The sequence below is a fragment of the Candidatus Kurthia intestinigallinarum genome, assembly GCF_003991225.1.
In the GTDB taxonomy this organism is placed as follows: Bacteria; Bacillota; Bacilli; order Bacillales_A; family Planococcaceae; genus Kurthia; species Kurthia populi.
Genome location: NZ_JTFC01000017.1, coordinates 1 through 57,671, shown reverse-complemented (window position 1 = coordinate 57,671; position 57,671 = coordinate 1). Strand labels below are relative to the sequence as shown.

The 57,671-nt window shown below is 41.6% G+C and carries 58 protein-coding genes, 1 rRNA gene and 1 riboswitch (1 of these 60 running past the window's edge); of the genes, 43 read left to right on the top strand and 16 right to left on the bottom strand.

The genetic code is table 11. The features are described from left to right. On the bottom strand, positions 1 to 742 hold the 5' portion of the coding sequence (locus QI30_RS05135) for a tRNA dihydrouridine synthase (protein WP_126989868.1). Its footprint begins 245 nt before the window's first position; only the first 742 of its 987 coding nucleotides appear in the window; it begins with the start codon at positions 740 to 742; its stop codon lies off the left edge, out of view. Between the two features lie 793 nt (positions 743 to 1,535). On the opposite strand from QI30_RS05135, the gene QI30_RS05130 reads away from it, so the two are divergent. The 5 genes from QI30_RS05130 to QI30_RS05115 all read left to right on the top strand — a co-directional run bounded on the left by QI30_RS05130 (position 1,536) and on the right by QI30_RS05115 (position 4,465). Beyond that, a complete protein-coding gene (locus QI30_RS05130) occupies positions 1,536 to 2,243 on the top strand; it encodes a DNA alkylation repair protein (RefSeq protein WP_126989867.1) in 708 nt (235 codons plus the stop codon). A 41-nt stretch (positions 2,244 to 2,284) separates the two neighbouring features. After that, a complete protein-coding gene (locus QI30_RS20345) occupies positions 2,285 to 2,446 on the top strand; it encodes a hypothetical protein (protein ID WP_158620971.1) in 162 nt (53 codons plus the stop codon). Positions 2,447 to 2,591: 145 nt separating this feature from the next. Then, a complete protein-coding gene (locus tag QI30_RS05125) occupies positions 2,592 to 3,071 on the top strand; it encodes a hypothetical protein (RefSeq protein ID WP_233600521.1) in 480 nt (159 codons plus the stop codon). 12 nt (positions 3,072 to 3,083) lie between these two features. After that, positions 3,084 to 3,536 (top strand): OsmC family protein, encoded by a 453-nt coding sequence (locus QI30_RS05120; protein WP_370323585.1) that lies wholly within the window; start codon positions 3,084 to 3,086, stop codon positions 3,534 to 3,536. A 44-nt stretch (positions 3,537 to 3,580) separates the two neighbouring features. After that, the gene (locus QI30_RS05115; RefSeq protein WP_126989864.1) at positions 3,581 to 4,465 is read left to right on the top strand and encodes a 5'-3' exonuclease; all 885 of its coding nucleotides are present in this window, start codon (positions 3,581 to 3,583) and stop codon (positions 4,463 to 4,465) included. On the opposite strand, the gene QI30_RS05110 is transcribed toward QI30_RS05115, so the two are convergent. The 3 genes from QI30_RS05110 to QI30_RS05100 all read right to left on the bottom strand — a co-directional run bounded on the left by QI30_RS05110 (position 4,448) and on the right by QI30_RS05100 (position 5,824). Next, on the bottom strand, positions 4,448 to 4,954 hold the full coding sequence (locus QI30_RS05110) for a C39 family peptidase (protein ID WP_126989863.1): 507 nt from the start codon (positions 4,952 to 4,954) through the stop codon (positions 4,448 to 4,450). The genes QI30_RS05115 and QI30_RS05110 overlap by 18 nt on opposite strands. Continuing rightward, positions 4,951 to 5,409 (bottom strand): hypothetical protein, encoded by a 459-nt coding sequence (locus QI30_RS05105; RefSeq protein ID WP_126989862.1) that lies wholly within the window; start codon positions 5,407 to 5,409, stop codon positions 4,951 to 4,953. Before QI30_RS05105 ends, QI30_RS05110 begins: the two co-directional genes overlap by 4 nt. Positions 5,410 to 5,503: 94 nt before the next feature. Further along, positions 5,504 to 5,824: a thioredoxin family protein gene (locus QI30_RS05100; RefSeq protein WP_126989861.1), complete on the bottom strand. Its 321-nt coding sequence runs from the start codon at positions 5,822 to 5,824 to the stop codon at positions 5,504 to 5,506. A 300-nt stretch (positions 5,825 to 6,124) separates the two neighbouring features. Here QI30_RS05100 and QI30_RS05095 point away from each other — a divergent pair, with 300 nt between their 5' ends. From QI30_RS05095 to QI30_RS05050, 10 genes are all read left to right on the top strand, one after another. Continuing rightward, positions 6,125 to 8,515, top strand: a complete 2,391-nt coding sequence (locus QI30_RS05095) for a 3-hydroxyacyl-CoA dehydrogenase/enoyl-CoA hydratase family protein (RefSeq protein WP_126989860.1) — start codon at positions 6,125 to 6,127, stop codon at positions 8,513 to 8,515. Between the two features lie 27 nt (positions 8,516 to 8,542). Next, a complete protein-coding gene (locus QI30_RS05090; RefSeq protein ID WP_126989859.1) occupies positions 8,543 to 9,715 on the top strand; it encodes an acetyl-CoA C-acetyltransferase in 1,173 nt (390 codons plus the stop codon). A 59-nt stretch (positions 9,716 to 9,774) separates the two neighbouring features. After that, entirely contained in the window at positions 9,775 to 11,559 is a 1,785-nt protein-coding gene (locus QI30_RS05085; RefSeq protein WP_126989858.1) for an acyl-CoA dehydrogenase family protein, read from the top strand. 190 nt (positions 11,560 to 11,749) lie between these two features. Further along, on the top strand, positions 11,750 to 12,106 hold the full coding sequence (locus QI30_RS05080; protein ID WP_126989857.1) for an arsenate reductase family protein: 357 nt from the start codon (positions 11,750 to 11,752) through the stop codon (positions 12,104 to 12,106). 143 nt (positions 12,107 to 12,249) lie between these two features. Next, positions 12,250 to 12,630, top strand: coding sequence for a glycine cleavage system protein GcvH (gene gcvH, locus QI30_RS05075; protein WP_126989856.1), 381 nt, complete (start codon positions 12,250 to 12,252; stop codon positions 12,628 to 12,630). Positions 12,631 to 12,742: 112 nt separating this feature from the next. Next, positions 12,743 to 13,087, top strand: a complete 345-nt coding sequence (locus tag QI30_RS05070; RefSeq protein WP_126989855.1) for a toprim domain-containing protein — start codon at positions 12,743 to 12,745, stop codon at positions 13,085 to 13,087. A gap of 13 nt (positions 13,088 to 13,100) precedes the next feature. Continuing rightward, positions 13,101 to 13,415 (top strand): thioredoxin family protein, encoded by a 315-nt coding sequence (locus QI30_RS05065; RefSeq protein ID WP_126989854.1) that lies wholly within the window; start codon positions 13,101 to 13,103, stop codon positions 13,413 to 13,415. 55 nt (positions 13,416 to 13,470) lie between these two features. Further along, positions 13,471 to 13,576, top strand: a riboswitch (SAM riboswitch). A gap of 159 nt (positions 13,577 to 13,735) precedes the next feature. Then, the gene (locus QI30_RS05060) at positions 13,736 to 14,761 is read left to right on the top strand and encodes a methionine ABC transporter ATP-binding protein (protein ID WP_126989853.1); all 1,026 of its coding nucleotides are present in this window, start codon (positions 13,736 to 13,738) and stop codon (positions 14,759 to 14,761) included. Further along, entirely contained in the window at positions 14,751 to 15,419 is a 669-nt protein-coding gene (locus tag QI30_RS05055; protein ID WP_126989852.1) for a methionine ABC transporter permease, read from the top strand. Before QI30_RS05060 ends, QI30_RS05055 begins: the two co-directional genes overlap by 11 nt. Before the next feature lie 46 nt (positions 15,420 to 15,465). Then, the gene (locus tag QI30_RS05050) at positions 15,466 to 16,308 is read left to right on the top strand and encodes a MetQ/NlpA family ABC transporter substrate-binding protein (protein ID WP_126989851.1); all 843 of its coding nucleotides are present in this window, start codon (positions 15,466 to 15,468) and stop codon (positions 16,306 to 16,308) included. Positions 16,309 to 16,355: 47 nt separating this feature from the next. On the opposite strand, the gene QI30_RS05045 is transcribed toward QI30_RS05050, so the two are convergent. Both QI30_RS05045 and QI30_RS05040 read right to left on the bottom strand, forming a co-directional pair. Then, positions 16,356 to 17,117 (bottom strand): glucose 1-dehydrogenase, encoded by a 762-nt coding sequence (locus QI30_RS05045; RefSeq protein WP_126989850.1) that lies wholly within the window; start codon positions 17,115 to 17,117, stop codon positions 16,356 to 16,358. 166 nt (positions 17,118 to 17,283) lie between these two features. Then, on the bottom strand, positions 17,284 to 18,186 hold the full coding sequence (locus QI30_RS05040) for a LysR family transcriptional regulator (RefSeq protein ID WP_126989849.1): 903 nt from the start codon (positions 18,184 to 18,186) through the stop codon (positions 17,284 to 17,286). A gap of 107 nt (positions 18,187 to 18,293) precedes the next feature. Here QI30_RS05040 and gltB point away from each other — a divergent pair, with 107 nt between their 5' ends. From gltB to QI30_RS04975, 13 genes are all read left to right on the top strand, one after another. Further along, the gene (gene gltB, locus QI30_RS05035; protein ID WP_126989848.1) at positions 18,294 to 22,805 is read left to right on the top strand and encodes a glutamate synthase large subunit; all 4,512 of its coding nucleotides are present in this window, start codon (positions 18,294 to 18,296) and stop codon (positions 22,803 to 22,805) included. Positions 22,806 to 22,821: 16 nt separating this feature from the next. After that, entirely contained in the window at positions 22,822 to 24,306 is a 1,485-nt protein-coding gene (locus QI30_RS05030) for a glutamate synthase subunit beta (RefSeq protein ID WP_126989847.1), read from the top strand. Between the two features lie 362 nt (positions 24,307 to 24,668). Continuing rightward, on the top strand, positions 24,669 to 25,451 hold the full coding sequence (gene sufC, locus QI30_RS05025) for a Fe-S cluster assembly ATPase SufC (RefSeq protein ID WP_126989846.1): 783 nt from the start codon (positions 24,669 to 24,671) through the stop codon (positions 25,449 to 25,451). 19 nt (positions 25,452 to 25,470) lie between these two features. After that, complete coding sequence (gene sufD / locus QI30_RS05020; RefSeq protein WP_126989845.1) at positions 25,471 to 26,778, top strand: Fe-S cluster assembly protein SufD; 1,308 nt, start codon at positions 25,471 to 25,473, stop codon at positions 26,776 to 26,778. Further along, positions 26,778 to 28,004: a cysteine desulfurase gene (locus tag QI30_RS05015; protein ID WP_126989844.1), complete on the top strand. Its 1,227-nt coding sequence runs from the start codon at positions 26,778 to 26,780 to the stop codon at positions 28,002 to 28,004. Before sufD ends, QI30_RS05015 begins: the two co-directional genes overlap by 1 nt. Continuing rightward, positions 27,997 to 28,431, top strand: a complete 435-nt coding sequence (sufU, locus tag QI30_RS05010) for a Fe-S cluster assembly sulfur transfer protein SufU (RefSeq protein WP_126989843.1) — start codon at positions 27,997 to 27,999, stop codon at positions 28,429 to 28,431. The genes QI30_RS05015 and sufU overlap by 8 nt, the downstream gene beginning before the upstream one ends. Positions 28,432 to 28,452: 21 nt before the next feature. Further along, on the top strand, positions 28,453 to 29,850 hold the full coding sequence (gene sufB, locus QI30_RS05005; protein WP_126989842.1) for a Fe-S cluster assembly protein SufB: 1,398 nt from the start codon (positions 28,453 to 28,455) through the stop codon (positions 29,848 to 29,850). A gap of 546 nt (positions 29,851 to 30,396) precedes the next feature. Further along, on the top strand, positions 30,397 to 31,260 hold the full coding sequence (locus tag QI30_RS05000) for a DUF72 domain-containing protein (protein ID WP_126989841.1): 864 nt from the start codon (positions 30,397 to 30,399) through the stop codon (positions 31,258 to 31,260). Positions 31,261 to 31,263: 3 nt separating this feature from the next. After that, positions 31,264 to 32,088: a sulfite exporter TauE/SafE family protein gene (locus QI30_RS04995; RefSeq protein WP_126989840.1), complete on the top strand. Its 825-nt coding sequence runs from the start codon at positions 31,264 to 31,266 to the stop codon at positions 32,086 to 32,088. A gap of 15 nt (positions 32,089 to 32,103) precedes the next feature. Next, the gene (locus QI30_RS04990) at positions 32,104 to 33,456 is read left to right on the top strand and encodes a bifunctional metallophosphatase/5'-nucleotidase (RefSeq protein WP_126989839.1); all 1,353 of its coding nucleotides are present in this window, start codon (positions 32,104 to 32,106) and stop codon (positions 33,454 to 33,456) included. An 85-nt stretch (positions 33,457 to 33,541) separates the two neighbouring features. Then, positions 33,542 to 34,657 carry an HD-GYP domain-containing protein gene (locus QI30_RS04985; RefSeq protein ID WP_126989838.1) on the top strand — a complete coding sequence of 372 codons (1,116 nt, stop codon included), beginning with the start codon at positions 33,542 to 33,544 and terminating at the stop codon, positions 34,655 to 34,657. Between the two features lie 176 nt (positions 34,658 to 34,833). Then, the gene (gene lipA / locus QI30_RS04980; RefSeq protein ID WP_126989837.1) at positions 34,834 to 35,766 is read left to right on the top strand and encodes a lipoyl synthase; all 933 of its coding nucleotides are present in this window, start codon (positions 34,834 to 34,836) and stop codon (positions 35,764 to 35,766) included. A 20-nt stretch (positions 35,767 to 35,786) separates the two neighbouring features. After that, a complete protein-coding gene (locus QI30_RS04975) occupies positions 35,787 to 36,149 on the top strand; it encodes a YutD family protein (RefSeq protein WP_126989836.1) in 363 nt (120 codons plus the stop codon). Between the two features lie 55 nt (positions 36,150 to 36,204). Here the strand turns inward: QI30_RS04975 and QI30_RS04970 are convergent, their stop codons facing one another. Further along, positions 36,205 to 36,468 (bottom strand): DUF3055 domain-containing protein, encoded by a 264-nt coding sequence (locus tag QI30_RS04970; RefSeq protein WP_126989835.1) that lies wholly within the window; start codon positions 36,466 to 36,468, stop codon positions 36,205 to 36,207. Positions 36,469 to 36,550: 82 nt separating this feature from the next. On the opposite strand from QI30_RS04970, the gene QI30_RS04965 reads away from it, so the two are divergent. Together QI30_RS04965 and QI30_RS04960 are read left to right on the top strand one after the other, a co-directional pair. Next, the gene (locus QI30_RS04965) at positions 36,551 to 37,003 is read left to right on the top strand and encodes a DUF86 domain-containing protein (RefSeq protein ID WP_126989834.1); all 453 of its coding nucleotides are present in this window, start codon (positions 36,551 to 36,553) and stop codon (positions 37,001 to 37,003) included. Further along, complete coding sequence (locus QI30_RS04960; RefSeq protein ID WP_126989833.1) at positions 37,004 to 37,765, top strand: TIGR01457 family HAD-type hydrolase; 762 nt, start codon at positions 37,004 to 37,006, stop codon at positions 37,763 to 37,765. A 47-nt stretch (positions 37,766 to 37,812) separates the two neighbouring features. On the opposite strand, the gene QI30_RS04955 is transcribed toward QI30_RS04960, so the two are convergent. Next, entirely contained in the window at positions 37,813 to 38,064 is a 252-nt protein-coding gene (locus QI30_RS04955; RefSeq protein WP_126989832.1) for a YuzB family protein, read from the bottom strand. A gap of 175 nt (positions 38,065 to 38,239) precedes the next feature. On the opposite strand from QI30_RS04955, the gene QI30_RS04950 reads away from it, so the two are divergent. After that, positions 38,240 to 39,310 (top strand): NAD(P)/FAD-dependent oxidoreductase, encoded by a 1,071-nt coding sequence (locus tag QI30_RS04950; RefSeq protein WP_126989831.1) that lies wholly within the window; start codon positions 38,240 to 38,242, stop codon positions 39,308 to 39,310. Positions 39,311 to 39,469: 159 nt separating this feature from the next. Here the strand turns inward: QI30_RS04950 and QI30_RS04945 are convergent, their stop codons facing one another. Next, positions 39,470 to 40,774 carry an MFS transporter gene (locus tag QI30_RS04945; RefSeq protein WP_126989830.1) on the bottom strand — a complete coding sequence of 435 codons (1,305 nt, stop codon included), beginning with the start codon at positions 40,772 to 40,774 and terminating at the stop codon, positions 39,470 to 39,472. Positions 40,775 to 41,002: 228 nt separating this feature from the next. Further along, on the bottom strand, positions 41,003 to 41,326 hold the full coding sequence (locus QI30_RS04940; protein WP_126989829.1) for a YuzD family protein: 324 nt from the start codon (positions 41,324 to 41,326) through the stop codon (positions 41,003 to 41,005). An 80-nt stretch (positions 41,327 to 41,406) separates the two neighbouring features. On the opposite strand from QI30_RS04940, the gene QI30_RS04935 reads away from it, so the two are divergent. Continuing rightward, entirely contained in the window at positions 41,407 to 41,628 is a 222-nt protein-coding gene (locus QI30_RS04935; RefSeq protein WP_126989828.1) for a NifU family protein, read from the top strand. A 63-nt stretch (positions 41,629 to 41,691) separates the two neighbouring features. Here QI30_RS04935 and QI30_RS04930 read toward each other — a convergent pair whose 3' ends face one another. Next, on the bottom strand, positions 41,692 to 42,366 hold the full coding sequence (locus QI30_RS04930; RefSeq protein WP_126989827.1) for a DUF2225 domain-containing protein: 675 nt from the start codon (positions 42,364 to 42,366) through the stop codon (positions 41,692 to 41,694). A 133-nt stretch (positions 42,367 to 42,499) separates the two neighbouring features. Here QI30_RS04930 and QI30_RS04925 point away from each other — a divergent pair, with 133 nt between their 5' ends. From QI30_RS04925 to QI30_RS04905, 5 genes are all read left to right on the top strand, one after another. After that, positions 42,500 to 42,865 carry a HesB/IscA family protein gene (locus QI30_RS04925; RefSeq protein ID WP_126989826.1) on the top strand — a complete coding sequence of 122 codons (366 nt, stop codon included), beginning with the start codon at positions 42,500 to 42,502 and terminating at the stop codon, positions 42,863 to 42,865. A gap of 120 nt (positions 42,866 to 42,985) precedes the next feature. Further along, the gene (locus tag QI30_RS04920; RefSeq protein ID WP_126989825.1) at positions 42,986 to 44,191 is read left to right on the top strand and encodes an NAD(P)/FAD-dependent oxidoreductase; all 1,206 of its coding nucleotides are present in this window, start codon (positions 42,986 to 42,988) and stop codon (positions 44,189 to 44,191) included. A gap of 67 nt (positions 44,192 to 44,258) precedes the next feature. Continuing rightward, positions 44,259 to 44,750: an NUDIX domain-containing protein gene (locus QI30_RS04915; RefSeq protein WP_126989824.1), complete on the top strand. Its 492-nt coding sequence runs from the start codon at positions 44,259 to 44,261 to the stop codon at positions 44,748 to 44,750. Positions 44,751 to 44,852: 102 nt separating this feature from the next. Beyond that, positions 44,853 to 46,124 (top strand): hypothetical protein, encoded by a 1,272-nt coding sequence (locus QI30_RS04910; RefSeq protein WP_126989823.1) that lies wholly within the window; start codon positions 44,853 to 44,855, stop codon positions 46,122 to 46,124. Between the two features lie 2 nt (positions 46,125 to 46,126). After that, on the top strand, positions 46,127 to 46,690 hold the full coding sequence (locus QI30_RS04905; protein ID WP_233600520.1) for a DUF5366 family protein: 564 nt from the start codon (positions 46,127 to 46,129) through the stop codon (positions 46,688 to 46,690). Positions 46,691 to 46,827: 137 nt separating this feature from the next. Here QI30_RS04905 and QI30_RS04900 read toward each other — a convergent pair whose 3' ends face one another. After that, positions 46,828 to 48,690: a transglycosylase domain-containing protein gene (locus QI30_RS04900; RefSeq protein WP_126989822.1), complete on the bottom strand. Its 1,863-nt coding sequence runs from the start codon at positions 48,688 to 48,690 to the stop codon at positions 46,828 to 46,830. 171 nt (positions 48,691 to 48,861) lie between these two features. Here QI30_RS04900 and QI30_RS04895 point away from each other — a divergent pair, with 171 nt between their 5' ends. After that, positions 48,862 to 49,449 (top strand): peptidylprolyl isomerase, encoded by a 588-nt coding sequence (locus QI30_RS04895; RefSeq protein ID WP_126989821.1) that lies wholly within the window; start codon positions 48,862 to 48,864, stop codon positions 49,447 to 49,449. 675 nt (positions 49,450 to 50,124) lie between these two features. On the opposite strand, the gene QI30_RS04890 is transcribed toward QI30_RS04895, so the two are convergent. Then, complete coding sequence (locus QI30_RS04890) at positions 50,125 to 51,294, bottom strand: MalY/PatB family protein (protein ID WP_126989820.1); 1,170 nt, start codon at positions 51,292 to 51,294, stop codon at positions 50,125 to 50,127. A gap of 82 nt (positions 51,295 to 51,376) precedes the next feature. Between QI30_RS04890 and QI30_RS04885 the strand changes: the two genes are divergently transcribed. The 3 genes from QI30_RS04885 (at position 51,377) to QI30_RS04875 (ending at position 53,638) form a co-directional block, all read left to right on the top strand. Next, positions 51,377 to 51,628, top strand: coding sequence for a DUF1871 family protein (locus tag QI30_RS04885; protein ID WP_126989819.1), 252 nt, complete (start codon positions 51,377 to 51,379; stop codon positions 51,626 to 51,628). A gap of 208 nt (positions 51,629 to 51,836) precedes the next feature. Then, positions 51,837 to 52,211 (top strand): S1 domain-containing post-transcriptional regulator GSP13, encoded by a 375-nt coding sequence (yugI, locus tag QI30_RS04880; RefSeq protein ID WP_126989818.1) that lies wholly within the window; start codon positions 51,837 to 51,839, stop codon positions 52,209 to 52,211. Between the two features lie 182 nt (positions 52,212 to 52,393). Then, a complete protein-coding gene (locus QI30_RS04875) occupies positions 52,394 to 53,638 on the top strand; it encodes a Glu/Leu/Phe/Val family dehydrogenase (RefSeq protein WP_126989817.1) in 1,245 nt (414 codons plus the stop codon). A 134-nt stretch (positions 53,639 to 53,772) separates the two neighbouring features. On the opposite strand, the gene QI30_RS04870 is transcribed toward QI30_RS04875, so the two are convergent. The 3 genes from QI30_RS04870 to QI30_RS04860 all read right to left on the bottom strand — a co-directional run bounded on the left by QI30_RS04870 (position 53,773) and on the right by QI30_RS04860 (position 56,288). Then, positions 53,773 to 54,474 carry a metallophosphoesterase family protein gene (locus QI30_RS04870; RefSeq protein WP_126989816.1) on the bottom strand — a complete coding sequence of 234 codons (702 nt, stop codon included), beginning with the start codon at positions 54,472 to 54,474 and terminating at the stop codon, positions 53,773 to 53,775. A 72-nt stretch (positions 54,475 to 54,546) separates the two neighbouring features. Further along, positions 54,547 to 55,554 carry a cation diffusion facilitator family transporter gene (locus QI30_RS04865; protein ID WP_126989815.1) on the bottom strand — a complete coding sequence of 336 codons (1,008 nt, stop codon included), beginning with the start codon at positions 55,552 to 55,554 and terminating at the stop codon, positions 54,547 to 54,549. 14 nt (positions 55,555 to 55,568) lie between these two features. Continuing rightward, complete coding sequence (locus QI30_RS04860) at positions 55,569 to 56,288, bottom strand: MgtC/SapB family protein (RefSeq protein WP_126989814.1); 720 nt, start codon at positions 56,286 to 56,288, stop codon at positions 55,569 to 55,571. A gap of 118 nt (positions 56,289 to 56,406) precedes the next feature. Here QI30_RS04860 and QI30_RS04855 point away from each other — a divergent pair, with 118 nt between their 5' ends. Both QI30_RS04855 and QI30_RS04850 read left to right on the top strand, forming a co-directional pair. Next, positions 56,407 to 57,297 (top strand): DMT family transporter, encoded by an 891-nt coding sequence (locus tag QI30_RS04855; protein ID WP_126989813.1) that lies wholly within the window; start codon positions 56,407 to 56,409, stop codon positions 57,295 to 57,297. A gap of 248 nt (positions 57,298 to 57,545) precedes the next feature. Beyond that, positions 57,546 to 57,671 (top strand): 16S ribosomal RNA (locus QI30_RS04850); the annotation flags it as partial.

Below are 57,671 nucleotides of genomic sequence, written 5' to 3'. Positions count from 1 at the left end.
GGTCTTCTGAGAAGGCGAATGGGTTTGTGAAGATACCGCGGCCGATCATAACGCCGTCGATGCCGTATTTATCCGCTAGTTCTTGGCCGACTTGGCGGTTTGGAATGTCGCCGTTAATTGTTAGTAATGTGTTTGGTGCGATTTCATCACGTAGTTGTTTGATTTCAGGAATCAATTCCCAGTGGGCATCGACTTTACTCATTTCTTTACGTGTGCGTAGGTGGATGGTTAGGTTTGCGATATCTTGTTTTAAAATATGTGTTAACCATTCGCGCCATTCATTCACGTCAGTGTAGCCTAGGCGTGTTTTGACGCTGATTGGTAGTCCGCCTTCTTTTGCGGCTTGAATGATTTCAGCTGCTGTTTCTGGATGGTTGATTAGGCCAGAGCCTTTACCGCGTGAAGCCACGTTCGCAACAGGGCAGCCCATATTAATATCGACGCCACGGAAGCCCATTTCTTTCATGCCGATTGCCATTTCTTTAAACATTTCGGGTTTGTTGCCCCAAATGTGTGCCACAAGGGGTTGCTCGTCCTCCGTAAATGTTAGGCGACCGCGCACGCTGTAAATACCTTCAGGGTGGCAGAAGCTCTCTGTATTCGTAAATTCAGTGAAGAAGACATCAGGACGTCCGGCTTCACTTACAACGTGACGGAACACAACGTCCGTTACATCTTCCATTGGTGCTAATATAAAAAATGGCTTCGGTAGTTCTTGCCAAAAGTTATCTTGATTATTCATTACGTATTCTCCTTGTATCTATAGTACTCGATAAAATTTTTCACATCCTAAATAGTATCATTTCTAGCGAGTAGTTGCACAGTTTTAAATTTCAAAACGATGGCGCCAAGGAAATTTTTCATATGAAATGATTGATTAGCATTTAACGAAAAGCCCAAGGAGCGTGTTTTGGCTACAACATAATTATAAATAAGTGCCAAAGCACGGCTATTTACATATGAAAAAAAGAAGATTTCCTAATTATCGTGCATCATCGGTCAAGGAAAAAATTTATTTACGCGTCATAGCGTAAATACTTATTAAAAATGAGCTGTGAAAAAGGATGATTTTCGCCGGAAATTGCCTAAAAAGGGTCGTTTCGGCTTCCCCGAGGGGTGATTTTGACGCGTTTATGGCGTGATCAACGCAGCTTGCTGTCATTTATTTAAAAAACGACAGCCAGCCGGAATTTTTTGACGTTTTCAATTGAAATAAGCATTCAGGGGCCCCCGAAATGCATCAAAATGGGTCGATTTCGGGTGTCTACGGGGTGTTTTTGTGCTGATTTTGGCGAATGAATAGGAAAAGCTTTGATAACTATCGCCACGACTTTTGTAGTTATTTGCGAAAATTCATGGTGACATCAGATGATTAGCTTTTTTCTAGCCCTATTCACATGCAGCTGACACATATTTAAAGATATGTCGTATGTAAAAGACGCCTTCTGAGGTGATGGGTGATTTCTGAGTGTTTGTTGCGTCATTTTTTCATAGCCTTCATAATGAATGTATCGACTAAAGAAGGATGTGCTGACATGAATGCAGTAGACGTATTAGCAGAGTTAGAAGCATTAGGGACGGAGCGTACGAAAAAATCCTATCTAGCAAGTGGTGCACGTGAGCCGCTTTTTGGTACCGCAACGGGCAAGATGAAGCCGATTTTAAAAAAGACCGGGCTCAATCAAACACTTGCAGACGAGTTATATGATACGAAAAATTACGATGCGATGTATTTTGCGGGCATGATTGCAGAGCCAAATAATATGACAGCTGCCGATTATGAGCGCTGGATGGACGGCGCGTATTTTAATATGCTGGCGGACTATGTCGTAGCGGTAACGCTGGCTGAGGCAGATATTGCAGAAGAGGTGGCGGATCGCTGGATTCATAGTGAGGATGCGCTGCGTATGTCTGCGGGCTGGAGCTGCTATTGCTGGATGCTCGGTAATCGTAAGGACGAGACATTTGATGCGGCAAAGATTTCTGTGCTATTAGATTTGGCGAAGGAAACGATTCACGAGGCACCGAATCAGGCGAGGTCTGCGATGAATAACTTCATTAAGACGGTTGGCATTTCGTATAAGCCGCTTCATGAAAAGGCACTAGCGGTCGCAAAAGAGGTCGGGTCGGTCGAGCTAAAAAAAGACGGCAAGAAAAGTACATTTTTAGAGCCGCTTAGTGCGATTGAAAAAGAAGTAGAAAAAGGGCGTATTGGCTTTAAACGAAAGCATGTGCGCTGTTAAATATGGTACACTATGTACATTACCTTTAAAGGAGCGACACCATGGCGATTTTAAAACGTGAAGACATCGAGCTAATGCTTGAAGATGCAGAGGCAACATTAAAGGAGCTACAAGCTGGCGAATTAAATGACGTAACAACGGAGTTAATTTCATTAACGAAGGAACAAATTACGGAATTAAAAGAGATGCTTGAGGCATTATAGATGACCGATGAGGAGTCGCTTTTCGCGGCTCTTTTTTTCGTCATGAAACCTTTTGATGATTTCTTTCGTAATACATGATGTAAGTCTGAAGAAAAGAATATGATAGAATAGATTTTTATGTAAATAGGTATTAGAGGTGAATTTTTTGAAAAGAGATATAAATTTAGGAAAGCGAGAAAAGCTACTCCTAGGGCTTGTTGTGCTAGCGTTTATCGAAGTTATTTATTTTTATTTTCGTGGAAAGCCCTATAACGGCATCAACAGCTTAGGGGACATGCCAAACTACGTCATGATTGGGTTAGTGGCCTTTTTTATCGCATATTACGCATTAATTGAGAAACAAAATATTCGTAAGAAGCACTGGTTAATCGGCATTGCATACGCCGCATTAGTCGCGGCACCATTCTTATTTGAGCGCGATATTCCAAAGGTGAATGTCGAGGACGCACAGGACTTAATTGCGCGTACAGAAGGTGGTAAAATTGTGAAGGACCGTGAGTACAGCAATAAAATCGATACGTACGAAGGACAAGAAGTGTATTTGATTGCGCTTGAGAAAAAGGATAATGTGTATCGCTATGCATTTGATCCGTATCTAGAGCAGTACTATCCATTTTCGAATTAGGGAGCGATGACAATGGAACATTTATTTACATTACAAGCACGCTGGCCAGGTGGTCGAAATGCGGTCGGAGATATTACGGCGGGGAATTTACAGACGCAGGTATCGATTCCAAAGGATATGGACGGACCGAGTATCGGGACGAATCCAGATGAAATGCTGTTAGGAGCTGCGGCGACGTGCTATATGATTACGCTTGCTGCATTACTAGAGCGCGCAGGTATTGAGACGAATACGCAAACGCTTCAGTCAGAGGGCTATGTTGATGTAACAAATGGGGTCTTCACGTATAAGAAGATTATTCATAAGCCGACGATTGAGTTAATGCCAAATGCGTCGGAGCGCGACCAACAACGTGCGAAACGTTTTGCCGAGAAGGCAGAGGAGACTTGCATGATTAGCAAAGCGCTTCGTGGTAATGTACAATTAGAGCTACAAGCAACGATTCAAGTAGCTCGAGTGATTTAATGAGAGAGCCGGGGATTTGCTTCCTTGGCTTTTTTTAAAGGAGAATGAAAGAAATGCAACCACATATTTTATTAATTGACGGTATGGCGCTACTATTCCGTTCGTTTTATGCGACGGCACCAATGCGTCAGTTTTTCCCGCGACAGGACGGCACACCAACGAACGGTGTACAGGGCTTTGCGCGTCATGTATTAAGCGCGCAAAATATCGTCCGTCCGACACATATGGCGGTGTGCTGGGACATGGGCTCACACACATTCCGTAACGATTTATTTGACGGTTATAAAGCGAATCGTACGGCACCCCCAGAGGAGATGCTGCCACAATTTGATATGGCGCGTGACGTGTCAGAGCTGATTGGTTGGAAAAACTTCGGTGTGAAGGGACAGGAAGCGGATGATTTAATCGGCTCCATCGTCGAAAAATGGAAAAATGATGCGCAGATTACCGTTGTTAGTGGCGATAAAGACTTACTTCAATTAGTGAATCCGAATACAACAATTGCGTTAACGAAAAAAGGTTATACGGAATATAATCCGTATAATTTGGCGCGTTTTACAGAGGAGTATGGCATTTCGCCAGCGCAGTTTGCAGACGTGAAAGCATTTATGGGGGATTCAAGTGATGGGTACCCGGGTGTGAAGGGCATTGGTCCAAAAACAGCGCTACAGTTAATCCAAACATATGGCTCGGTAGACGGCGTATTAGCTGCGCTTGCGGAATTAAAACCGGGTCAACGTCAAAAAATTAGCGACAACGTAGACATGCTACAATTGTCGCTACAACTTGCACGTATTAATACAGCGGTACCAATCGACGCTAGCATGGATGAGTTATTACTTCCAATGTGGACGAATGATACGCTTGATTTAATGCATCAGCATGAATATCGCCTAATCGCGAATCATGCGCTAAATATTTTTAAATAATGGTTTAATGTGTACGAAGGTGAGGGCGTGTGCGTTGTCTAAATAGTCAATCTTTTCGATGCGGCTTTCTCGGCTACGCGTGCCTAAATCTTGTACGAATAACTGAAGGCGGCCCTCTTCGACAGCATAGTTGACGAGGACGGTCCAGTGATAGTTATAGCGTGCCTTTTTAAAGAAAAAGGGTGTGAAATAACGATCGAACTTCAGTGCAATCGGCTCTCCTGCATCAATCGCAGCGAGGGCTTTTTGTTTGGTGACACGTGTAATTTGCCAGTTTGGACCGAGTAAATGCTTAAGTCGGCGAATCATGCGCCATGTAAATAACCCAATCGGTGTCGTACCGAGCGCTTTATATAAGTAGTTAATCGCAACGGGCTGCTTTAGGTAATGCTGTAAGATTGCCTCGACTGCTGTCGGGCCACATGCAGACGATTGATAGCGTTCGTTCACAGAAGCATCGTATTGCGATTTGGCCTTGAGTTTAATCATTTCGCTTTTTCATAGCCATCGCGTACGAGCTGCTGAAGCGCTGTACGGAATGACGGGAATGACTCGCTTTTTAGTGAATAGCCCGTTGTAATAAAGTGACGTACAACATCTGGATTCATACCAGAATGCAATACGCGAATGCCCATGATGGCTAATGTTTTATTGAGCTTTTCAAAGCGCTCTGTTAATAGATGCAAGTCAATGTAGTTAAAGTCACTGACATCGATGCCAGTAAAATCAATCACCATGCATTCAGATAACGGCTTCTCAGCGACATAATCAAAAATAGCCTGATCAATATTATTGATGCGCTCAAGCGTGAGAATACCTGTTAGTGGAACGAGTACAACGTTTCCTAAAAATGATTCGATTACGGGTGCAGACATCGAACTTAAAATAAGCTCATACTCTGCAATTTTCGCTTTTAATTGACTGTTTTCATGTTGTAAGTCCAATCCAATCACCACCTTGCTTCTATTGTAGCGAAATTTACTAAAAAAAAGAACTAATAAAAAAAGGAATCCGCCGGTAAAGGGGGATTCCTTTTAATTATGCTTCTTGTGCGTCTAAGAAGTCTGTTACTTGTTCTGGAGATTTTGCGTTTGCGCTGTGTAGGTGACCTACTTTTTCGCCGTTTTTGAATACAGCAAGTGTTGGGATACCCATTACTTCGTATTTTTCAGCTAGTTCTGGTAGCTCATCGCGGTTTACTTCATACCAAGTGTATTGGTTGTATTGCTCGATGATTGGGTCGATGAACATGTTCATGCGTGTACAATCTGGGCACCAGCCAGCGTAAAATTTCACGATCACTGATGGTTGTGTCGTAATGATTTCGTTAAATTGTTCAACAGTCGTAATTGGTTGCATGTTGAATCCTCCTCATAATGAATAACTTCTATTCTAGTGTACACTGTTTTATAAGTTACTGAAAGTAAGTTGGTTTAATTTTTTTGGAAATCGTTTAAAAATGGAAAAGGAAAAAACTATATTAAAAGAGGAAATTGAATTGAAACAGAAAATTTTAAACTTTTTCAACAAAAATGATGTTTTTTTATTGCATAAAAAATGGAAAACGTGCTACTATGAATTTAGAAATCGCAAGGCCATATTTTTTTTAGATAAAAATGAATGGTTGTTCATTCAAAATTGGAAGGGGCGAATTGTTTTATGGTTAGACGTATTCAAAAAGTTGCGGTCATCGGCTCTGGGGTTATGGGTTCAGGTATCGCTGCGCATTTAGCAAACTGTGGTTTTGAAACGCATTTATTCGACATTGTGCCAAATTCATTAACAGCGGAGGAAGAGAAAGCGGGCTTAACACTTGAGTCACCTGCTGTTCGTAACCGTTTTGTAGATAGCGCAATGGCGAAGCTCTTAAAGCAAAAACCTGCACCACTCACAACGAAAAGAAGCCTAAACAACATTAAAACAGGGAACTTAGAGGATGATTTAAAGGAACTGTCAAAAGTTGATTGGATCATTGAAGTGGTAACGGAAAACTTAGCAATCAAAAAGTCTTTATATGACAAAATTGAATCCGTTCGTACACCTGGAACAATCGTTTCTTCTAATACTTCAGGCATTAGTATTGATGCGATGGCAGAGGGACGCTCGGAAGATTTCCAAAAAAATTTCTTAGGAACGCACTTCTTTAACCCACCACGCTACTTAAAGTTATTAGAAGTGATTCCATCAAAATATACAGACCAAGCAGTACTTGATTATATGCTGGCATTTGGTGAGGATGCGATTGGTAAAGGGGTTGTGCTAGCAAAAGACACACCAAACTTTATCGGTAACCGCGTCGGCACATATGGTCTCATGATTACACTACAAGTAATGCGTGAAAAGGGCTACTCAGTAGGTGAAGTGGATTCGGTGACAGGTCCATTAATTGGCCGTCCATCATCGGCAACACTGCGCACGTTAGATGTAGTAGGACTAGATACCTTCATTCACGTAGCAAACAATGTGTATGACAACACAACGGGCGATGAGCAAAAGGTATTTGAAGTACCGGCCTATTTAGCGAAGATGGTTGAAAATGGCTGGCTTGGTGCTAAATCAGGACAAGGTTTCTTCCTTAAAAAAGGCAGAGATATTTTAGAGCTTGATTTAGATACATTTGAATATGGTCCACGCAAAGCATTGGAAACGCCTTCAATCGCCGCGGCGAAGCAGCAACGAGGTCTGGCGAATCGTGTGAAATCACTTGTATACGCAGAAGACCGCACAGGGGAGTTACTGTGGAGCATCATTGCACCAACATTACTTTACTCAGCAGAGCTAAATGGTGAGATTTCGGATTCGATTCTTGGTATCGACCAAGCGATGAAGTGGGGCTTCGGCTGGACACAGGGACCATTTGAAGTATGGGATGCAATCGGTGTGACACAATCGGTGGCGCGTATGACGAAGGAAGGCTACACAATTCCAGCATTCGTCAATGCATTACTTGATAAGGGCTATGATTCATTCTATACAACAATCGATGATGAGCTGCATTACTTCGACGGTACGGACTATGTGAAAGTGCCACGTAATGAAAAAGCCATCGACCTTGCACTATACAAAAAGCAACACGGCGTATTAAAGAAAAATGCTGGCGCAAGTGTTATTGATTTCGGGGATGGTGTTCTTCTATTAGAATTCACTTCAAAATCAAATGCACTGGGCTTAGATACAATGCAAATGCTGAACTACGCACTGGATTTATTAGACCAATCAGATGACTTTATCGGTTTAGTGATTGGGAATCAGAGCAAAAACTTCTCGGTTGGCGCGAACTTAGCGATGATTCTAATGGAAGCGGAAGATGACAATACATTTGAATTAGATGCAGTTGTGAATGCTTTCCAACAAGGCACACTGCGCATGAAATATAGCAAAAAGCCAGTGGTTGCAGCTCCGTACAATATGACACTTGGTGGCGGTGCAGAGGTTTGTTTAGCAGCGGCACATATCCAAGCGTCAGCGGAAACATATATGGGTCTTGTCGAAGTTGGTGTTGGGGTCATTCCTGGCGGCGGCGGTAACAAGGAGCTTTATATGAAGCAATTAAAAGGCCTACCAAAAGGCGTGAACATCGATTTATTAAACATTGTGAGCAAAACGTTTGAAACGATTGCAACAGCAAAAACATCGATGTCAGCAGAGGAAGCGCGCGACAATAACTTCCTTAACTTTGCGGACGGCATTAGCGTGAATCCAGATCACTTACTATATGATGCAAAACAAGCAGTCATCGGTCTTGTAGCAGAAGGGTACCAAGCACCTACACGTGAAAAAGTACCAGTAGTTGGCGAGACCGGTTATGCGGCGTTACTACTTGGTGCGGAGGGCTTGAAAAACTCAGGCTTTGCATCGACTTACGATTTAGAAATTGCGAAGAAGCTAGCGTATGTATTAGCAGGTGGACTTGTTCCATACGGCACGCTTGTAGATGAGCAGTATTTATTGGATTTAGAGCGTGAAGCATTCATTAGCCTCGTACAAAATGCGGCGACACAACAACGTATGCAGCACATGCTATTAAAAGGTAAACCGTTACGTAATTAGTTTTCATATAATAAGGGGGATTCGCTTATGCGTGAAGCAGTAATTGTTGCAGGTGCCAGAACACCTGTCGGTAAAGCAGGAAAAGGGTCATTAAAAACAGTTCGTCCAGATGATTTAGGGGCATTAGTCGTAAAGGAAACGCTAAAGCGCGCGAACTACACAGGGGATATTGATGATTTAATTATCGGCTGTGCGATGCCGGAAGCGGAGCAAGGCATGAATGTAGCGCGTAATATCGGTGCGCTAGCAGGACTTCCAGATACGACGCCAGCACAAACGGTCAATCGTTTCTGCTCATCAGGGCTACAAACGATTGCCAATGCGGCAGAGCGTATTATGCTTGGGCATTCAAAAGCCATCATCGCAGGTGGTACGGAATCAATGACAATGGTGCCGATGATGGGCCATGTCGTACGTCCAAATGTGACATTAGCAGAGGAAGCACCTGAGTACTACACAAGCATGGGGCATACAGCGGAAAATGTCGCGGTGAAATATAGCATATCTCGCGAGGAGCAAGATGCCTTTGCGGTACGCTCACATGAAAATGCGATTCGTGCGATTAAAGAAGGTCGTTTCGATGAGCAAATCGTGCCAGTGGATGTTGTACAGCGCTATGTTGATGACAACAATAAGCCACAGGAAAAACGCTTTGAATTTAAAATGGATGAAGGGATTCGTCCAGGAACGACAGTGGAGACATTATCGAAGCTACGTCCAGCCTTTAATGTAAAGGGTAGCGTAACAGCGGGGAATGCTTCACAAACGTCTGACGGGGCAGCGGCTGTGCTTGTAATGGACCGTGAATATGCAGAGGAACAAGGCATTGCACCATTAGCGAAATTTTTAGGATTTGCGGTCGGAGGGGTGCCACCGGAAATCATGGGGATTGGGCCAATTGTTGCGGTTCCCAAAGCGCTTGAAATCGCGAGCTTAAAGATCGAGGATATCGACCTTTGGGAAATCAATGAAGCCTTTGCTTCGCAATCAATCCAAGTCGTAAAAGAGCTTGGTATTGATATCGAGAAGGTCAATGTAAATGGCGGTGCGATTGCACTTGGTCATCCACTTGGCGCAACGGGCTCGATTCTTTCATTAAAGCTGATTCATGAATTGAAACGTCAAGGCAAAAAATACGGTGTCGTAACGATGTGTATCGGCGGCGGTATGGGTGCTGCGGGCGTCTTCGAAGTTTTATAAATCGTATTTGTCGCTTATTTTCACAGGGGAGAATTATTTAAATCGGGGAGGAATTTACGATGACAGAACATACAGCAAACATTATTAAAGGTGGTAGCTTTTTAACAGAAGACGTGGACATTAACCGCGTATTTACGCCAGAGGATTTCACAGATGAGCATAAAATGATCGCAAAAACGACAGAAGACTACGTGAAAAACGATGTCTTCCCGTTGATCCCAAATTTAGAAAATCACGAGTTCGAGCATTCAGTAAACCTATTGAAAAAAGCGGGCGAGCTTGGCTTATTAGCAGTAGACGTACCAGAAGAGTACGATGGCTTAGGGCTTGATAAAATCACATCTGCCCTTGTAACAGAGAAGATGGCTGTTGTTGGTGGCTTCTCCATTACACACGGCGCACATGTGGGAATTGGGTCTTTACCAATCGTCTTATTCGGTAATGATGAGCAAAAATCACGCTATTTACCGAAGCTTGCAACGGGTGAATTAATCGCGGCATACGCATTAACAGAGCCAGGCTCAGGTAGTGATGCACTCGGTGCGAAAACGACTGCGCGCTTAAATGAAGCAGGTACGCACTATGTATTAAATGGTGAAAAGCAATGGATTACAAACTCAGGCTTTGCGGATGTATTCGTTGTATACGCGAAAATTGATGGTGAAAAATTCACAGCATTTATCGTAGAGCGTGAATTTGCAGGCGTATCAACTGGTGCGGAAGAGAAGAAAATGGGGATCAAATCATCTTCTACACGTACGCTTATTTTAGAGGACGTAGAAGTGCCAGTAGAAAATTTACTTGGTGAAGTAGGTCGCGGCCACATCATCGCGTTCAATATTTTAAATATTGGTCGCTACAAATTAGGCGTAGGTACAATTGGCTCGTCAAAACGCGCATTAGATATTACGATTCAATACGTTAATGAACGTAAGCAATTCAATACACCAATTTCTTCATTCAACTTAACAAAGGAAAAATTAGCGAATATGGCGGCACAAATCTATGCCTCTGAATCATTAATTTATCGTACAGTTGGGTACTTTGAGGACAATATGGGTCAAATGAGTGATGAAGAGAAAAAAGACGGTAAAAAGATTGCAGAAGCGATTGCAGAGTATGCGATTGAGTGCTCAATCAACAAAGTCTTTGGTTCAGAAGTACTTGATTATGTAGCGGATGAAGCGGTGCAACTGCACGGTGGTTACGGCTACATGGCAGAATACGAAGTAGAGCGTATTTACCGCGATTCTCGTATCAACCGTATTTTCGAAGGAACAAACGAAATCAACCGTTTAATCGTTCCAGGTACATTTATGAAGAAAGCGATGAAGGGCGAATTACCGCTTCTTGAGCAAGCGCAAGCACTGCAGCAAGAAATCTTAGGTATGGTACCAGAAGAAATCGCAGACGAACCATTAGCACAAGAAAAATATTTAGTGAAAATGGCGAAAAAAGTGGCGTTACTTGCGGCAGGGACAGCAGCGCTTAAATATGGTAACAAGCTAGAAGATGAGCAAGAAATTCTTGTGAATATCGCCAATATCGCGAACCAATTATTCGCGATGGAATCAGCGGTATTACGTACGCAAAAAGCGATTGACCGCGATGGTGCAGACAAAGCGGCTCAAAAGCTATTGTATACAGAAATCTTCAGCCAAGATGCCTTTGAAACAATCTTAGCAGAAGCGCGTGATACGCTAGTGAACTCATCATCAGGTGACAACCAACGTATGATGCTATCAGCACTTCGTAAATTTGGTCGTTATGCACCGAAGAAAACGATTCGCTTAAAACGCCAAGCGGCAGAAGCATTAATTGCAGCTGAAAAATTCATCGTGTAAGTGACTCGGGTATGGAAGTAAGAGGCCTTACCCGAAAGACAACTACACAATACTCCCATATTACTGTAGGCCATGTAAATAAAGAGAAGGGTAGATGCAGTGGGTGCGTCTATCCTTTTTCTTTTCGTATTTGCAAAGGCTTTCAAATGTCTATACAATAGAGGAAACGAGAAGGGGGTACGCATACAAAATGGCGATTCAGTTTTACCATTATCCAAAATGTACGACATGTAAAAAGGCGTCAAAATGGTTGAAAGATGAAGGCATCGACTTTACGGCATATGACATTACGACAGACACACCGACGAAGGATGAGTTACGCAAGTTTTATGAACTAAGTGGGCTTCCATTGAAGAAATTTTTCAATACATCTGGCATGAAATATCGTGAGTTAGGATTGAAAGATAAGCTTGCAGATATGTCAGAAGACGAACAATTAGCACTTTTAGCGTCAGATGGTATGTTAATCAAGCGTCCTCTCACTACGGACGGTAAAAAAGTAACTTTAGGCTTTAAAGAGCAGGAATTTGTCGAAGCGTACAAATAGTGTCCATTATGGACGTCCAAAAATCGCTTGAAATGCTGTTGTAACAAGATGTATGACCTTTAGAAAGTTCGGAATTACCCTTGTCAACACGCGGAAAACGTGACACAATAAAGATGAAATTACATAAACGGAGGGAATAAACAATGAGCGTTCCAACAAATTTACGTTACACAGAAGATCACGAATGGGTTAAATTAGAAGATGGTAAAGCAGTAATCGGTATTACTGAATTTGCACAATCAGAACTTGGCGATATCGTATTCGTTGAACTACCAGCAGTAGGCGACGAAATCGGTGCTGGCGAATCATTCGGTAGTGTAGAATCTGTAAAAACAGTTTCTGAATTATACTTACCAATCGCTGGTAAAATTCTAGAAGTAAACGAAAACTTAGAAGACTCTCCAGAGCTAGTAAACGAATCGCCATACGAGCAAGCTTGGATGGTCGTTGTTGAACCTGCAAATGAAGCAGACGTTGAAAGTTTATTAACTGCAGAACAATATCAAGAAGCAATCGCTGAATAATATTTAGCATCACAAAGAGCTACCTCAACTGGGGTAGTTCTTTTTTGTGTAGAGTGCATGCGCTGTGGTATAACTAAAGTAGAAGACGGGGAAGCTTGTGGAGGTGGCAGAAATGGTGACAGACAAGGTGTTAATCGTTGAAGGAAAGCAAGATAAGCTACGCATTTTGCCCATACTAAATGAAGTGGTCGAAATTATTTGTACGAATGGTACGATAAGTGAGGACCGACTAGAGGAGCTACTTGCACCGTATGAGGACAGTGACTTATATGTGTTTTTTGATGCGGATGAGTCCGGTGAGAAAGCGCGAAAGCTCGTGCAGCATTATTTTCCTCATGCCGAGCATTTATACACGCGACGAACGTATAAGCAAGTCGAGCATACACCGCAAAATTATTTAGCTTTCGTGCTAGCAGCAGCTGATTTTCAAGTGAATCCCGCCTATTTAATACGATAAGGAATGACATGTAATGAAAGAATGGTCTCGCGAAGAATGGGAGCAAGAACGTACAAAACATGACGTCACGGCTTTTTATTTATATACGCCAATGTGCGGCACATGTGCAGTAGCGTCTAAAATGATGGACGTCACAGAGCAGGTATTGCCACAAATCCCAATGGGGAAGGCAAATCTAAATTATATGGAACAAATTGCATACGATTATGAGATTGAAAGTGTGCCATGTCTACTAATTTCAGAGAATGGGCAAGTGCGCGATAAAGTATACGCATTTCAATCCGTACCAAATTTGTATGAAAAAATTTTAAATAAGTCATTGACGTAAAAATATCAGAGTGTTAAAGTAGAAACCAACAATAAAATAAAAACTTATGTCGTTACTCTTATTTAGAGAGGTGGAGGGAAGTGCCCTATGAAGCCCGGCAACCGTCGCAGTATGTGATATGGTGCCAATTCACGCAAAGTCATTACTTTGGGAGATGAGAGAACGGTTTGACACGATACGTTAAACCCTTCTGTTGCTCTAAAAAACAGAAGGGTTTTATTTTTTTAGCAGTTTAAATTGGACGACGACAAAGCATAGTATAATTGTTGGAATTTGAATAATCAGAGAGTTCAAAAGTTTTAGAACAAGGTGGAATGACAGTGATTCAGTTAGATAATGTTTCAAAACAATACAAAACAGCGAATGGTTCTCTAACGGCTGTCGATAATGTGAGTTTAACAATTCAGGATCGAGAAATCTTCGGCATTATCGGATACAGTGGCGCCGGAAAAAGTACGATGATTCGTTTACTTAATGGCTTAGAAAAGCCGACATCAGGTGACGTTCTTGTCAATGATGTCAATATTTCAAAGGCACGCGGCAATGCACTACGCAATGCGCGTCATCACATCAGCATGGTGTTCCAACATTTCAATTTATTATGGTCACGTACGGTAGCGGAGAACATCGCATTCCCACTTGAGATTGCGGGAGTGAAAAAGGATGTGCGTCAAAAGCGTGTAAAAGAATTGATTGCACTTGTTGGCCTAGAGGGTCGCGATGATGCGTATCCATCGCAGTTATCAGGTGGTCAAAAGCAGCGTGTCGGCATCGCCCGCGCGCTTGCTAACAATCCAACTGTACTACTTTGTGATGAAGCAACCTCTGCACTTGACCCGGAAACAACGGATGCGATTTTAGACTTACTTGTGAGCATCAATGAAAAATTAGGCTTAACAATTGTGCTGATTACGCATGAGATGCATGTTATTCGTAAGATTTGTCATCGTGTGGCGGTCATGGAGAAGGGGAAGGTCGTTGAGCAAGGGAATGTTCTTGAAGTATTCCAAAACCCACAAGCACCGATTACAAAACGTTTCGTGACGCAAGCAACGTCAACGGGACAAAAAGAATCGGTTGCACAAATGCTAGAGGATTACCGCGAAGGACAGTTAATTAAATTATTCTTTGTAGGCGATCAAACAGAGCAGCCTGTCATTACAGAAATTATTCGCAAGTTTGCGGTAGACGTCAATATCGTCCACGGTAATATCTCACCGACGAAGAGTGGTCCGTACGGCACGTTAATCGTCCAGTTGACTGGTTCAGATGCGGATGTCGCAGCTGCGATTCAATATTTAGAAAATAAGGGTATCAAATCGGAGGTGATTAGTGATGTTGACTAATTTATTTCCGAATGTAGAATGGGACCGAATTTGGGAAGCCACACTGCAGACTTTATATATGACAGCTGTTTCAACAATCATTACATTCATTTTGGGATTAGCGTTAGGAATTGTGTTATTTTTAACAAGTCCCTATCAGCTATGGGCAAATAAACTAGCGAATTGGATTACGGGTGCGTTTGTGAACGTCTTCCGCTCGATTCCATTTATCATTTTAGTTATTTTGTTAATTCCATTTACAACGTTTTTATTCGACTCGATTTTAGGAGCCAATGCCGCATTGCCAGCATTAATTATCGGTGCCGCGCCATTCTACGCACGTATGGTATTAATCGCTTTACGTGAAATTGATAAGGGCGTAATCGAAGCAGCACGCTCAATGGGGGCTAAAACCTCAACAATCATTTTCAAGGTCTTAATTCCAGAAGCGTTACCAGCATTAATTTCAGGTATTACGGTAACGGCGGTAGCACTTGTAGGGTACACAGCGATGGCGGGGATTATCGGAGCAGGTGGTCTAGGTGATTTAGCCTTTGTGGATGGCTTCCAACGAGCTCGTACAGATGTAACGTTTATAGCGACTATTTTAATCTTAATTGTCGTATTTATTATCCAATTTATTGGTGATTTCTTTACAACAAAAATTGATAAACGATAACGCAATTGCGTATCAAATATAAAGAGGGAAAAGGGGATTTTATATTATGAAAGCGTCAAAAAAATTAGTAGCAAGTTTATTAACAGCATCATTAGCACTTGGTTTAGCAGCATGTGGCTCAGACGACAAATCAAGTAGTGATTCAAAAGAAACAACAATTAAAATCATGGCGTCAAACACACCACATAAAGAAATTTTACAAAAAGCTGAGCCAATTCTTGAAAAAGAGGGCGTAGATCTTGAAATCGAAACAGCACAAGATTACATTATTCCAAACAAAGCATTAGCTTCAGGCGATATTGACGCAAACTATTTCCAACATATTCCATACCTTACGCAACAAATGAAAGATAATAAAGACTATGATTTTGTTAATGTTGGTGGTATTCACATCGAACCAATCGCTATTTACTCTAAAAAATACAAATCATTAGATGAGTTACCAAAAGGTGCGAAAATTATTATTTCGAAATCAGTAGCGGATCAAGGTCGTATCTTAACACTTCTTGAAGCAAATGATTTAATCAAATTAAAAGATGGTGTGGATAAAACAACCGCTGAAATTAAAGATATTGCAGAAAATCCAAAAGAGTTAAAAATCGATCCAGCGGTCAATGCTGAAATGTTAGTACAAACGTACAATAATTCAAAAGATGCTGACGCAGTCGTTATCAACTCTAACTTTGCAATCGATGCTGGTTTAGATCCGAAGAAAGATTCAATTGCCATTGAGGGTGATGAATCACCATACGTAAATGTAATTGCCGTTCGTAAAGAAGATAAAGACAATGAATCAATCAAAAAATTAGTCGATGTCTTACATTCTAAAGAAATTCAAGATTATATTACAGAAGAATGGGGCGGCTCAGTCGTTCCTGTAAGTAAATAGAGCATAAAAAAGAGGCTGGGGATTAACCCTAGCCTCTTTTTTTATGCCTAATAAGCGCTCCAGCCAGCGTCTGCTGCTAGTGCAACACCATTTACTAAATCAGATTCATCCGATGCTAAGAATAGCGCAATATTTGCGACATCGTCTACTGTACCGGCACGTGGCATTAAGTTTGTTCCACGAATCGCTACTTCCATGCCAAATTTATCGATATGGTCCATGTTTGCCGCAAAACCTGTTTGGATTTGTCCAGGTGCAATCGCATTACAACGGATGCCTTGAGGGCCGTACTGCGACGCTACGTTCTTTGTCATGCCGACAATCGCATGTTTGGCCGCTGTATAGCCTAAGCCGCCACGACCGCCAAATAAGCCTGAAATCGATGCCATATTAACGATTGTTCCTTTACCGCGCTCTATGAAGTGAGGTAATACTTTACGAATACCACGCATCACGCCCGTTACATTAATGTCAAAAACGCGTTGCCAAACCTCATCTGTCACATTACCAGCAGCTTGCATATTGTCGCTCACACCGGCATTGTTTACAAGAATATCAAGTTGACCGAAGTGGCCGATTGCATCGTCAATCATGCGCTGTACATCTTCTTCGACTGCAACATTCACCTTCACGCCAAAGGCTTCGTGACCTGCTGCTTGTAGTTCCTTAACGGTATCTGTTAACGCGGCTTCGTTAAAATCTGCAATGACGATTTTTGCGCCTTCCTCTGCAAAACGTTTCGCGATTTCTTTGCCGATGCCGGCACCACTACCTGTAATTAATGCCACTTTATTGTCCAAACGATTCATGTATAAAACCCCTTTCAAAGTGCTTTCGCAAGTAGTATAACGCAAAATATTTTAAAGTTAAAATAAAAAGCATTCTGTGTTTCTTCTATTATATTGTAATTATTGGAAACGCTTTCTTTTCTGTGTATAAAAAATCCTTCTGAGCAGTTGTTCAGAAGGATGTTGATTAACGGAATTGTGTAAGACGTGAGAAGAAGTTGCCGACGAAGTCTAAGAAGATTTCCTCGGACGGGGCAAGTTCACGCGTACTCGGGAAAATGACACCGACATTACGTGTAAATGGTGGCTCGATAAGTGATAGACGCACCGTACGTCGTGGTGTCGCATCATAGAATGCAGATTCAGGTAGTAGCGTAATACCGATACCCGCGGCCACAAGACCTTTTAAGGCATCCATGTCCTCTCCCTCGGATGAAATATTTGGTGTGAAGCCAACTGATTTACAGGCGTCAACGACTACTTTATTTAAGATATAATCCTCAGGGAACAGCACAAAGTTCTCATTGCGTAAATCACCAAGCTGAATTTCCTGGCGCTCCGCAAGGGGGTGATTTTCAGGGACAAGTGCAGAAATATTTTCGGTAAATAAAATTCTTGTATTAATTAACTCATCCTTTTGTGGTACTGGACCGAGGAACGCGAGATTAAGCTCACGATTTTTCACCGCATTAATTAAAAAGCGGTAAGACCCTTGGCGCAGATGGAATGATACATTTGGATGCTCTTTTTTAAATGCCGAGATGACGGTAGGTAGCAAGAAGCTTGCAAGGCTCGTCGGGAAGCCGATTTTAATCGTTCCTTTCTCAGGGTCTAAATATTCATCCACTTGTTTTTTGGCAAAATCGATTGCTTTTAACGCCACAATGGCATGTTCTAAAAATACATGTCCGATGGGTGTTAATTTGACGTTACGGCCGATGCGTTCAAACAATTCAGCACCTAATTCAGACTCCAAATTGGCGATTTGTCTGCTGACGGCAGATTGTGCAACATGTAAATTTTCAGCAGCTTCTGAAATATGTTCGCGTTCAGCAACTGCCACGAAATAGCGTAGTTGTCGTAATTCCAAGGCATGTCAACTCCAATTTATCTATTTTTTAGATTGATTCTATATAAAGTATATATTGTTTGCATTGATTTGTGAATTTAAAATAGATTCACGAGGGAGGGATTTTTATGACGTTTCAAAATATTCAGAAAGAACAAGGGCTATATCATCCAAGTTTCGAACATGATGCATGCGGGATTGGATTTTATGCGAGCTTAAAAAATGAACCAACACATGACATCGTCGTGCAAGGTTTAGAAATGCTTTGCCGCCTAGACCACCGAGCAGGACGTGGTAGTGACGGTAAAACAGGGGACGGAGCTGGACTAATGGTTCAGATTCCAGATACATTTTTCCGTCAGGTCACAGAATGGGCATTACCACCGAAAGGCGAATACGGTGTAGGTCAGTTCTTCTTTACAGCAGATGACGCTGAGCGACGACAAATTGAAGAAAAATTTAATGCCATCATCACCGAGGAAGGCCAAGAACTTATCGGGTGGCGTACTGCTCCGACAAACGCTGCATCTTTAAGTGATACAGCGAAGAATTCAGCACCCGCTGTCCGCCAGCTATTTATCGCAAGTGCTTCGTCAGAAAATTCCCTAGCATTTGAACGAAAACTGTACGTAATTCGCAAGCGTGTTGAAAAATGGGTGAAGGAGCAAGGGTTCACATTTTATTGCCCAAGCTTCTCTACGCAAACGATGGTATTTAAAGGCTTGTTAGCACCTGAAGAGGTGGCTCAGTTTTATGTAGATTTACAAGATGAGCGCTTCACTTCAGCGATTGCACTTGTCCATTCACGCTACTCTACTAACACATTCCCGTCATGGGAGCGCGCGCATCCAAACCGCTACATTATCCATAACGGTGAAATCAACACCGTACTTGGGAATGCCAACTGGATGAAGGCGCGTGAGCAAAAATTTGTGTCAGAGGCATTTGGTGAGGATCTTGAAAAGCTACTCCCAATTATCAATGCAGAAGGCTCTGACTCAGCTATGGTCGATAATGCATTTGAATTCTTTGTCCTAGCAGGTCGTCCATTAGCAGAGGCTGCCATGATGATGATACCTGAGCCATGGACGGAAAATCCGCATATCTCAGCCGAGAAAAAGGCGTTCTATCAATACAATAGCACATTAATGGAGCCTTGGGACGGTCCAACTTCAATCGCATTCACAAATGGGCAACAAATTGGGGCAATTCTTGACCGAAACGGTTTACGTCCAGCGCGCTACTACGTGACGAAGGATGATTATATTATTTACTCTTCAGAAGTGGGCGTTATTGACGTAGCCGAGGAAGATGTGGCGTATAAGGACCGCCTAAGTCCAGGGAAGATGCTATTAATCGATTTAGAAAAGGGCGAAATCATCGCTGATGAAAAATTGAAGTCAGATATGGCAACAGCCAAGCCGTATAAACAATGGCTAGATGATAATTTAATTGAGCTTGAAGCGCAAAAAGAAAAGTCGGAAAATATTGACGATTTACTGCTTCATCAAAAGATTTTTGGTTACACATATGAGGATGTTCATAAATACATTGTGCCGATTGTGGCAGGGAAAACCGATCCACTCGGCTCAATGGGAAATGATGCACCGCTTGCGATTTTATCGGATAAGCCGCAGTCATTATTCCATTACTTCAAGCAATTATTTGCGCAAGTGACGAACCCGCCAATTGACTCGATTCGTGAGCATTTAGTGACGTCGACAATGACGCTGCTAGGGAAGGAAGGGAATATCCTTCATCCGACGGCGGAAAGCTGCAAGCGTATTTTCTTAGAAACACCGGTACTGACAAATGGCCAGCTAGCACAGCTAAAACAGCAGCCTAGCGTTAAGTCGGTAGTGATTGATTTATTTATGACAGATGACGTCGCAAGCGATTTACAGCGCATTGCAGATGAAGCAGACCGCGCGATTCGTGACGGCGTGGAGCTGTTGATTTTATCAGACCGCCTTGTCGCGCCTGACAAGCCGATGCTACCAATTCTACTTGCAGCGAGTAGTCTACACCAGCATCTTGTACGCGTTGGGGAACGCACACAAGCAAGCATTATCGTAGAAGCCGCTGAAGTACGAGAAGTACATCACCATGCTGCATTAATTGGCTACGGTGTGGATGCCATTAATCCGTATTTAGTATTTGCGACAATTGATCAAGCAATCCGTGATGGACACCTCCAATTTAGTTACGAGGAAGCGGTAGCACGTTATGTGTATGCCGCAAGTCAGGGTGTTGTAAAAGTAATGTCGAAGATGGGGATCTCGACAATTCAAAGTTACCGCGGGGCGCAAATTTTTGAAGCAGTAGGCATTTCAAAAGAAGTCATCGACAAGCATTTTACAGGTACGGCAAGTCAGTTAGGTGGTATCGACCTTCAAACGATTGGTGAGGAGGCACGTCGTCGCCATAATCTAGCAATTGATTCAGGGGATAAAGGTCTACCACCAGGTAGTGAGTATCAGTGGCGCGCAAACGGCGAGCATCATGCCTTTAATCCAAAAACGATTCATACACTGCAGTGGGCAACACGCAAAAATGACTTTGGTCTATTCCACCAATATAGTGAAATGGCGAATGAGGAGCGCTTAGGCTTCCTTCGTAATTTACTAACATTTAAAAAAACCAACAGCATTCCACTTGAAGAAGTCGAGTCTGCGGAATCAATTGTGAAACGTTTTAAAACGGGTGCGATGTCATTCGGTTCGATTTCACAGGAAGCGCATGAATCATTAGCCATCGCGATGAATCGCATCGGCGGTAAATCGAACTCAGGTGAAGGTGGCGAGGATCCAGCGCGCTTTACGCCAGATGAAAACGGTGATTTACGTCGCTCGCAAATTAAGCAAATTGCGTCAGGACGCTTTGGAGTGAAATCACATTATTTAGTCAATGCAGAGGAACTTCAAATCAAAATGGCGCAAGGGGCAAAACCAGGTGAAGGTGGTCAGCTTCCGGGGAATAAAGTATATCCATGGGTAGCGACGGTTCGTGGCTCCACAACAGGTGTTGGCCTGATTTCACCACCACCGCATCATGATATTTATTCAATCGAGGATATGTCCGAGTTAATTTACGACTTGAAAAACGCTAACCGTCATGCACGTATTTCGGTGAAACTTGTCGCAAAAGCAGGTGTCGGAACAATCGCCGCGGGTGTAGCGAAGGGCGCAGCTGATGTCATCGTTATTAGTGGCTATGACGGTGGTACCGGTGCCTCACCGAAGACAAGTATTAAGCATACAGGGCTACCATGGGAGCTAGGTTTAGCAGAAGCGCATCAGACGCTTATGCTTAACAATCTACGCGACCGTGTAACACTTGAAACGGATGGTAAATTAATGACCGGCAAAGATGTCATTATGGCGGCATTATTTGGCGCAGAGGAATTTGGTTTTGCGACAGCACCATTAATCGTTTTAGGCTGCGTGATGATGCGTGCGTGTCATTTGGATACATGTCCCGTCGGTGTGGCAACGCAAAATCCAGAGCTTCGTGCAAAATTCATGGGCTCACCAGATCATGTCGTGAACTTTATGATGTTCATTGCAGAAGAGGTGCGTGAATATATGGCGAAGCTAGGATTCCGTACATTTGAAGAAATGGTCGGTCGCACGGATTTACTCGAAGTAAGCGAGCGCGCACAAGCTCACTGGAAAGCGAGTCAGCTTGATTTATCGAAGCTCTTGCATCAAGTAGAGGGACCGCGCACGAAGCAAGTACAGCAAAACCATAAATTAGATGAGACACTAGATTTACGTGAGATTTTACCGCGTGTTGATTTTGCGATTAAGCACGCGTCACCAATCGCACTCACATTCCCAATAAAAAATACAGACCGTGCAGTAGGAACGATTGTCGGCAGCGATATTTCGAAGCAATACGGCGCAGTAGGTCTACCGGAAGATACGATTAAACTTCATTTTGAAGGCTCAGCAGGTCAGAGCTTTGGCGCATTCATTCCAAAAGGCATGTCGATGTCGGTTGATGGCGATGCGAATGACTACTTCGGTAAAGGCTTATCAGGTGGTAAAGTCATCGTGTCAGCACCGATTAAAGGGCGCGAGGAGTCAAATGTCATCGCGGGTAATGTTTGTCTATACGGCGCAACGAGCGGTGAGGCCTTTATTAATGGGCGTGCAGGTGAGCGTTTTGCGGTCCGTAATAGTGGCGCCAATGTTGTCGTAGAAGGGATCGGTGACCATGGTCTTGAGTATATGACCGGTGGGAACGTCGTGATCTTAGGAGATGTTGGCAAAAACTTTGGTGCTGGGATGTCTGGCGGTGTGGCATATGTACGTCCGTCAAATGTCGAGGCATTCAAGTCAGCTTGTAATATGGAAATGATCGAGTTTACGACGAAGTTTACACAAAAGGATATCGAGCTATTAAAAGAGCTATTAGAGAAGCATATTCATTATACAGACAGCTCAAAAGCGAAAGCGATATTAAATGATTTTGCACATGAGATGGATGGCTTTATTAAAGTCGTACCAACCGATTATAAGCATATGCTAGCGCATATTGATACGTTTGAAAAAGAAGGATTATCTGAACAGGAAGCGGCGATGAAGGCATTCACACTCGTGACATCACCGAAGAAACAACCCGTAGCAAAATCTTAAAGGAGCGTGATCTAGAATGGGAAAACCAACAGGATTTATGGAATATGATAAAAAGAAGGTTAAAGAAAAAGCGCCACTAGCACGCGTAAAAAACTTTGAAGAATATACGGAGCGATTATCAGATAAAGATTTAGCGACACAGGGCGCACGCTGTATGGATTGTGGCACACCATTTTGTCATATGGGCATTGAAATTCGTGGCTTTGCGGCAGGTTGTCCAATTAATAACTATATTCCAGAATGGAATGACCTTGTCTACCAGGGACAGTGGAAGGAAGCGCTTGAGCGTTTGATGATGACCAATAACTTCCCAGAGTTCACAGGACGTGTCTGCCCGGCACCATGCGAGGGCTCCTGTACGTTAGGCATTAATGAGCCGTCTGTGGCGATTAAAAGCATCGAGCAGTCGATTATTGATAAGGGCTTTGAAATGGGCTGGGTCCAACCACGTATCCCGCAAAAGCGTACGGATAAACGCGTCGCTGTTATCGGATCAGGTCCAGCGGGATTAGCGGCCGCGGATGAGCTCAATCAATTAGGCCATCAAGTAACAGTGTATGAGCGTGATGACCGTGCAGGCGGCTTATTAATGTATGGCATTCCAAATATGAAGCTAGATAAAAAAATCGTCGAGCGCCGCATTAACTTATTGCAGGCAGAGGGTATTCAATTTGTGCTAAATACAGCAGTCGGTAAAGATATTACGGCAGATGAATTAAAGGCACAATACGATGCAGTTGTGCTTGCGACAGGCGCAACAAAAGCGCGTGAGCTACGCATGGAAGGCAGCGATGCACGCGGTGTTGTGCCAGCGATGAATTACTTACATGACGTAACGAAAAGCTTATTAGATTCAAATTTTGAAGATGAGCGTGCATTAAATGTCAAAGGCAAAAATGTCATCGTTATCGGTGGCGGGGATACGGGTGCGGATTGTGTAGCGACCGCTGTGCGCCAAGGCTGTAAATCGGTGCATCAATTCGGTAAACACCCGGCATTACCTGCTGTGCGTCAACCAGAGCAGCCATGGCCATCTGACCCGCAAGTATATAAATTAGATTATGCGTATGCGGAGGCCGATGCGAAATTTGGCGGTGACCCACGTGAATACTGCATTCAAACGAAAAAAATTGTAGCTGATGAACGAGGGCGTGTTAAAGAGCTGCATACGATTCAAATGAATAAAATTGTTAATGACGAGGGCTATGCGTACTTTGAAGAAATTCCGGGTACGGAAAAAGTTTGGCCGGCCGACTATGTATTCGTCGCAATCGGCTTCCAGGGCGCTGAGTCCGCTGTTGCAGAGCAGTTTGGTGTGAAAATGCTAAACAATCGTGTCCACGCCTCTCGTCTAGATTACACAACGAATGTACAAGGCGTCTTTGCGGCAGGAGATGCGCGCAGAGGGCCATCCTTAATTGTATGGGCAATCAAGGAAGGGCGCGAAGTTGCCACACAAGTTGCAAACTATTTAGCGGAGACACATGCTATCGCACAATAATAGAAGGAAGGCTGCGCGTGAGAAAGAAATTTCTTGCCCGCAGTCTTTTGTTTTAAGACAGGTAATGCCACCAGAAACGTGATATAATGCGGTTTATCATCGTTTTAATAGTGGAAAACCGCAATCTTTATTGAAATCGATTCTCAATTAGAACATCCTTATTGAAAATGAGAAAATTTTAAAATAAATGCATCTTTTACGTTGCAATTATTATAGGAAATCTTTTAATAGCAACGATTGTGTAATCTACTTGAGAATGAAATTCAAATGGTTGCAATCACTTTTTAATTAAGTTAAGATTAGAATGATGTTAAATTAAGAATGGATTCGCCATTCGGGAAACGCAAACGGAGGGTATTAGAATGTCAACTTTAGAAATTAAAGATCTTCATGTTTCAATCGAAGACAAGGAGATTTTAAAAGGCGTTAACTTAACGCTAAATACAAACGAAGTACACGCAATCATGGGTCCTAACGGTACTGGTAAATCAACACTAGCTTCAGCTATCATGGGTCACCCTAAATACGAAGTAACTTCAGGTGAAATCTTACTTGACGGTGAAAACGTATTAGAAATGGAAGTAGACGAACGCGCGCAAGCTGGTCTATTCCTAGCAATGCAATATCCATCAGAAATCGCTGGTGTTACCAACGCTGACTTCTTACGTTCAGCTATTAACGCTCGTCGTGAAGAGGGCGATGAAATTTCAATCATGAAATTCATCAAACAATTAGATAAAACAATGGACTTCTTAGAAATGCCAGAAGAAATGGGCCAACGTTACTTAAACGAAGGTTTCTCTGGCGGTGAGAAAAAACGTAACGAAATTCTTCAATTAATGATGATTAAACCAAAATTCGCTATACTTGATGAAATTGACTCAGGTCTTGATATCGATGCACTTAAAATCGTTTCTAAAGGTATTAACGAAATGCGCGGCGAAGGATTCGGCTGCTTAATGATCACGCACTACCAACGCTTACTTAACTACATCACACCTGACCACGTTCACGTAATGATGCAAGGTAAAGTAGTTAAATCTGGTGGTTCTGAATTAGCACAACGTTTAGAAGCAGAAGGTTACGACTGGATTAAAGAAGAACTAGGCATTAAAGATACAGACGCAGTAGTAGAAGAAGCATAATCGAGGAGGACGAGCACAGATGACGGTTGAAACAAAACTTGCTTTAACAGCCGAAGATGTACGCTCTTTCTCTGAAGCTCAAGGCGAACCAACATGGTTTGCAGAGCTTCGCGAACGTGCTCTTGCGGAAGTTGAAAACTTAGATATGGTTAAACCAGATAAAACAAATATTGATAAATGGGATTTCTTCAATTTCAAAAATCATACTGTTGAATCTGACACATTTGCTTCATTAGCTGAGCTACCTGAAGCAGTGAAACAAATCGTAGACGTTGAAGGTCAACAAAACGTTTACATTCAACGCAACAACACACCAGCTTTCCTTCAAGTATCTGAAGAGTTAAAAGCACAAGGTGTCATTATGACAGACATTTTCACAGCACTTAAAGAACATGGCGACTTAGTTCAAAAATTCTTTATGACAGAAGCTGTGACAGTGGATGAGCATAAATTAACAGCACTACACGCAGCACTTGTAAACGGTGGCGTATTCGTATACGTACCAAAAGATGTAGAAGTTGCTGAGCCTTTACAATCAGTCTTCTACGTTGATAATGCAGATGCTTCATTATTCAACCATGTATTAATCGTGGCAGATACAAACTCAAAAGTAACATACGTTGAAAACTACTTCTCAGGCGTAGCTTCTAACAACACACAAGCAAACATCGTAACAGAAGTAATTGCTCGTGAGGGCGCGAAAATTACTTTCGGTGCTGTTGATACATTAGATGCTGGCTTCACAACTTATGTAAACCGTCGTGGTGAAACATTACGTGATGCAGAAATCGACTGGGCATTAGGCTTAATGAACAACGGTGATACAATCGCTGAAAGCATTACACATTTACGTGGTGACGGTTCAGTTGCTGATACAAAAACAGTTGTTATCGGTAGCGGCAAACAAAACCAAAACTTCACAACAGAAGTTCGTAACTGGGGTAAAGCTTCAATCGGTAATATCTTAACGCACGCAGTCGTAAAAGATGCTTCTCGTGCAATCTTCAATGGTATTGGTAAAATCGAACACGGCGCTACAAAAGCAGATGCACAACAAGAATCACGTGTATTAATGCTTTCTCCAGACGCTCGTGGCGATGCAAACCCAATCCTTTTAATCGACGAAGATGATGTGACAGCGGGACACGCAGCTTCAGTAGGTCGCGTTGATGAAATGCAACTTTACTACTTAATGAGCCGCGGTATCTCTCGTGCAAACGCTGAAAGACTTATCATCCATGGCTTCCTTGAACCTGTTGTTTCTCAACTGCCAATCGAAGGTGTTAAAAAACAATTAATGGAAGTTATCGAAGGGAAAGTAAAATAATGATCAAAGACGACATTCGTAGCTATTTTCCAATCTTAAACCAAGAAATTAATGGTAACCCACTTGTTTATTTAGACAGCGCGGCTACTTCACAAAAACCAGTTCAGGTAATTGAAGCACTTAGTAAATACTATGAGTTCGATAACTCAAACGTACACCGTGGCGTGCATACGCTAGGTAACCGTGCTACAGACGCTTATGAAGGCGCTCGTGAAAAGGTTCGTCAGTTTATTAATGCGAAATCGACGGAAGAAGTTATTTTCACACGTGGTACAACTACAGGTTTAAATATGGTGGCATCAAGCTACGGTCGTGCAAACGTTTCAGAAGGTGATGAAATTGTCATTACGTATATGGAACACCATTCAAACTTAATTCCATGGCAACAGCTAGCGAAAGCTACTGGTGCGACATTAAAATATATCGATATGCAACCAGATGGTACATTAGCAATGGAAGACATCGAAAAAACGATTACCGATAAAACAAAAATCGTTTCAATGACTTTCGCGTCAAATGTATTAGGTACGCATAACCCAATTAAAGAAGTAGCAGCCATTGCGCACAAACATGGTGCCGTAATGGTTGTCGACGGCGCGCAAGGCGTACCGCACTTCCACACAGACGTACAAGATTTAGATTGCGATTTCCTTGCATTCTCAGGTCACAAAATGTGCGGTCCAACGGGCATTGGTGTATTATATGGTAAAAAAGAACACCTCGAAAAAATGGAGCCTGTCGAATTCGGTGGCGAAATGATTAACTTTGTTGGATTATATGATTCAACTTGGGCTGATCTTCCAGCTAAATTTGAAGCAGGTACACCAATCATTGCCGGTGCAATTGGTCTTGGTGCAGCAATCGATTTCTTAAATGAAATTGGTATGGATTCTATCATTGCTCACGAGCAAGAATTATCTAAATATGCGTTCGAAGCATTAACAACAATCGATGGCCTAACAATTTACGGCCCTCAAGATCCAATGAAACGCTCAGGTCTTGTGACATTCAACATTGATGATGTTCACCCACATGACCTAGCAACGGCGCTAGACAGCCAAGGTATTGCTGTTCGTGCTGGACACCACTGCGCACAACCATTAATGAAATGGTTGAACTGCGTAGCGACTGCACGCGCAAGCTTCTACGTGTATAACACGAAAGAAGAAATCGACAAGCTCGCTGACGGGGTGCGCTTCACGAAGGAGTATTTCGGAAATGTCTAATTTAGATCAACTATATCGTTCAGTAATTATGGACCACTATAAAAAACCACGTAATAAAGGGACGCTTGAAGGCTCAAATGTACAGCTTGATATGAACAACCCAACATGTGGTGACCGTATTCATTTAACACTTCAAGTCGATGATAACATCGTAACCGATGCAAAATTCGAAGGTGAAGGTTGCTCAATTTCCATGTCATCTGCATCAATGATGACACAATTGATTAAAGGCAAAACAATTGATGAAGCGGTAGAACTAGCACACACATTCTCAGAGATGATGTTAGGTCATGAGCATGATGAAGATTTAGACCTTGGTGATGTGGAAGCATTACAAGGTGTATCTCAGTTCCCAGCGCGTATTAAATGTGCGACATTGGCTTGGAAAGCAATGGAAAAAGGGATTAACGAACAAATTAAAAAATAAGCTTTGAACGGAGGAGAAATAATGGCTAAACAAATGCCCGAAATCGGCGAGTACGAATATGGTTTCCGCGACAAAGACGTATCGATTTTCCGTACAGAACGCGGTCTTACTCCTGAAATCGTAAAAGAAATTTCTCGTATGAAAGACGAACCACAATGGATGTTAGATTTCCGTCTGAAATCTTTAGATATTTTCTATTCAAAACCAATGCCACAATGGGGTGGCGACCTTTCAGGATTAGACTTCGATGAAATTACGTACTACGTAAAACCATCTGAAGGCGCTGAAAAATCTTGGGATGAAGTACCGGATGAAATCAAAGCAACATTTGATAAATTAGGTATTCCTGAAGCAGAGCAAAAATATCTTGCTGGTGTATCAGCACAATATGAATCTGAAGTTGTTTACCACAACATGAAAGAAGACCTTGAAAAACTAGGTGTTGTTTTCAAAGATACAGATTCTGCTCTTAAAGAAAACGAAGATTTATTCAAAGAATACTTTGGTAAAGTAATCCCTCCTGCAGACAACAAGTTCTCAGCACTTAACTCTGCAGTATGGTCTGGTGGTTCATTCATCTATGTACCAAAAGGTGTTAAATTAGACACACCTTTACAAGCTTACTTCCGTATTAACTCTGAAAACATGGGTCAATTCGAACGTACGCTAATCATCGTTGATGACGATGCATCAGTACACTACGTTGAAGGTTGTACAGCACCTGTTTACACAACAAGCTCTCTTCACTCAGCAGTAGTAGAAATCATCGTTAAAAAGAACGCTTATTGTCGTTATACAACAATCCAAAACTGGGCAAACAACGTATACAACTTAGTAACAAAACGTACAGTTGTTGAAGACCACGGTACAATGGAATGGGTTGATGGTAACATCGGTTCTAAATTAACAATGAAATACCCAGCATGTATCTTAAAAGGCGAAGGCGCACGTGGTATGACATTATCAATCGCTATCGCTGGCCGCGGCCAAAACCAAGATACAGGTGCGAAAATGATTCACTTAGCACCAAACACATCTTCAACAATCGTATCAAAATCAATCTCAAAACACGGTGGTAACGTAACATACCGTGGACAAGTGAAATTCGGTAAAAAAGCGACAAATGCACGCGCAAACATCGAATGTGATACGCTAATCATGGATAACGAATCAACATCTGATACAATTCCATACAACGAAGTAATGAATGACCAAATTTCTTTAGAACACGAAGCAAAAGTTTCAAAAGTATCTGAAGAACAATTATTCTATTTAATGAGCCGCGGTATTTCTGAGCAAGAAGCGACAGAAATGATCGTAATGGGCTTCATTGAACCATTCACAAAAGAACTTCCAATGGAATACGCAGTAGAAATGAACCGCCTAATCAAATTTGAAATGGAAGGTTCGATTGGTTAATTAAGTGATGAAAACACCGTTTAGTGCTGACGGGCGTTTATAGTTCCTGACAAGCGGCGTTCTTCGTCGCGTCGGAAGGAACGAAACGACCCGAAGCACTGGTGTTTGAATCCGGATAGGGTCTGCTGGACGCAGACCCGGTAAGCGTTGCCGCAAGGATGCGGCGAAGTTAGCTTACCTTCCTTTGTCACAAAACAAAGGCCAATCAGCTACAAAAAGACGAGACTCTTTAACAGGAGTTTCGTTTTTTAATTTATTTGAAAGAATATCGGAAGGAACGAAACGACCCGAAGCACTGGTGTTTGAATCCGGATAGGGTCTGCTGGACGCAGACCCGGTAAGCGTTGCCGCAAGGATGCGGCGAAGTTAGCTTACCTTCCTTTGTCACAAAACAAGGACCAATCAACTACAAAATGACGAGACTCTTAATAGGGTCTCGTTTTTATTTACGCAACATTAATTTTCCCTATCTTTTAAGCGCCACGCATAGAGCCAAGTAAACAGCTATGATATGATATGGAGTAATAGAAATGGAGGCGGAGTAGGATGATTTATGTAGGCTTAACAGGCTGGGGAGACCATCCAGATGTCTATAGTGAAACGACTTCTGCACGCGATCGATTATTCGATTACAGTGGTCATTTTCCAGTGGTCGAGGTAGATACGTCTTTTTATGCGATTCCATCAGAGAAAAATGTCTTGAAGTGGATTGATGAAACACCCGATCAATTTAAATTTATCGTCAAAGGCTATCGTGGTATGACCGGTCATTTACGTGGTGAAAAGGATGCGTATTTTGATACGAAGGCAGACATGTTTGAAGCGTTTAGAAAAGCCATCGAGCCGTTTCAACGTGCTGGAAAACTTGCGGCGGTGTTGATGCAGTTTCCACCATGGTTTGATTGTCAGTTTAAAAACGTCCAATATTTGCGCTACGTGAAGCAGGAGCTTGGCGATTTTCCGGTCGCCATTGAGTTTCGAAATCGCACATGGTATACCGAACAATATGTAGATGGCACGATGAATTTATTACGTGAGTTAAAATTTATTCATACTGTATGTGACGAGCCACAGGCAGGAGAGGGCTCCGTGCCATTGCTGTCAATTGCGACAACGGATACGGCCTTTGTGCGTATTCATGGGCGCAATGTCCATGGTTGGCTTCAAAATGGTCGTAGTCAGGAAGATTGGCGCAAAGTACGCTGTCTCTATAATTATAACGATGAGGAATTACGCGAAATTGCGGTGCATATTCAGCGGTTAGCGAAAACAACGCGCCATGTCTATGTCGCTTTTAATAATAATTCAGGCAACGATGCGGCGCATAATGCGAAAGAGCTACTTGAGATTTTAAATATCCATTATGATCATCTTGCACCGAAGCAACTGGATTTATTTGAAGGGGATTAGGAAATGACAGCAGCACTATTGATTATTATCTTTGCGATTTTTTCAGGCATTGTCGGCGCACTTGTCGGACTTGGCGGGGGTATTATTTTAGTACCGGCACTACTCTATTTCGGTATTTCACAAGGTCTAATGAGCGATTTGACGCCACAGCGCATCGTTGGCTTATCTGTTGTGATGATGATTTTTACAGGTCTTTCATCGACGCTTGCCTATATGAAATCAAAAACAGTCGACTATAAAAGCGGCTTTATTTTCTTTATCGGTAGTATCCCAGGGGTTATGCTGGGGGCTGCGGTGAACCGCGTGATGGATGTACCATCATTTGAGCTGTATTTTGGTATTTTAATGATTATCCTGTCGATTATTTTAATCGTCCGAGATCGTTTAAAGCCTGTCAATTGGTTTGTGGAGCATGGCACAAAGCGCACCATCACTGATTCAGACGGGCATACATACACTTATGGCTATCCAATTTGGTTTGCGATTTTAGCGTCGTTCATCATTAGTTTTGCCTCTGGTTTATTTGGCATTGGTGGCGGTTCGATGATCGTGCCGATGATGTTAATTTTATTTTTATTCCCTGCACATGTGGCCGTCGCAACATCGATGTTTTTAGTGTTTTTAACATCCATCGTCAATTCAGGCGCACACTGGTATTTCGACCATATTCCATGGCATTACGTCATACCGGTCGTCATTGGAGCAATGATTGGCGGTAAGTTAGGCGCGGAGCTAAACAAGCGTCTCAACTCAAAAACAGTTGTTCTGTGCTTACGTGTCATGCTCCTATTAATGGGGATTCGCTCGATTGTGTCGAGCATATTATAGAGAGGTGAGTGGACCTTGGAAACAATTCATATTTATCATACGAATGATGTGCATAGCCATCTTGATTCATGGCCACGCACACGAAGTTATTTACAAGAGCGTCGCGCGTTCCATGAACAACATGACGAAGCCTGCTTAATAGTAGATATTGGCGATTTTATTGATCGATCGAATATTTTTACAGAAGCAACACTTGGAAAGTCAAGCATCACGCTACTTAACGAAGCAAATTATGATGCTGTTACTATCGGGAATAATGAGGGAATCACGCTCGCAAAAGAAGCGCTGAATCAACTATATACTGAAGCAAAATTCAATGTTATCGTCAATAATTTAAAAGAGCCCGACGGAAAAATACCAACATGGGCAGAGCCTTATCATGTGTATACGCTCGCATCTGGTACAAAGCTTGGGGTTGTTGCGGCAACAGCACCTTTTCCAGATTACTATAATAATCTAGGCTGGAAAATTGAGGACCCTTTTACACGTCTACATGAATCGATTGCACAGGCGCGCAAGGAAGCTGATATTATTATTTGTCTGTCGCATCTTGGCTTACATTCAGATGAGCGCCTTGCAGAGCAGGAGCGCGATGTGACGCTTATTTTTGGCTCTCACACGCATCACGTACTAGAGCATGGCAAATACATCAACCAAACGTTACTCACGGGAGGCGGCAAATATGGCCGTTACATCGGGCATTCGATTATTCATTATGATGGAATGGTTCAGCAAGTAGAAACGGAATTAATTGATACGACAACTCTTCCACCGGAGCGAGGAGAGCATCGCGAGGTAGCGGCACAACAACGCTACGGTGAGGAGCTTTTAGATGTAGAAGTATTTGAAACGACACGCTTTTATAATAAGGAATGGTACCACTACTCGAAGCTATCGCATTTCTTTGCGGAGGCACTACTTGATTTCTCGGGTGCAGATTGTGCATTCTTTAATGCGGGCATTTTTTTAACAGACATGAAAAAGGGGCCTGTGACGGCGCTTGATATTCACCGTATGCTACCACATCCAATCAATGCCTGTATTTTTGAATTAAACGAGGCACAGCTACGCGATATTTTAGCTATTATCGAGCGCGCGGAGGAATGGCCAAGGCGTGAGCTACGTGGCTTAGGATTCCGCGGAACTGTTGTTGGTAAAATGCTGACATATCATTTTAAACAGCAAGACGGGCATATTCTTGTGAACGATAAAATACTAGCACCAGGTGAAACAGTGAAAGTTGCGACGCTCGATATGTTTACATTTGGCTGGTTTTTCCCAGCGTTAAAAGCGTTGCCAAAAACATATTTACTACCACAATTTTTACGTGATATTCTTACAATTTATGGTCATAAGCACTTTGTATAATCAATTTTTTAGAAAATTAGATATTTTTATTATGATGCATAGTATATAATATATATATGATTACAAAGTAAATGAGGACAAAAGTATGAGGCTTATATCAACGAAAGTGCTACAAGAAGAGATGGTTATCGCCAAAACGATTTGGAATGAAGCAGGTATGCCACTACTACAAGAAGGTGTCCACGTGACAAATCGAATTATTCAACGATTGCAGCAATTAAACGTTCAATATGTCTACATCGATGATGAAATTTCTAAGAATATTGAGGTGGCAGAAGCCATTCCACCGAAGATTCGTAATGCCGCAGTCAATAAAATTGAAAACTCTTTTAAAATGCTAAAACGTTTAAAAGGAACCGATATTACGTATTGTTTAGAAAAAAGTTCAAAAGATTTTACGGCTATTATTAATAGCTTAATGGACAGCATTTTTGACAATGAAGAATTATTAACGGTCTTAAGTGATGCCTTTATCTATGATGAATATATTTATCAGCATTCTTTGCAAGTTACCATCTATACGATTTCGATTGCACATGAAATGAAATACAATGCCGAGGAAGTGCGTCAAATCGGTATTGGTGCGATGTTGCATGATATCGGTAAGATGTTGATTCCACAAGAAATTTTACAAAAACCAGGCCGTTTAACGAATGAAGAGTATGACACGATGAAGATGCATACACAGTATGGGTTTGATATGCTACGCAATCTGCATACCATTTCATTATTATCAGCGCATTGTGCCTTTCAGCATCATGAGCGCTTAGATGGTAGTGGTTATCCACGTGGGTTGGTGGATTTTGAAATTCACCCATACGCCAAAATTATTGCTGTAGCTGACGTATTTGATGCAGTCACCTCTAATCGCGTTTATCGTAATAAAATGCTACCGTCTGAAGGTCTCGCCATTATTAATCAAGGGTCAGGAACGCTATACGACCAAATGGTTGTCGAAGCATTTAATCGTGTGATTGCGGCTTATCCAAATGGGACTGTTTTACTTTTAAGTAATGGCAGTCGTGGCATTGTATCAAAGCAAAATGCAAGCAATACAATGCGTCCGAAATTACGTATTTTTGAAGAACATGGCAAGCTTGTCAAAGCAACATATGAGCTAGATTTAGCTAGTAGTGAGCTCGATATTCTAAACGTAGAACCAGAGTATTTAGAAGAAAAAGGAACCGTATATATGATGTAAAAAGAAAACGACAAGGCAGCGTAACAAATAGGCCTTGTCGTTTTCTTTTTATCTTTTTGACATGGACAAATTTCACTGTTTGAAATTTCCTAATTTACTGTATTATTAACAAAAAATGTGTTAGAGTGACAGGTGGGGACGTCATTTAATACACATTTATGAGGAGTTGAAGTTCTATGTCATCATGTAAACCGACATCGAAAGACGATAAACGACAACACGTCCGCAAACCGGATTGGTTAAAAATTAACATTAAGGCGAATAAGCAGTACAAGGAATTAAAGACCTTAATGCGTGAGAAAAACTTGCACACTGTATGTGAAGAAGCAAGATGCCCAAACATCCACGAATGTTGGGGAGAGCGCCGCACAGCAACCTTTATGATTTTAGGCTCTGTTTGTACGCGCGCCTGTCGTTTTTGCGCGGTTAAAACTGGTTTGCCAACTGAACTCGATTTAGCGGAACCAGAACGCGTAGCAGACTCCGTTGTATTAATGAATTTAAAGCACGTCGTTATAACAGTAGTAGCCCGTGATGACTTGAAGGACGGGGGCGCGAGTGTACTGGCTGAAACAGTGCGCGCTATTCGTCGTAAAAGTCCACAAACTTCAATTGAAGTGCTACCATCTGATATGGCCGGCGTGAAGGAAAACATTCAAATCCTAATGGATGCGAAACCAGATATTTTAAATCACAATATCGAAACAGTTCGCCGTCTGACTCCGAGAGTTCGAGCGAAAGCAAAATATGATCGTTCACTTGAATTTTTACGTCGTTCAAAAGAAATGCAACCTGACATTCCTACAAAGTCATCTCTTATGGTAGGATTAGGGGAGACGGAAGAAGAAATTCTCGAAGTAATGGATGATTTACGTGCTAACGATGTAGATATCATGACGATTGGTCAATATTTACAGCCGACGAAAAAGCACTTACCTGTCCAAAAATACTACGCACCAATCGAATTTGGTCGCTTACGTAAAATTGCGATGGAAAAAGGCTTTAAACACTGTGAAGCGGGTCCACTCGTTCGTAGTAGTTACCATGCAGATGAGCAGGTAAATGCGGCGACGAAAGAACGCCAAATGCAGGCTGAGGCGGGTATGTAAATCACCTAGGAGGGTGAAAAATGATTGTTGCGGATCAATATGAATATGAGGTCGTGCAAGATTATCGCAACGCCTTTAATGAGGAAGATTTTAAAGGTCGCTATGCCGACATTTTATCAAAATACGATTATATCGTAGGGGATTGGGGCTACGGTCAATTGCGCTTGAAGGGTTTCTATGAAGAGCGAAACCAAAAAGCTACATTCGATACGAAGATTAGCACATTAGAAGATTACCTATATGAATATTGCAATTTTGGTTGTGCTTATTTTATCGTTCGAAAAATCGGCAAAATTGTACCGCCAGCACCGGATAAAGAAGTTACAGAACAAGTGACGGAACCAGTGCAAGAGTTACAGGAAGCAACGCCTGAACAGGGTTGATTTCTATAGCTCAACAAAAAAACGGACATCGCAAATCGCGACGTCCGTTTTTTGTTTACACTAATTCATGTAAGTATTCACGTAGCTCCTGCGCCTCGTCAGCAGGACGGTTGTAAACGTGCTCTAAGTATCCAGGTTCATCTAAATCGTCAGAGCCGATAATCGCAAACTTACTCATTTGCATATCCATGACGATGATTTTACCGTAAAAACGAGTGCTTTGCATGATGGCTAAATCGTAGCGCTGACTTTCACCTGTAAAGCTAACAAAGCGTGTTTGTGTATCTTCAAGGTCATCATATAAGAAAAATCTATCCATGTTTAATTCTCCTTCCGGTGTTAAAGATATGGTACTATAGGGAAGGAAAGACTATCAACTTTTTTCAATTGGAGGAATTGCTGTGTATTTTATCGACAGTAAAAAAATCACAAAAAATTTAGCATATATGGATGACATCACTGCGGTATTTGAGTCGCGTGAAAACTGGTTAGAAGATGCGGTTTCAAAGCTTGCTTTAGAACGTATCGCCAACGTATATATTGAAGCAATTATTGACATCGGTAACACGATGATTGACGGCTTTATTATGCGTGACCCAGGTAGTTACGAAGATATTATTGATATTTTAGTAGATGAAAAAGCCGTACCAGCAGAATATGATGCTGATTTAAAATTACTCTTAACATTACGCCGCGTATTAGTACGCGATATTTTAGAAGTAGACGATGCTGAAGTATTACGTGTCCTAACAGCAGTCGTACCAACAATCAAAAAACTACGTGCTGCCATTGAAGCCTTTGTTGCGAAAGAAATGGGTACGGTTGTGACAGCATTTATTCCTGAGGAAGACTAGATGAAAGCTTATAAAGCCTATTGTTTTGACTTAGATGGTACTGTTTACCGCGGTGCAGCGGCGATTCCAGAAGCGGTGGCGTTTATTCACCATCTACAAGCACAAGGAATCGAACCATTCTATGTCACAAACAATGCGAAATATACGCAACTAGATATTCAGAAAAAGCTCGCAGCAATGGACCTTGTTGTACCAGAAGCGCGCATTATGACGTCATCGATTGCGACAGCGAAATATATCGCCAAGCACTATCGGGGCCAAAGCGTAAAAGTGCTCGGTCAACAAGGCTTACAACAGGCAATTGCCGCAGAGGGCATTCCCGTTGTGACGGAAAATCCGGACATCGTTGCACAGGGACTCACAATGAATATTTCATACGAAGCACTAGAAGATGTGTGTTATGACATTCAACATGGGGCGAAGCATATTGCGACAAATGGCGATATTAAACTGCCAAAAGAGCAAGGCTTTGCACCAGGAAATGGCTCATTTGTTCAACTTGTGCAAAACGTTACGGGTGTCGAACCGCTTTATATCGGCAAGCCAGCACCACATATGCTTGAAATCATTCGCGATAGCTTTGGCTTTGAAAAAGAGGATATGCTGATGATTGGTGATAATTATGATACCGATATTTTAGTAGGCATTGCGTATGGCATCGATACGGTGCATGTTGACACAGGTGTGACACGTCAAGAGACGGTCAAAGCGAAGTCCGCACAGCCAACGTACTATGTAAAAACTTTAGCAGATTGGCTATAACCAATAAAAAAACGGGTACATGTGTCATAGCATGTACCCGTTTTTTATTAAAATTCAGACGCCGAAAACATCGGATTATTATTGATAGCGGTATAAATATTTTTCAGTAATTCTTCTGGTGTGGCGCCTTCTACAACATCACCTTCGACCACTGCATATAATGACTCTGAGCAACGGGTACAAAAGCTAAGGCAGCCATACTCTAGTACTTCTACATTTGGATCTTTTTCGAGTGCTTCATAGACGGATTGCGCACCCATTGCTAGATTACTTACACAAAATTCTACTAATGGATTCAAGTTTGTCACCTCTAATAGTGAATCCTACTATAGATTTATGCGCGGCGTCAACGAAACAAAATTAAATTGTGAAAGTTATCACAAAGATATTGTGAAAAGTATCACAATCATTTATACTCGTAAAGGATAGAAAAAGCTTGTAACTAAATTGTCACATAAAAAAGGAGAATCCCTGATGAAAAACTTAGTATTATTAGGCGGCGGTTACGGTAATATGCGCGTATTATTACGCCTACTTCCGAACAACCTTCCCCAAGACGTTCAGATTACATTAGTAGACCGCGCCCCATACCACAGTTTAAAAACAGAATTTTATGCACTTGCCGCAGGTACAACACCAGAAAGTCATATTCGTGTACAATTCCCTGACCACGAACGCTTAAAAGTTGTCTACGGTGAAGTGACAAAAATTGACCGCGTAAACAATGCTGTTGTTTTCGCAGATGGTCAAGAACTAAACTATGATGATCTTGTCATTGGCTTAGGGTGTGAAGATAACTACCACAACGTACCAGGTGCAGAAGAGTTCACCTACTCAATTCAAACAATGGCAAAATCACGTATCGCTTACGATAAAATTAGTGCATTACCAGCAGGAGCAACGGTTGCTGTAGTAGGTGCTGGTTTATCAGGTATTGAATTAGCTTCTGAATTACGCGAAAGCCGTTCAGATTTAAAAATTAAATTATTCGACCGAGGCGCACGTATTTTAAAAGACTTCCCAGAACGTCTTAGCCGCTACGTACAAAAATGGTTTGATAAAAATGATGTAGATGTCGTAGCAGAATCGGATATTACAAAAGTAGAGCAAGGTGCACTTTACAACCATGAAGACCGCATCGAAGCGGACCTAATTGTCTGGACAGCAGGGATTCGTCCAGTATCAGTAGCTCGCGAAGTTGATGGCGTTGAAATGGAACGTGGTCGCATTAAAATTACACCACATTATCATTTACCAGTAGATGAGCACGTATTCGTTGTTGGCGACTGTGCCCATTCTTCAGTAGGTGGACCAAGTGCTCAATTAGCCGAAGAACAAGGTGACCGCATTGCGATCGTTCTTCAAAAACGTTGGAAAGGTGAAACGCTACCAGCAGAACTTTCACCAATCAAACTAAAAGGCTTCATGGGTGCATTAGGTAAAAAACAAGGTTTCGTAAACTTAGGCGATGCAACGGTAACAGGTCGCGTAGCACGTATGATGAAATCTGGTTTACTATGGATGTACAAAAACCAAAACGGCTAATCCGTATTGTGTTGCAATAAAAAAAGGCTTTAACATACATGTAAAAGCAACCGCTCCTATGAGCATAAGAAAAACCGGAATCGCGCTATGGCGCGGTTCCGGTTTTTCGTTGTGAACGCTAAAAAATAAAAGTGACGTGTTCTGTCCTAGTGTCTTTCTTTAGTTTAATTCTGTTTGAATTGTTTCTTTTAGTGGCTCTACAGGTGCTGGGCGATCCCAAGTACCTTGTTTTACAAGGACGTCTTTATCGCGGAACGCAAGGACAATAAACAGCATATTCATAACAAGTAATACAATGACGGCAATCATCGCTGGTGTGTAGCTACCAGTGAAATCAAGTACATAGCCGTATCCAGGCAGTGCAACGATAGATGCAACGGCTAAACCAACAGAAACACTTGAATAAATGCGGCTATAATCACGTGTACCAAATAATGCCGTCGTTAAGGCAGGTGCAAGTGTCGTAATCGAAGCGGAAATGAAGCCAAAGAATACGCCACCGACTAGGATAAGCGGTGTTGTCGTTGGGAATAGCATAAATAATAAAATCGCAATAATGCCCATTACCATTGCACCAAGCGCCGTTGTTTTCGCGCCAATACGGTCAATTAAAATACCAAATGTTAAGGCACCTAGTAGGGAACCAACAGCGACCATACTCATCGCTGTACCAGCAAAAGTGACTTCATAGCCATTTTTCGCTAAATACGTTGGAATGTGAACGGCAAAGCTCGCAACCGCTGTAATGATAAAGAAGAATGACGCAAGTAGTAAGAATGCCTTCGTTTTCTTTGCATAGTCAAATGCCATGCCGACAATCGAATCATCCGCTGCTTGGCCATCTTGCTGTTCAGCACCAAGTGGTTGTAAATTTTTGTCCTGTGGACGAGAGCGCAAGAAGAATAGCGCAACAGGAACTGTTAAAACGATAATCCCTAAGCCGACTGAAATATATGTGGAGCGCCAGCCAATCCATTCAATCATATTGCCAACAACCGGTTGAATAAAGACATTTAATAGTCCTGCAACAGCACCCATGATACCAAGAGCTAGACCACCACGCGTTTTAAACCAACGTGCAATTAAAATCGGTCCCGCTAATAATGTGATAGGGACGGTACCAAATGCCATTGGCACCGCAATAATATACCAGCCCCATACAGAGTTCATTAAGCCAAATGCCGCAAACGAACCACCTTGTAAAATGATGGCGATTGTTAGTAGTAAGCGCACATCGTATTTTTCAAATAGCTTCCCAGCAAACGGTAAAACAACAAGCGTCATAATCGCCCCAATACTTAAATAAAGCGTTAAATTTCCCATACCAATTCCTAGCTCTGTTGAAACAGGTGTTAAAAATAAGCTAGAGCCATTTGTGATGGCGCCTTTTGCTAGCCCAAGAATAAGGCTAATGCCGATTAAAATAATCCAAGCATAGTGAAATGATTTTTTCTGACTAGACATAATGAATGCCCCCTATAAACAATAGTGTCGACAAAATAAAAGGAGAGAGGACGTGCTTTATTCAACCCTTTACTTCTTCGTTTAATGAATTTTAACATTAAAATATTTAAAACGAAATAGTTTTGTTGCTAATTTTCTTATTTTATGTCCTTTTTTTCTGCTTGCTGTTTACTTTTTCTTTTAAAATAAAAAACTACCACAGTCAATACTGTGGTAGTTCTAAATCTCCTAAGCGTGGAACCCTAATTTTTCAAGCTCTTTGTAAATTGGTTTTAATTGAATATAGCCTTCTCCAACTACTTCATCGTTAATTAAAATAAGTGGATAGAAAAACTCATCTTCTTGAACGCGTGTAGCCCAGTCTTTATGGCGTTCATTCTCAATTGGTTGTTCGATATCAATGTAATTGATATCGTAGGCTTGTCCGGGATATTTACGATCAATTGCTGCTTGTAACCATTCATAGGTATCTTTTGAAGAAGGTGCATTCACACAACTAGCGCATTGAACGTCTGCTCCAAAAATCTCAATTTTAATTGGTTCATTCGTCATTTCTTTAACCCCCGTGTTTCTTTAATGGATTTTTTGGCTTATAGACATTATAATGATTTTAGAGAGAGGAGTCGATACGAATGTTAGATCAAGTACAAGAAGTTCTAGATAAATTACGTCCCTTCCTATTACGCGACGGCGGCGACTGTGAATTAGTAGATGTAGAAGATGGTGTTGTAAAATTACGCTTACTAGGTGCATGCGGTAGCTGCCCAAGTTCTACAATTACACTAAAAGCAGGTATTGAACGCGCACTTTTAGAAGAAGTACCAGGCGTAGTTGAAGTAGAGCAAGTATTCTAATACACAATGAATGACGATATATGAAGGAGGAAGTATTCGTAATTTACGAATACTTCCTCTTTTTTATTGCACTTGACGCATATCGTTCCAGGCGTCTTTTGCCATATCAATAATTTTTATTTCATTGGATGTACGCTGTTGTTCGATGACAATCGAGAAATAGCGAATCGCTTTTTCTCGTTCATCAAGGCGACGTGATAATTCAGCCGCTAAATATGCGACGCGTACCTCAGACATGCCGCTATTGACATAATCACCTGTAGAAAACGCTTCTATGTATTGGTCGCGCGCAATGCGGATAAAGCGTAGCTCCGCATCATGCTGTTTGAGTGAGCGATAAATCCATGCACAGCGAAGGGCAAGTCCTGCGAGTGTGATATGTTTTTCCTTTTTAATTTGCCCTGAAACGAGCGCGAGCTGATAGGCTTGTAGTGCTTGCTGCGGAGAACGTTCACCAGAAAAATCATGATGGACCCATTTATTGCTAATTTGCTGTTGTAATACTTCAGAAGTGCCGGGCATAAAATAGGTGCTAAAATCATCTGTAAATGCAAAGCCGCAATGCTCGCATACATAAGCATTATAAAAATAACCATGTACATCATTTTCATAAACTGGACGAAAATCGGCATCTGTTGACGCAATTTTCAGCATTTTCATGCGAATCTTTGTCGTATTAAATTTCTTTTTACAATGAATGCAATCAACCTGCTTTGTATAATAGGGGGATAGGTCCATTTTTAGGCCTCATTTCTTATGTTTGGTTATAGGTCTATTATATCATTAAAGTAAAAAAAAGAAATGAGTTCAACTATTTTACGACTGCTAGGAAAATTGATATGATAATACTATAGAGAAAGCAGGTGTAAATATGACAAAACACGTAGTAGACATTACAGAAGCAGCTGTTTTCCATATTAACGAAATGATGGAAAACAACGAAGAAGAAAACGCATTTTTACGCGTTTCCGTAAAAGGCGGCGGTTGCAGTGGTTTAACGTATGCAATGGGCTTTGATACAGAAGTATCACCAGAGGATGAGGCTTACGAAGAGTTTGGTTTAAATATTGTTGTCGCAAAACAAGATATTCCAATTTTAAACGGTACAGTAATCGACTTTAAACAATCGCTAATGGGCGGCGGTTTTACAATCGACAATCCAAATGCAATCGCAGCATGTGGCTGTGGTTCTTCATTCCGTACAGCAAAAAATGCTGGTACACCAGGAAACTGCTAAGAATGAATCCAAGGCTTTGTGCAGCACTGTGCAAAGCTTTTTTTATTCCCTTTTTTTGGGCATTTGGCAATTGTTCATGGTATGGTAATAGTAAATACTTTTTAAAGGTGGGTTCATGTGATGAAAAAAACGAAGATTGTCGTTGTTGGCGCAGGCTATGGTGGTCTAGCAACGGCTGTGACATTGCAGCGTAAAGTGAATGCAGACAATGTGTCGATTACATTAATTAATAAAAATGATTATCACTATGAAACGACGTGGTTACATGAAGCAGCAGCTGGCGTGATTTCAGCGAATGATGTGTGCTATGAAATCGAGCCACTTTTAAAAGATTCAGCGACTTTTGTACAAGCAACGGTGGAAGCATTAGATGTGGATAGCAAGCAAGTCCTCACAACGAATGGTGTATTTGATTATGATTACTTAGTTGTTGGTTTAGGATTTGAAGTACAGGATTACGGTATTCCGGGGATTAAAGAGCATGCCCAGTCGATTTCAAATGCCTTATCTGCATCAAAAATTTGGACGCATATTAATGCACAATTTGCAATGTATGAAAAAGAGCAAAGCCCTGAATATGCGACCATTGTTGTAGGTGGAGCAGGCTTTACGGGCATTGAATTTGTCGGCTCACTCGTTGATCAATTACCAAAGCTTGCCCAGGCCTATCATATTCCACAAGAAGCGCTTCGTGTCATTTGTGCTGAAGCGGATACGAGCATTTTACCTGGCTTCTCAGAATCACTTTCTCTGTATGCGAAACAGCAGCTAGAAGCACGCGGCGTTGAATTTTTAACACAAACGGCTGTAATTGGCGTAACCGATAAGGCAGTAACCGTGCGTGGACCACAGGGTGAAGAAGCGATTGCGGCATCGACGCTTGTGTGGACGGCAGGTGTGAAAGGCTCCGCTGTAATTGAGCAGTCCTCTATTCCGTCAACAGGTGGCCGCGTGCAAGTATTACCAACATTAAATGTAGCAGATTACCCAGAAGTATTTATTGTCGGAGATTCGGCCATTGTTACAGACCGCTATCATCAAAAGCCTTATCCACCAACAGCACAAATCGCCATGCAACAAGGCGAAGCGATTGCAAATAATTTGCAGCATCTGCTTGAGGGTGAGCCATTGACGCCGTTTATGCCAAATTTAAAAGGTTCTGTCTGCTCACTAGGCAGCGGCGATGGCGTAGCGCTTGTGAAGGAGCGCGAATATACAGGACGTAAAGCGGCTGTTTTAAAGAAAATGATTGATAATCATGCACTTTTCTTAGTAGGGGGACCAGGTCTCATTGCGAAGAAGGGGAAATTTAATATCTTTAAGTAGCTAAAATTTTCTTTTTTGCGTATTTCTTCGTACAATAAAGTAGTGAATTGTCAGGAGGAGATCGCCAATGGATAATAATGAACGCAGTCGCGTTTGGCTTGGAGTCGCAGGGTTAGTGGAAAATGAACTTGGCGAATGGCTCGTTGTCATGAAGCGCTACGGGGGCTTAGATGGCAAATGGTCGCTTCCGGCAGGCTTTGTAAAACCGGGCGAAACGGTTGATGAAGCGTGTCAGCGCGAATTAAAAGAAGAAACGAATGTGCATGCATCGATGCAAGGGTTTTTAGGATTTCGTACAGGGGTTTTGCAGTATGATATTAGCGATAATTTGGCTGTATTTTATTTAACGGCACATACCGCAGAGCAAAATTTAAAGGCGCAGCTAGATGAGCTATACGAAGTGCGCTGGATGTCACCTGAGGAATTAGGACAAGATGATCGCACATCGTTAATGATTCTAGAGCTACTTGATTTAAAACTACAAGCAAAACCCATTAAACTCGACGAGCTTGAGGATGATAATGTGTTTGGTTATACAGCGTATAAATTATTTTTCTAATAACAAAAAAGCGAGATGGACGGCTAGTGGCTGTTGTCTCGTTTTTTGCATTCATGCGACTATCGGCATGGTATACTAGAAGCGTTAAAATGAGGTGATGGAATGAATTATCGACTTGAGCAACAACAACAGACGGGGGACGTTACGATTATCGGCGTTTCACGTCATCAGCATACCGTTTCAGGATGGGCTGACTTTTCAGCCTCACTGTCAGTGCCAATGGATGAGTGGATGAAGACAGGAGATATTCAACTGAAAAAGGGCGCCTTAACTGTTCTTCCAACAGCGACAGGGCGTATTTTATGTGTGGGACTTGATCACCGCAAGCAGCTAAGTGAAGCGGATATCGATACGATATTTGAGGCGGTCGGCGCGCTCATGATCGAACGTAAATGGTCGCGTGCAAATGTGATGCTTGAAACGTTTTTTATGCCGCAATTTTCAAAACAAATGGTAGCAAGTCATATACTATCCGCTATTCGTTATGGCAGTTATACACCCTATGGCTATCAAACTTCGTCAAATGAAGCCGATGTATCGATAGATGAGCTAATTTTTATTACAGACGAACGACTTGAGCTAACAGACGCACATCGCGAAAGTGAGCAATTAGCTGTATGGCGTGCTTATGAAGACGAACCAGTCAATGTGCTAACAGCAGCGCATATAGAGGAGCGTATTATTGCGTATTGTCATGATGCTGAGTTAGCGTGTCAGGTGTTAACGCTTCAGGATTTAGAAGCGCTTGGTTTTGGCGCGGCGCTCATGGCCTACGAAGAAGATGTGCGCGTTTTACTCGTCAATACGACACTTGAGGCACAGCATGCGGTTGTCGGGGCTTTTGCAGTCGGCGATACGATGCCGCTTTTTAGTAGTGTAGAAGCGGTCGTCACTGCACAAGTAATGGGTGTTTTTGCGATTGGCACCTTAAAGGCAACGTTGCCGAATAAGCATGTCATTACAACAATGATTGGAAAAACGATTGAGCTAGCGGAAGGTGCATTAGCGAGTGATTTGGCACTTGTCGATGTGTTAGCCTTTGCGGCAACACAGCATGTGCAGTCGGTAACAACGGTCTCAACTTTAAGTGAAGAGGGCCAGCTTGTCTTTGGGGATACGGGTTCCATTGCGTATACGAATGGGCGCATGAAAGCACCGGAAGCAGATTTAGTTGTCCAAGCAGCCATGCCAAAGCCAAGTACATTAGCAGATGCTCTACTAAAACGCTATACAAAAGGTCGTGTTATGCAACGTGCAGCACTGTATCGGTTATTCGCGCCAGCGCTATGGGTTCATTTAGAATTGCCTCATCATGCAAGAAAGCAGCAGGTCCAGCTCGGACAGTTGCTACGAAATTTAATTAAAGAGGACTAGATATGATTAAAAACCCTTATTTATATAGTTATTTACCATTGATTACGATCATTTTATTTAGCTTAACTTTTGGGCTATTTAGTGTGAATGAAGCCATTATATTATTCCGGAAAATCGGTGTGTACGGGGGCATGCATGAGTTTTTATCAGATGTGCAAATGCGCATGCTCTTATTAATTGTCTTTTCGACGCTTTATTTTATGGTTTTTTCCGCACTTAAATTAATTGGCGAAACAATTCATAATGTCGGCATGCTTTTTTTCACAAAAGACTCGATTGATAGTGCCATCACAAAAGTTCGCGGAGGGAGTGTCATTTTCTTCTTCGGCTCATTGGCATCGGTCGTTGGCTTGACGAGTGTATATATTTTAGTCGCTATTTTTATTGCGAGTGCCTTTATTTATTTTATATACGTTACATACAAAATGAGCGATGTCATTTCGTTTGGTGCAGTGCTAGGTGTGATGTTATTTGAGATTGTCATGTGGGCAGTCATTTTAACATTATTAGCGTATGCGATTTTCAAACTATACAACGGCATCGTATCGAGCTTACCATTTAATTAAAAAAGAGACTGGGACAAAACACGTCATTTTCCTTTTTAATATTCGCAACGAAAAACCGGAACCGCACCACCGCGCGATTCCGGTTTTTTTATGCACATAGAAGATGTTGTTTTTACACGTATGTCAAAGCCTCTTTTTTATGGTCTCATAATAGAAGAGAAAATATGCTGTTGAATCTTGGCGTTTTCAAGTGCCTGCATACTGCGCGGTGTGTCATAGCCAATCCAGACGGCTGATGTATAGCGGTCTGTTAAGCCGGCTGTCCAAAGGTCGAAAAAGTTATTCGTCGTACCTGTTTTCGCACCGATATAGCTTGCGCCGGGCACAGAAATTGCTGTACCTGTACCAGAGGCGACGGTTGCCTGCATTAATGCACGTATTGTTTCGGCAGTAGATGCAGCCCATACTTCTTTTTTCTTTTCAGGCCATGTGTAAAGCGTCTGACCATCACGTGATTTCACACTGCGAATGGCATGAGAACGATAATATTCACCATTATCAAAGCTTGTATACGCATCGGCTAATTCGGCCGTTGTGACACCATACTCGAAACCACCAAGAGCAGATGTATAGCGGCGGTCCGATTCTGTCACAGAGCGGAAATCAAATTGATTAAGTGCACGGAATGCCGTAGCAAGACCGACATTATCAAAGAGGCGAATAGCTACGGTATTATAGCTATATTTAAAACCTGTCTCTAGTGACATATCCCTCACTGTGACACCGTCTTTATTTTCCGGGCAGTAATTTTTATGACAGAAAGGTGCTCCACTAACTGTTGAATCAGGCGTTGCACGGAATTTTTCGATATACGGTGCATAGTCTAAAATAGGTTTAATCGCAGAACCAGGCTGACGAACAGCTTGGTAGGCACGGTTAAATTCATAGCGCTTAAAGTTTTTACCACCATAGACGCTCACAACCTCACGTGTAGCATTATCAATGACGACACTCGCTGCCTGCAAGTCTTTATGGCCATTTATTAGGCTATTAATCGATGCGGTATCGCGTACTTGCTTCGTTTGATCAAGCGCTGTCTCAATAATTAAGCCCTTATTTCGAAGCTTCGTAACATGTTTTTTCAATTCTTTATTAATACGTGCTCGCTGTTGAGATGTTTTAGCGGCATCTAATCGTTTTTGATAGCCATCTCGCTCCGCAACAAGCCATGTTAACTCATTCATCACATAAGAGCTATAAGCAGGGTGATTTTGTTTTTTCTTTTTAATTGATAAATGGATATCTTCTTTTTTCCAAATCGCCACCTGTTGCTTCGAGGCGATATTTTTTTCGACCATTTTATTCAATAAGCGTTTTTGTCGCTTTTTTGTGTTATCAAAATTTGTTAGCGGATTATAGAGGCTTGGATTATTAGGAATAGCTGCTAGAAAGGCCATTTGTGCGCGTGATAATTTATTAAGCGGCTTATCAAAATAATACGAAGCCGCTGCTGATACACCGTAAACGCCATTAGAGAAATACATTTCATTTAAATAGCTATTTAAAATTTCCTCTTTTGATGATTTACGCTCTAGCTCATAAGCATAAAAAATCTCAAGCATTTTTCGCTCGTATGTTTTTTCTTGTGTTAAGTAGCGCATACGCACAAGCTGCTGCGTAATGGTACTACCACCTTGTGAGGCGGCACCACTGGAGTTATTCACCATAAAGGCACGAGCGATTGCTGCCATATCAAAGCCGATATGGTCGTAGAAGCTAGCGTCCTCACTATAAATAAAGAGGTTTTGCATAAATTCAGGAATATCCGCTAATTTTACAGGCTCGCGCCAATCCGTATATTCTTCAGAAAAAATCGTACCATTTCGGTCTTTTAAAATGGTTGGAACTACATTCGTAGTAGGGTCTGTAATCTGTACAGCATTATCAAACTGCTCACTAAATGCACGACTGGATTTTAGCTCAAGACCAATTTTTTGGAATAGCACAACAAGCAGGGCGATACTCGCAATAATGACGAATGAACCAAATACTTTTTTCACGAGAAACCTCCCTAGACTAGATTAAAATACTCATTAAAAGAATAGCACAAATTTCCTGGTTGTCATGCAAATTTATCGAAAATCCAATGAATTCGTAGCTTACAACTGAAATTGTCCGCTATGTATGTTAGACTATGAGCGTAAAATATTTCTGACATAAGGAGCGATACGATGTATCCACAATTAACACCAGAAGTTCAAGAAAACGAAATTAAAGTGGTTATGGACACAACAATGGGTCCAATCACTTTCAAGCTATTCCCTGAGAAAGCACCAAAAACAGTTGAAAACTTTGTAACACATGCGAAAAACGGTTACTACGATGGCATCATCTTCCACCGTATTATCGATTCATTCATGATTCAAGGTGGCGACCCAACCGGTACAGGTATGGGCGGTGAATCAATCTGGGGTTCTTCATTCGAAGATGAATTCGATCCAGAATTATTCAACATGCGTGGCGCACTTTCAATGGCGAATGCAGGTCCGAACACAAATGGTTCTCAATTCTTCATCGTACAAGCACCAAAAGTTGATAACTCTTTCATTAAACAAATGGAAGTACGCAACTGGCCAAAAGAGCTTATCGATGGTTACAAAAACAACGGTGGTACACCTTGGTTAGACGGTAAACATACTGTATTCGGTCAAGTAATCGAAGGCATGGATGTTATCGATGCAATGGCTAAAGTTGAAAAAGGTTTCCAAGACAAACCAAAAGAAGATATCAAAATCAACACAATCACTGTAGAAGATTAATTTGCCACTACAATAAAACGCCGCATCTCCATTTGGAGATGCGGTGTTTTTTTAATGTATTAAAAATTATTTTTATGTGGAAACGTCAATCCGTTCACGTCCTGAAAGAAGAAGTTCGGTTAAGAACGCCGCGTCCATGCGGCAACACCGAACTATGCCCATCCAACGAAGGAAGATCGACTAAGAACGCCACGTCCTGTGGCAACGTCGATCCGTTCACGTCCTGAAAGAAGAAGTTCGGTTAAGAACGCCGCGTCCATGCGGCAACACCGAACTATGCCCATCCAACGAAGGAAGATCGACTAAGAACGCCACGTCCTGTGGCAACGTCGATCCGTTCACGTCCTGTGAACGAAAAAAACCACCGACCGGCAAGTCAGTGGGAAAAGATGCATTTGAGATTGAATTTCACATGGCAAGTGTATTCTTTAGCAAATGCTTTTTATTAAAACGGTAATTAACACTATACACGTAGTTTTAAATAATAAAAATATGCCATTTATCGTATTTTTGTTGATTTAAAATCATATTTTTGTCAATAAAATACTTGGAGAAATAAAAAGAAACGTGTATAAAAGAGACCAATTCTTTATACACGTCCTTATAGATGGTGCTTTTTTAGTTTAATGTACTTAAAAATGTATAGTGTAGAAAAAATAAGAAAGAGCTAGTTAATTATGCTGTAAAGACAGCCTTAATACGTGAAATGCCTTGTTCTAGAGTTTCTTTAGGACATGCGATATTAATGCGTAAAAAGCCTTTGCCATATTCACCGTATTTTGTGCCGGGATCTAATGCGACACCAGCATCTAATAAGCGATTCATGACATCTTTTTCATCTAAATTTGTTGCGCGGTAATCTAACCACATTAAATACGTCGCATCATTTTCATGGATGCGTAAGCCATCAACTGCATTTAATTGTTCAGCTGTATAACGGATATTCGCACGTAAATAATCTTTTAGCTCTGCTAACCAATTAGCACCTTCCTTGCTAAAAGCACCTTCAATTGCGGCAATAGCAAAAATATTTAAGCCACCTTGTGCATGACTTTGCATTGTCTTTTGCAAGGTTTGACGTTTTTGCGCGTCTGGCACAAACATCATCGCTGCATGAATACCTGCAATATTAAACGTTTTCGTTGGCGCAAATAATGTAATGACATTTTCAGGATGCGCCGTAATTTTTAGAAGGGGTATGTGGGTACCCGTTAGCACAAGGTCGCTATGGATTTCATCGGATAATAATAGTACGCCATGCTTCGCACAAAGCGCATCGATTTGACGAAGTGCCGCCTCATCCCATGTAAAGCCAATTGGATTATGTGGATGGCATAAAATAAAGAGTGTCACATGTTCAGGTGCTAAGGCAGCCTCAAGTTTATCGAAATTTAACGTATAGATACCATTTGATTCATCTAGTGGACAAAAAGCGACCTCACGCGCTAATTGCTTTGGTGAATTGAAAAAGGGTGGGTAAATCGGTGCCGTCATTAATACAGTGTCCGTTTCACTTGTGAATGCTTCCACAACAGAGGCAATCGCAGGAACAACCCCTTGGTGATACAATACCCAGCTCGGATCAATAATTGTATCATGCTTCGACTTCAGCCAATTTGTTGTGGCAGTCGTGCAGGCTTCACCTTCAAATGAATAGCCATAAACGGGATTATCGAGGCGTTTTTGAATCGCTTGTGTAATGCTTTTTGGTGCTGCAAAATCCATATCTGCTACCCACATTGGAATGATGCCATCGACATTATCGCGTCCGTAGACGAGCTTTAATTTGTCCCATTTTAATGAATCCGTTTGTTGACGTGTGTAAACTTTATCGAATAAACTCATTGCTTTTAGCCCCATTTCTTTTTGCATTAGTTGATTTTATGCTATTATATCGAGTATTAATGGAAATAGATAGGTGGAAGCAATGGACAATATAGACATACAGCGAGAAGCGGAGCATATGTTAGCACAATGGAATGCTTTAAAGCTAGAGGATGACCAAGCAGTAAAATTGTTTGAAGCCTTGCAAGAAACGTTTGACCCGTCTGCTTTAGGAAATCAAATTCAGCGCATTTATGAAACGTCTTCTCAAATGTGGTTACCAATTGAAGAATGCATCGATACCGCCCGCAAATTAATTGTGCTAAAATTAGCGGCTTTGTTGAAGAGTAAATAAAAAAAGGACTCCTACTAATATAGTAGAAGTTCTTTTTTATATGATTCAAATCTCAAAAATGCTGTGATTTCGTATATTTAAAGATGTTTGAAAATTTAAAAAAGATATTTTCAGAAATAATCGAGAACTTTTGAAGCACCAATTCGTCTATGCTATAATGACAATGGATATATAAAAGAACAAGGGCAGTTTGGAAAGTAGGATGACGATGTCTAACAAGTATAAGGTTGGCGATATTGTTTCAGGCAAAGTCACTGGTATTCAGCCTTATGGTGCTTTCGTTGCATTAGATGCTAACACGCAAGGTTTAGTTCATATTTCTGAAATTACTTACGGCTTTGTAAAAAGCATTACAGACCATTTAACCGTCGGCGACATTGTTCGCGTGAAGATTTTAGATATTGCGGATAATGACGAAAAAATTAGTCTGTCACTGCGCGCTTTACAGGCAAAACCGATAAAGCGAAAAGAACAATTGCCACGCAAATCACTACAAGACCGAGTGGACGAAAAAGACTCGGTTGGCTTTAATTCATTAAAAGAAAAGCTCGGTGAATGGATTGAAGAATCCGGTTTAAACTAAGCAGCTTTTCGATTGAAAAAGAGTTGTCTCATAATGGGGCAACTCTTTTTTTAATTGTTTTGTAAGCGTTTTAAAAAAGATAGATGAAAAAAGTAGAAATAGTCGGCATGAGTGAGTGTTCTGTGTTACAATATGGGCGATATTGGTAATCTAATACTTAGTAAAGAGGCGAGGAATGTATAATGGCAGAAAATCTGAATCTATTTACATCTACACAAACGATTATTAAAGAAGCATTGCAAAAATTAGGTTATGATGAGGCGATGTATGAGCTTTTAAAAGAGCCATTACGCATGCTACAAGTCCGCATTCCTGTTCGTATGGATGATGGTACTGTAACGGTATTTACAGGTTACCGCGCACAACATAATGATGCTGTTGGCCCCACAAAAGGTGGCGTTCGTTTCCACCCGAATGTAACAGAAGAAGAAGTTAAGGCATTATCGATGTGGATGACATTAAAAGCAGGAATTGTCGATTTACCATATGGTGGTGGTAAAGGTGGCGTTGTCTGTGACCCACGTCAAATGTCAATGGGCGAGCTTGAGCGCCTAAGCCGTGGTTACGTTCGTGCAACAAGCCAAATCGTTGGTCCAACAAAAGATATTCCAGCGCCAGATGTTTTCACAAATGCACAAATTATGGCATGGATGATGGATGAATATAGCCGCATGGATGAATTTAACTCTCCAGGCTTCATTACAGGGAAGCCAATCGTACTTGGTGGCTCGCAAGGCCGTGACCGTGCGACTGCCCAAGGTGTAACCATCGTCATTGAGCAAGCAGCAAAACGTCGTGACCTAGAAATCAAAGGTGCACGCGTTGTAATCCAAGGTTTCGGGAATGCGGGTAGCTTCTTAGCGAAGTTTATGAATGATCTAGGTGCAAAAGTAGTCGGCATTTCAGATGCAAACGGTGCATTATACGATCCAGAAGGCTTAGATATTGATTACTTACTTGATCGTCGTGATAGTTTCGGTACGGTAACAAACCTATTCGAAAATACGATTACAAATGAAGAACTACTAGAACTTGAATGTGATATTTTAGTGCCAGCTGCGATTGAAAATCAAATCACAGCAGAAAATGCACATAATATTAAAGCAAATATCGTTGTCGAAGCGGCAAATGGCCCAACGACATCAGAAGCAACAAAAATCTTGACAGAACGTGGCGTTCTACTTGTGCCAGACGTATTAGCATCTGCTGGTGGTGTAACGGTATCTTACTTTGAGTGGGTACAAAATAATCAAGGCTACTACTGGACAGAAGAAGAAGTAAACGAAAAACTATACAAAAAAATGGTCGAAGCATTCGATAATATTTACAATGTGGCCATGTCACGAAAAATTGACATGCGCTTAGCAGCCTATATGGTCGGCGTACGTAAAACAGCTGAAGCATCACGCTTCCGTGGCTGGGTATAATAAAAAGAGGCTTTGACACATCTATGAGCATAAGAAAAAACCGGAATCGCGCGGTGGCGCGGTTCCGGTTTTTCGTTGTGAACGCTAAAAAGGAACATGATGTGTTTTGTCTCAGTCTCTTTTTTAATGCGAACTTATCCCTTAGCATTAATAGATACAATTTCTCTAGTTGGTAAGACAAGACAATGTAGTGCACCGCCAAAGACTGCGCCACCATCAAGGCCAATAATATTGTTATCACCAAAATAGACGGCGAAATTACCTCGTTCTTTATGAAGACGTGGTGTAGGCGTATGACCAAACACCACCGTTTTTTTGCCTCGATAATTGTCGTGAAATTCTTGGCGAATCCATAACAGACGATGTTTTGGCGTAATGCTAAGCGGCACCTCTGGATCGACGCCGCCATGGACAAAAATATAGTCGTCACGCTCGACATACGTTTCAAGTGAGCGAATCCATTCTAAATCTTCTTCAATTTCAGCTGTCACAAACGATTCAGGTGACATACTATGCTCGATATCCTCTGTATCAAAACCGTAGCTTTTAAGTGTTGCGACACCACCAGCTGTATGAAGCCAGTGTAGCCAGCTTTCGGTAGAACGATTTTTAAAGGCCTCATACATAATTTGCTCATGATTACCAGAAAGACAAATAGCACCTGCTTGTTGTAATTGCTTCATAAAGGCAATCACTCCTTTTGAATCAGGACCTCGGTCAATATAATCACCAAGAAAAATCAGCTCATCCTGCGATGAATCATACTTTACTTTTTTTACTAATGCTTGAACCATTGCTAGTTCTCCGTGAATATCTCCAACTACTAATGTACGCATCCAGTCAGCTCCTCGCTCCATAAAAAAAGAATTGTCCCGTAGAACAATTCTTTTGTAGCAATAAAAGAATTGCTATTTTGATGATAAATTGGCATTCTCTGTTTTTAACGTTTCCGGTCGTTCACCGATATGACTCCAGTTTGTAACACCGTCATCTTCGTCAAAATAAATTGTAGCACGACTAACACCTTTTTGTGCTAATAGCAGTTTCATTAAATTGTCTCGAACATCATCGGCAAAAGCCACTGTCACAGTCGGATCGATTTCAGCCATTAATTCAACATGTAAGGATTCACCTTCTTTAATAACCTCTAGACGACGAATATCTTTTATATGTGGATTATCGGATACAAGATAAGCAATATGATTTAACATTTCTTCATCTGTTTCACCAATTGCACCACGCGCATTTTCCAAAAAGACTGTCCCGACAACGAAGAACATCATACAGCCGATAATAATTGATACAATCCCTTCAATCTGATTAAACGGTGTGTAATGCGCAATGAGTACGGCGATAAAGGCTAAGACATTCCCGAGCGTTGCTACCGTATCTTCCATAAAGACAAGCTTTGTTGCAGGCTTAGCACGTCCGAGATTTTTCAGTGCAGATATAAATGTTGCAAGTCCTTTAGCCTCTACACCTGCCTCGTGATTAATTTCTTTACAAGCTTTAAATAATACCGTTCCTTCTAATAGGATACCTAGTGCTAAAACACTTAGTACAATCCAAACACCTGTAGAAGTCGTCGGATGTAAAATATGATGCCAGCCTTCTAAAATTGTTTCATATGCTAAAATCCCAACGATAATAACAGCAAATAAACAAACAAGATTAATAACCCGACCAAAGCCAGTGGGAAATTTTCGAGTTGGCGCTTTTTTTGAGAGGGCGGAGCCAATGAAAACAAAGAATTGATTGGCGGCGTCACCTAGTGAGTGCATCATTTCAGCGAACATTGCTACATTTCCTGTGAAGAAATAAGCTGCTCCTTTAACAATGCCTAAAATTAAATTAACAAAACCTGCTAGAAGCGATGGTTTATTACCTTGCTTTAAAAGTGAGAAAAATTCACCCATTATAAAATCCTCCTCTATGATAGAAGTTCAATTTCTACTGTTTCAACACAATCAAGTTTACGGATTTTCCGGTACATTGATAGTGCATCCTCTTCTGGTAACGAGGATAGCTGTAAATGAATAACATGCTTCAAAACGAAGTCCGCATGGATATCCTTAATATTGAATTGCTCAATGGTAAAATGGTTTATTTTTAAATAATCAAGCACGGTATCAATATCCTCTATTTGTAACACAACAATCTTTAGTGAAGCCTCTTTACGCCGCAATAGAGCGGGCCCTAAACGAAAGAAGAGTGGTGCTACAACTTCCACACCAAGTAAAATAATGAAAACGGCAATAAGAGCAGGAATATAGAAGCCAGCACCTACAGCAATTCCAATACCAGCTGCGCCCCAAATCATTGCTGCTGTTGTAAGGCCTGTAATGCTATCATTTGTACGATGCAAAATAACCCCAGCACCAAGGAAACCGATACCACTTACAATCTGTGCCGCTAAGCGAAGCGGGTCCATCGTAATATTGATACCTGGAACGGGTGTTGCACGTAACGCCGATTCCATTGAAATGATCGTCAATAAACAGCTAAATGTTGCGATAACAAGACTAGTTTTCAACCCAACAGGCTTGCCTTTCAATTCCCGTTCCACACCGATTATTAAACTTAATGTCGCAGCAATCAGCATCTTTATACTAGCTTCTCGTAATAAACTATAATCTGTCAGCCACTCCATCGGATTTCCCCCTTTTAAATGATATTGTCAGTTCATCTGTTTAATGAGAAAATAGGTTATTGCTTCATTGTACATCAGTTAAGTGGAGTATTTAACCAATTTTTCAAGGAGTAAGAAAATGCATCCATACTTCGCAATTATTATAGGTGTTTTATCAGTTGCCGCCTCTGCGATTTTTGTGAAATTAGCAAGTGCAGAAGCAGGAGCCATTGCTTTTTATCGAATGTTTTTTTCGGTGTTACTAATGTTGCCGTTATTTTGGCTAAAGCACCGACAAGAGCTACGCCTCACCAATTGGAAACAGTGGGGGATTATGACGTTATCCGGGATTTTTCTCGCCTTCCATTTCATTTTGTGGTTTGAATCCTTAAACTACACATCTGTTGCAAGCTCAACTGTACTTGTGACATTGCAGCCCTTATTTGCAATCATTGGTACCTATGTTTTATTCAAAGAAAAAATAACAGCTAAAACCATTATTGCCGCATGTATCGCCATTTTTGGTAGTGTGTTGCTTGCTTGGGGAGATGTGCAACTAGGTGGCACAGCATTATTTGGCGATCTTTTAGCATTGCTTGCATGTGCCCTCATTTCTTTCTATATGTTATGCGGGCAAAGTGTGCGTCAAAACATTTCATCTACTACGTATACGATCAATGTCTATGCGATTAGTACCGTTGTGTTAGCCATTTATATGTTAGGGAAAGGGGAAAGTTTTGGCCCTTATCCGGCAATGGACTGGCTGTGGTTTCTTCTATTAGCTATTGTTCCCAATTTGTTAGGGCATAATCTATTTAACTGGGCATTAAAATATGTTTCTGCAAATGCGATTTCAATTGCTATTTTATTTGAACCAGTAGGAGCTTCTATATTGGCATACTTTATTTTCAGTGAATATTTACATTCATCACAGATAATAGGTGGCATCATTGTTTTGGTAGGGATTATCTTCTATACAATCGATGAAAAGAAAATGAAAAAATATTTTAGAAAAACTATTGACGAATAATAGTTCTATGGTTTATAGTATTACTTGTCATTAAGACGGCTTATAAAACTTTATAAAAGTAGCGATTAAAAAGTTCTTGCTTTTTGAAAGTTATCGTGGTAAAGTAATAAAGTCGTCAGCAAGACGTACAAATGAACCTTGAAAACTGAACAAGCAAGATGTAATCACAATAAATTCGGTTCAATTGAATCGAAAAAATGTTATCAAGCAAGATAACGCTAGCAAAGCAAATGAGCTTTCAAACACTTTTTATGGAGAGTTTGATCCTGGCTCAGGACGAACGCTGGCGGCGTGCCTAATACATGCAAGTCGAGCGAATGACGAGAAGCTTGCTTCTCTGATTTAGCGGCGGACGGGTGAGTAACACGTGGGCA

What these genes read in the sequence shown, in the direction of transcription:
- gltB (WP_126989848.1), top strand. Translation starts at nt 18,294, where the DNA reads ATGACGTTTCAAAATATTCAGAAAGAACAAGGGCTATATCATCCAAGT.
- QI30_RS05065 (WP_126989854.1), top strand. Translation starts at nt 13,101, where the DNA reads ATGAAAGAATGGTCTCGCGAAGAATGGGAGCAAGAACGTACAAAACAT.
- QI30_RS05080 (WP_126989857.1), top strand. Translation starts at nt 11,750, where the DNA reads ATGGCGATTCAGTTTTACCATTATCCAAAATGTACGACATGTAAAAAG.
- sufB (WP_126989842.1), top strand. Translation starts at nt 28,453, where the DNA reads ATGGCTAAACAAATGCCCGAAATCGGCGAGTACGAATATGGTTTCCGC.
- QI30_RS04855 (WP_126989813.1), top strand. Translation starts at nt 56,407, where the DNA reads ATGCATCCATACTTCGCAATTATTATAGGTGTTTTATCAGTTGCCGCC.
- QI30_RS05085 (WP_126989858.1), top strand. Translation starts at nt 9,775, where the DNA reads ATGACAGAACATACAGCAAACATTATTAAAGGTGGTAGCTTTTTAACA.
- QI30_RS04860 (WP_126989814.1), bottom strand. Translation starts at nt 56,288, where the DNA reads ATGGAGTGGCTGACAGATTATAGTTTATTACGAGAAGCTAGTATAAAG.
- sufU (WP_126989843.1), top strand. Translation starts at nt 27,997, where the DNA reads ATGTCTAATTTAGATCAACTATATCGTTCAGTAATTATGGACCACTAT.
- QI30_RS05115 (WP_126989864.1), top strand. Translation starts at nt 3,581, where the DNA reads ATGAAAGAAATGCAACCACATATTTTATTAATTGACGGTATGGCGCTA.
- lipA (WP_126989837.1), top strand. Translation starts at nt 34,834, where the DNA reads ATGTCATCATGTAAACCGACATCGAAAGACGATAAACGACAACACGTC.
- QI30_RS04940 (WP_126989829.1), bottom strand. Translation starts at nt 41,326, where the DNA reads ATGACGAATGAACCAATTAAAATTGAGATTTTTGGAGCAGACGTTCAA.
- QI30_RS04915 (WP_126989824.1), top strand. Translation starts at nt 44,259, where the DNA reads ATGGATAATAATGAACGCAGTCGCGTTTGGCTTGGAGTCGCAGGGTTA.
- QI30_RS05120 (WP_370323585.1), top strand. Translation starts at nt 3,084, where the DNA reads ATGGAACATTTATTTACATTACAAGCACGCTGGCCAGGTGGTCGAAAT.
- QI30_RS05015 (WP_126989844.1), top strand. Translation starts at nt 26,778, where the DNA reads ATGATCAAAGACGACATTCGTAGCTATTTTCCAATCTTAAACCAAGAA.
- sufD (WP_126989845.1), top strand. Translation starts at nt 25,471, where the DNA reads ATGACGGTTGAAACAAAACTTGCTTTAACAGCCGAAGATGTACGCTCT.
- gcvH (WP_126989856.1), top strand. Translation starts at nt 12,250, where the DNA reads ATGAGCGTTCCAACAAATTTACGTTACACAGAAGATCACGAATGGGTT.
- QI30_RS04970 (WP_126989835.1), bottom strand. Translation starts at nt 36,468, where the DNA reads ATGGATAGATTTTTCTTATATGATGACCTTGAAGATACACAAACACGC.
- QI30_RS05055 (WP_126989852.1), top strand. Translation starts at nt 14,751, where the DNA reads ATGTTGACTAATTTATTTCCGAATGTAGAATGGGACCGAATTTGGGAA.
- QI30_RS04950 (WP_126989831.1), top strand. Translation starts at nt 38,240, where the DNA reads ATGAAAAACTTAGTATTATTAGGCGGCGGTTACGGTAATATGCGCGTA.
- QI30_RS04905 (WP_233600520.1), top strand. Translation starts at nt 46,127, where the DNA reads ATGATTAAAAACCCTTATTTATATAGTTATTTACCATTGATTACGATC.
- QI30_RS05000 (WP_126989841.1), top strand. Translation starts at nt 30,397, where the DNA reads ATGATTTATGTAGGCTTAACAGGCTGGGGAGACCATCCAGATGTCTAT.
- QI30_RS04870 (WP_126989816.1), bottom strand. Translation starts at nt 54,474, where the DNA reads ATGCGTACATTAGTAGTTGGAGATATTCACGGAGAACTAGCAATGGTT.
- sufC (WP_126989846.1), top strand. Translation starts at nt 24,669, where the DNA reads ATGTCAACTTTAGAAATTAAAGATCTTCATGTTTCAATCGAAGACAAG.
- QI30_RS05095 (WP_126989860.1), top strand. Translation starts at nt 6,125, where the DNA reads ATGGTTAGACGTATTCAAAAAGTTGCGGTCATCGGCTCTGGGGTTATG.
- QI30_RS04935 (WP_126989828.1), top strand. Translation starts at nt 41,407, where the DNA reads ATGTTAGATCAAGTACAAGAAGTTCTAGATAAATTACGTCCCTTCCTA.
- QI30_RS04910 (WP_126989823.1), top strand. Translation starts at nt 44,853, where the DNA reads ATGAATTATCGACTTGAGCAACAACAACAGACGGGGGACGTTACGATT.
- QI30_RS05100 (WP_126989861.1), bottom strand. Translation starts at nt 5,824, where the DNA reads ATGCAACCAATTACGACTGTTGAACAATTTAACGAAATCATTACGACA.
- yugI (WP_126989818.1), top strand. Translation starts at nt 51,837, where the DNA reads ATGTCTAACAAGTATAAGGTTGGCGATATTGTTTCAGGCAAAGTCACT.
- QI30_RS04890 (WP_126989820.1), bottom strand. Translation starts at nt 51,294, where the DNA reads ATGAGTTTATTCGATAAAGTTTACACACGTCAACAAACGGATTCATTA.
- QI30_RS04925 (WP_126989826.1), top strand. Translation starts at nt 42,500, where the DNA reads ATGACAAAACACGTAGTAGACATTACAGAAGCAGCTGTTTTCCATATT.
- QI30_RS04895 (WP_126989821.1), top strand. Translation starts at nt 48,862, where the DNA reads ATGTATCCACAATTAACACCAGAAGTTCAAGAAAACGAAATTAAAGTG.
- QI30_RS04945 (WP_126989830.1), bottom strand. Translation starts at nt 40,774, where the DNA reads ATGTCTAGTCAGAAAAAATCATTTCACTATGCTTGGATTATTTTAATC.
- QI30_RS04975 (WP_126989836.1), top strand. Translation starts at nt 35,787, where the DNA reads ATGATTGTTGCGGATCAATATGAATATGAGGTCGTGCAAGATTATCGC.
- QI30_RS04930 (WP_126989827.1), bottom strand. Translation starts at nt 42,366, where the DNA reads ATGGACCTATCCCCCTATTATACAAAGCAGGTTGATTGCATTCATTGT.
- QI30_RS20345 (WP_158620971.1), top strand. Translation starts at nt 2,285, where the DNA reads ATGGCGATTTTAAAACGTGAAGACATCGAGCTAATGCTTGAAGATGCA.
- QI30_RS05130 (WP_126989867.1), top strand. Translation starts at nt 1,536, where the DNA reads ATGAATGCAGTAGACGTATTAGCAGAGTTAGAAGCATTAGGGACGGAG.
- QI30_RS04920 (WP_126989825.1), top strand. Translation starts at nt 42,986, where the DNA reads ATGAAAAAAACGAAGATTGTCGTTGTTGGCGCAGGCTATGGTGGTCTA.
- QI30_RS04875 (WP_126989817.1), top strand. Translation starts at nt 52,394, where the DNA reads ATGGCAGAAAATCTGAATCTATTTACATCTACACAAACGATTATTAAA.
- QI30_RS04995 (WP_126989840.1), top strand. Translation starts at nt 31,264, where the DNA reads ATGACAGCAGCACTATTGATTATTATCTTTGCGATTTTTTCAGGCATT.
- QI30_RS05050 (WP_126989851.1), top strand. Translation starts at nt 15,466, where the DNA reads ATGAAAGCGTCAAAAAAATTAGTAGCAAGTTTATTAACAGCATCATTA.
- QI30_RS05090 (WP_126989859.1), top strand. Translation starts at nt 8,543, where the DNA reads ATGCGTGAAGCAGTAATTGTTGCAGGTGCCAGAACACCTGTCGGTAAA.
- QI30_RS04985 (WP_126989838.1), top strand. Translation starts at nt 33,542, where the DNA reads ATGAGGCTTATATCAACGAAAGTGCTACAAGAAGAGATGGTTATCGCC.
- QI30_RS05110 (WP_126989863.1), bottom strand. Translation starts at nt 4,954, where the DNA reads ATGATTAAACTCAAGGCCAAATCGCAATACGATGCTTCTGTGAACGAA.
- QI30_RS05070 (WP_126989855.1), top strand. Translation starts at nt 12,743, where the DNA reads ATGGTGACAGACAAGGTGTTAATCGTTGAAGGAAAGCAAGATAAGCTA.
- QI30_RS04885 (WP_126989819.1), top strand. Translation starts at nt 51,377, where the DNA reads ATGGACAATATAGACATACAGCGAGAAGCGGAGCATATGTTAGCACAA.
- QI30_RS04960 (WP_126989833.1), top strand. Translation starts at nt 37,004, where the DNA reads ATGAAAGCTTATAAAGCCTATTGTTTTGACTTAGATGGTACTGTTTAC.
- QI30_RS05030 (WP_126989847.1), top strand. Translation starts at nt 22,822, where the DNA reads ATGGGAAAACCAACAGGATTTATGGAATATGATAAAAAGAAGGTTAAA.
- QI30_RS04865 (WP_126989815.1), bottom strand. Translation starts at nt 55,554, where the DNA reads ATGGGTGAATTTTTCTCACTTTTAAAGCAAGGTAATAAACCATCGCTT.
- QI30_RS05045 (WP_126989850.1), bottom strand. Translation starts at nt 17,117, where the DNA reads ATGAATCGTTTGGACAATAAAGTGGCATTAATTACAGGTAGTGGTGCC.